Raw genomic sequence first — 57,297 nt, 5'->3', positions numbered from 1 at the left:
GCGGGCTCGCGCTGGGGCTGTCCACGCTGCTCCTGGCGCGGGTGTGCGCGGGGCTCTTCGGCGGGCCGGCGACGGCGCTGTCGCTGTCCATCATCGCGGACCTCATCCCGGTGGAGCGCCGGGGCCGGGCGCTGGGCGCGGTGATGGCGTCCTTCTCCGTGGCCTCCGTCCTGGGCGTGCCGATGGCGCTGAAGGTGGCGGAGGTGGGCGGCTGGCGGCTGCCCTTCTTCGTGGTGGCGGCGCTGGGGCTGGTGGTGGTGGTGGCCGCGCTCCTGCTGCTGCCGCCGGTGCGCGGGCACCTGAAGCCGGGGGGGAGCGCGTCCCGGGCGCCAGGGGTGGGCGCGCTGCTGGGCCGCGCCGACGTGCGGCTGTCCTACTTGATGACGGCGCTGGTGATGATGAGCGGCTTCATCGTCATCCCCAACATCTCCGCGTACCTCCAGCAGAACCTGGGCTACCCGCGCGACCGGCTGTGGATCATCTACTTCGCGGGCGGCATCGTGAGCTTCGTCTCGCTGCGGCTGACGGGGCCGCTGGTGGACCGCTTCGGCTCCTTCCGGGTGGGCACGGTGGGCGTGGTGCTGGCCGCCGTCACCACCTACGTGGGCTTCGTGGCGTATCCCGCGTGGATGCCCATCCCGCTGCTCTTCATGGTCTTCATGCTGGCCATGGGGGTGCGCAACGTGGCGTACAACACCCTGACCTCGCGCGTGCCGGACAACCCGGTGCGCGCCCGCTTCATGTCGTTGCAGTCCGCGACCCAGCACATGGCCTCCGCGCTGGGCGCCTTCCTGTCCTCCCGCCTGCTGGTGGACCTGCCGGATGGGACGCTGGGCGGAATGGACACCATCGCGTGGGTGTCCATCGGGCTGGCGGCGGGGGTGCCTGTCATGCTGCGGGTGGTGGAGGGCCGGGTGCGCTCGCGCGAACAGGCCCGGGCCCTGGCGGTTCCCGCCCTCCAGGGGCTGGCCGCGCCCCTGTCGCCCCAGGCGAATCCGCAGGCCTGATGGGGCAATGTGCCCCAGGGGACACCGGCAGCCCGGCCGCCCGCCTCCCTGTCACGAGGCCAGACGAACGTTGGATGTCCGCTGACGGTTGCGCGGGCCTCGTGTGGGCGCGATAACCCGGAAACGTTCCCTCCAAGGGGAAGACGACGACCCATGTTCAACATCGGCGCAGGCGAAATGGTGTTCATTCTGGTGGCCGCGCTGATCGTGCTCGGCCCTCAGCGGCTGCCTGAGCTGGCGCGGGCCATCGGCAAGTTCATGCGCGAGTTCCGCAGGCAGACGGACGACGTGCGCAACGTGGTGGAGCGCGAGTTCTACGCCATGGACGAGGAGTTCAACCGCGAGCCCCCGCCGCGCCCGGGCACGCGCGTGCCGTCCCCGCCTCCGGAGCTGGCCGCGTCCTCCATCCCCGGCGCTGCCCCGGCCAACGTGCTCGCGGAGCCCGCGCCCGCGCTCACCGCGACGCTGGATCCCGCGCAGGTGCCCGCCCCCGACGCGGTGGCGGTCGCCGGGGAGACGCCCGCCGCCGCTGACGCTGTCGCGACGCCCGAGGCCGGTGGAGAGCCGCCCCTGGGGGTGGACGGTCTTCCGCAACTCGCCCCCATCCCGGGCACGGTGGCGCGCAACGCGCCGAAACGGAGCTGAGCCTGAACCGCCAAGGGGTTGACCTGACGGATTTGCGCATGAGCCTGACGGAGCACCTGACGGAGCTCCGGTCCCGGCTCGTGAAGTGTTCGCTCGCGGTGCTCGCGCTGGGCGCCGTGTCGCTCATCTTCGCCAAGCCCATCTTCGGCGTGTTGATGCGGCCGGTGCTGGACGCGCTGCCCCCGGAGGGGCGGTCGCTCGTCTACACATCCGGCATCGAAGAAATCAACGTGCTGATGAAGGTGGGCGTGTACTGCGGCATCTTCCTCACCACGCCCGTCATCCTCTGGCAGATCTGGGGCTTCGTGGCGCCGGGGCTGTACCCGGAGGAGCGCAAGTACGCGTCGCCCTTCGTCCTGCTGGGCTCCGTGGCGTTCATCGTGGGCTCGCTGTTCTGCTACTTCCTGGTGCTGCCCTCCATGTTCAAGTTCCTCCTCAGCGAGGAGGAGACCCTCGCCCTGGAGCAGCGCATGGACACCGGGCGCCTGGGCGCGGAGGACGCGCTGCGCTTCCTGCGCATTGGCGAAGTGGAGCGCGCGGGGCACCTGGCGAAGGAGACCAGCGCCGCGCTGACGGCCTCCGGTGAAGGCCAGGTGAAGGACCCGGAGGTGGCGTCCGCCCGGAGCGTGGAGTTGACCGCGCGCCTGAAGGGGCTGGGCGACCTGCTGGACGCGGCGGCGGACGGCCTGGGGACTCCCGCGCGCGGCGTGCTGCGCCAGGCGGTGGAGAAGCGGGTGGAGGCCGTGACGGCCTTCGGCAAGCAGGACTACGCCACGGCGGAGGCGGCGATGGACCAGTCCGCGAGCCTGCTGGCGGGCGTGGCGCCCACGCGCGCGGAGGAGATGGCGGGGCTGTGGCGGCTGGAGAAGGAGCTGGCCAAGGGGCACGCGGAGGCGGAGGCCGCGCGCTGGACGCGGCCCATGCTGACGATGAACGAGCAGCTGTCGCTGGTGCTGGTGCTCATCCTCGCCTTCGGCGTCATCTTTGAACTGCCGCTGGTGATGGCGCTCCTGGGCATCGTGGGGGTGGTGCAGTCGCGGTGGCTCTTCCGCTACCAGCGCCACGCCTTCGTGGTGTGCCTCATCGTGGCGGCGATCATCACGCCCACGGGCGACGTGGTGAACCTGTCGCTCATGGCCGGCCCCATGCTCCTCTGCTACGAGCTGGGCGTGTTGGCGGTGTGGCTCATCGAGAAGCGCCGGGCGAAGGCGGAAGCCTCCACGGACATCACCCCGGCGGCGTAGACTCCCGCGCGCATGAAGAGTCCCACGGCGCGGCTGATGGTGGACCTGCGGTACCTGCGCGCGCTGTCGCGGAGGTTCCGCAGCACGTTGCTGCTGGCGGTGGTCATCTTCGGGCTGGGGCCGATGCTGTACCACTGGCGCTACGTGGGGCCGGGCGGCGACGGCATCTCCTACGGAGAGGCGCTGCACCACGTCTACTTCCTGCTCTTCGGCCAGCCGTCGCTGCCGTACGTGAGCGACTGGCTGGTGGAGTCGCTGAACATCCTCATCCCGCCCATCAGCATCGCGCTGGTGGTGGATGGCGTGGTGCGCTTCGCCTACCTCTTCTTCGCCCGGCACAAGAACGACAAGGAGTGGGTCTCCGTGGTGTCTGAAACGATGAAGGGCCACGTCGTGGTGTGCGGGGCGGGGCGGGTGGGCTACCGCGTGGTGACGCAGCTGCGGGAGATGGGCAAGGACGTGGTGGTGGTGGAGAAGCGCGAGGACGCGACGTTCGTGTCGGCGCTGCGCGACGAGAACGTGCCCCTGCTCATCGACGACACGCGCAGCCCGCTGTGCCTGCCGCGCACGCACGTGAAGCGGGCGTCCGCCATCGTCTGCGCCACGGACGACGACCTGGCGAACCTGAACATCGCGCTGGACGCGCGGCGCCTCAACCCGGGCATCCGCGTGGTCATCCGCCTGTTCGACGACGACCTGGGCGCGAAGGTGCGCGATACGTTCAAGGCGGAGGCCCTGTCCAGCTCCTCGCTGGCCGCGCCCGCGATGGCGCTGGCGGCGTTGGACCCGCGCCTCATCCATTCGTTCCGCATTGGCAAGCACCTGATGGTGGTGTCGCTGTTCGTGGTGCGCGACGGGCTTTCGGGGATGAACGTGTCCCAGGTGCGAGACCGCTTCGGGGGGCTGGCGCTGTCGCTCATCCGGGGCGAGCAGGAGACGCTGCACCCCAACGGGGACGTGGTGCTCCAGGCGGGGGATCAGGTCACCCTCCAGGCCTCCTATCCGGAGTACTGCACCCTGCGCGAGTTCACCGGCGAGTCGGAGGCACCGGCGTACGCGGACCACGACAACTTCCTCATGCCGGGGTTCCGTCCCACGGCGTGAACGCGGGGGGGGCTTGCGAGCCCAGCAGGCGCCGGTTAGGCAGTGCGCGTCTTTTTCCGGAGGCTCGCGATGCGCCGTCCTGCTTTCGCCCTGGGTCTGCTGGCCGTGCTGGCCGTGGGCTGTGTGTCATCCCCGTCACGCCTGAAGGGGGCGCAGGTGACGCTGGCCTCGCACGCGGACGCGCGCGTGGGGACCTATGTGTCGTCGCCGTGGGGGTTCAGTACGGCGTCGTACTGGATTGAAGGGCCCACGGGGCTCATCCTGGTGGACACGCAGTTCCTGCCGTCCGCGGCGGAGGAGTTCGTCACCTGGGCGGAGGCGGTGACGGGCAAGAAGGCGGAGCTGGCCATCGTGCTGCACGCCAACCCGGACAAGTTCAACGGCACGGACGTGCTGCGCGCGCGTGGCATCCGCGTGGTGACGAGCGAGCAGGTGCGCGCGGCCATTCCGGCCATCCACGAGAAGCGCACGCGGGCCTTCGCCGCGCGGTACGCGCCGGACTACCCGGCGGTGTTGCCGTTGCCGGACAGCTTCGGAAGCCAGACGGCGGAGCTGAGCGCGGGCGGCGTGACGGTGAAGGCGCATGTGGTGGGCGCGGGGTGCAGCGAGGCGCACGTGGTGGTGGAGTTCGACGGGCACGTGTTTCCCGGCGACCTGGTGGCGAACGACGCGCACAGCTGGCTGGAGATGGGCCGGACGGATGCGTGGCTCCAGCGGCTGGAGGAGCTGACGGCGCTGCGCCCGAAGTGGGTGCATCCAGGGCGGGGACCCTCTGGGGACGCGGGGCTGCTCACGCGTGAGCGGCAGTACCTGGAGCGCGTCATCGCGGAGGTCGCGGCGGAGCATCCGCGGGGGGCGTTCACCGACGCGGCGGCGGAGAACATCCGCTCGCGCATCGAGGCGGCCTTCCCGGGCTTGCGCTTCCCGGTGTTCCTGAACATCGGCCTGCCCGCGGAGTGGGAGCGGCAGGCGCGGGTGGTGGCCCCCTGAGTGTTCACCTCCGCTTGCGCTCGACAGCGTGGGGGGACGTGAACAGCGGGCTCGTCGGAAGATGCCGCATCGCTCCTCCAAGGGTGGAGGCGCGAGACCCAGGAAACAGGTGCGTCGATGCCGACAGGTCGGACAGCGGATGGTGGATATCAGGCGGGAGTGCGGCGCTCGTTCGCGGTGGGTTCGGAGGTGGCGTGGGTCGCGTGGGGTGAGGGGGCGGGGCTGGCGCGGTGGGTGGGGACCTGTCCTCGACCGCTGAAGGAAGGGGACGCGGTGACGCTGGAGGACGGAACGCACGTGACGGTGGTCCGGCAGGTGCCGCCCCGGCAGCTGCGGTTGCGGCTGGCGCGCGAGGACTGGCCTCGGGCGCGGACCGTGCAGCTTCGCTTGCTGCCGTCGGTGCATGGCGTGACCGTGGCGCTGCATGTGGAGGGCTTGCAGGACGTGGGGACCCGCGATGAGACGCTGGCGCGATGGACGCATGCGCTGGAGAGCTGGGATGCGTTTTCCGGCAGGCGTGTGGAGGTGAGCCCGGCCGGTGATGCGCCGACGCGCGAGCCTCCTGGCCGGGCGGGTGCACAAAAGCCTCCCGCACTGGAGAAGGGCCTTGCGGAAAGGGGAGCCCGCGCGCTGGCGACACCCCCGCCCACCCGTGGCGTGAAGAAGGCCACGGCGACGAGGAAGTCACCGTCCTCACAGGTGGCTCGTGGCGCGAAGAAGGTGGCAACGACGAAGCAGGGCGGTGGGGCGAAGAAGTCCGCTCCCGCGCGGGGTTCGGGCGGCGCGAGGAAGGTGGCGTCGACGAAGCCACTCGGTGCCGCGAAGAAGTCCGCTCCCGCGCGGGGTTCGGGCGGCGCGAAGAGGGTGGCGTCGACGAAGAAGGCCGCTCCCGTGCGGGGATCGGGCGGCGTGAAGAGGGCGGCGTCGACGAAGCCGCGCGGTGTCGTGAAGAGGTCCGCTTCCGTGCGGGGTGTGGGTGCCGCGAAGAAATCCGCTCCCGCGCGTAGCGCGAGGAATGGCACTCGCGCGAAGTAGGACAGCGAGGCCCGGAGTCAGAGGGACTCCGGGCCGAAGGTGGGGGACGCCCCTCGCCGTCACCGTCCGCGCAGGCCCTGGGCAATCTTCAGGATGTCCGCGAGCACACCCGCCGCCGTGACGGGTCCTCCGGCGCCCGCGCCCTGCACCAGCAGCGGGTAGTCCGCGTAGCGCTCCGTGGAGAAGGCCACGAACGCCTCCGACCCGCGCAGCCGCGTCGCCGGGTGCTCCTTCGACACGGCCACGGGCCCCACACGCAGCACCGGCCCCTCCTTCACCGCCGGGTCGATGCGCGCCAGGTAGCGCAGCACCTTGCCCTCCGCGCGCAGGCCCTCGATGCGCGCGGTGAACGTCCGGTCCAGCTTCTCCAGCCCGGTGAGGAAGCGCTCCACGTCCGCCTCCTCCAGGTATTCGTGCGGCACGAAGGGCTCCACCTCCACGTCCTCCATCGACAGGTCCAGCCCCTGCTCGCGCGCGAGGATGAGCGCCTTCCTCGCCGCGTCCGTGCCCGCCAGGTCCTCGCGGGGATGGGGCTCCGTGAAGCCCTTCTCCCGCGCGGTCCGCACCGCCTTCGACAGCGGGACTCCGTCCATCAACTGCTGGCTCAGATAGCCGAGCGTCCCGGAGAACGAACCCTCCACCCCGTGCACCCGATCCCCCGTGCGCACCAGGTCCTTCAACGTCTGGATGACCGGCAGGCCCGCGCCCACCGTCGTCTCGTAGTGGTACGCGCGGTGGTTGAGGTGCGCGGTGCTCCGCAGCCGCTCCCACACCTCGCGCGGCTGCGTCAGCGGCTTCTTGTTCGCCGCCACCACGTGGATGCCGCTGCGGAACGCCTCCAGGTACAGCGTCTCCATGCCCTCCGCCGCGGTGCAGTCCACCAACACCGGCACCGGCAGCCGGCGCAGCGGCTCCAGCAGGGCCTCCACCACGGACGGGGACGCGCCCTCCGGCACGGACTCGATGCGCTCGCGCCACTGATTCAGCGGAATCCCCTCTGGCGAGAAGAGCACCCGCCGGCTGTCCGCGAGCCCCACCAGGTTGATCTGGATGCCATGGTCCTGCGCGAGCGTCTGCTGCAACGTGCGCAGCTGCTCCAGCAGCTGACTGCCCACCACCCCGTGGCCCAGCACCAGCACGCTCACCTCTTCGTGGGCGAAGTGGAAGGCCGCATGCACCGTGCGCACCGTCAGCGCTGTCTCCGCCCCATCCACGATGAACGAGATGGACCGCGCGCTCGCCGTCTGCGCGATGGCGCGCACGTTGATCCCCAGCGCCCCCAGCGGCTGGAACAACCGCCCGGCCACGTTGGCCCCCTGGCCCATCGCCTCCGCCACCAGGGCCACCTGCGTCACCGGCGCGCGCAGCTGGGGCGGCTGCAACGCGCCTCGCTCCAGCTCCGGCGCCAGCTCCCGCCGAAGCACCTCCTCCGCGCGGGCCGCGTGCACCCGCCGCAACACCACCGCCACCGAGCGCCCCGGCGGCGACTGCGCCGCCATCCACGCGTCGATGCCCGCCGCCTCCAGCGCCTGCAGTGCTCGCGGTCCCACCGGCCGGGCCGCCTCCTCGGTGCCACCCTCCAGGCCCAGCAGCGCCAGGTCCTCCAGCGACACCACGCACGTCGGCACGCCGCCATCGCCCACGCCGTGCAGGTCGATGAGCGTCCCGGGTTCGTCGGGCTGTTGCAGGTGCCGCACGCGCAGCGGGATGTCCGCGTCGCGCAGCGTGGACAGCGCGCGCGGGTGCAGCGTGGGCAGGCCCAGGTACACCAGCTCCAGCGCCTCCGTGTAGCTCAGGTGGGGCACCGGCCGCGCATCCGCCACATGGAGCGGATCCGCCGTCATCACGCCGGGCACGTCCGTCCACAGCGTGAGCGGCGTGCCCAGCAGCACGGACAGCACCGCCGCCGTCTCGTCCGCGCCGTCCGCGCCCAGCGTCGTGGAGCGCCCATCGAGCGACACGCCCCATCCCCCCGCGTGCAGCGTCAGCCTTCCCTCCCAAGCAGGCCGCAGCGTCGCGACGCGGGCGCGGGTGTGCTCGCGGTTCACGCGGGCGTGCCCGGGCTCACCCTCCGTCACCGTCCAGTCCGCGGCGTCCACCTCCAGCGACGGCACGCCGCGCGATCCCAGCAGCCGCGCGAGCAGCGCCGACGTCAGCCGCTCGCCCGCGCCGCGCACCACGTCCTCCAGCGCGGGCCGCCGCTCTCGCACCAGGCTGGCGCCATCCAGCGCGCGCCGCGCGGGCTCCAGCAGCGCCGCCAGCGTCCGCGTGCCGTCCGCCTCCACGGACGTGGAGCCCGGGGGCGCGCCCAGCCGCCGCTCGGCGTCCTCCAACATCAACAGGCCCCGCGCGAGCAGCCCATCCAGCTCCTGCCGCGCCAGCGTGGAGTTGCCCTTCAACGCGATGGACAGCGCGGCCTCCAACCCCACGGAGAGCCACGGCGGCGAGGACACGATGGCGGCGCGCGTGGTGCCCGCGTCGCGGCGGGACAGGTGCGTGGCCACGGACGCGAGGCCTTGGGCGGTGTCGAGGAGGAGGGGCGCGTAGCGGGTGATGCTGACAGGTGCGGTCATGACGTCTTCCGGGCGCGGACGCCGGCAGGAGAGGAGATGCGGGCGTCGCGGCCCACGCCAGGAGGCAGGGCGAGGGCGCGCAGCAGCAGGGGCGCGAGCGCGTCCCATTCGATGAGGAAGCCGTCGTGGCCATGCACGCTGCACAGGGCCGCGTATTCGGCGTGGAGCCCCTGCGCGCGCAGGCGCCGGGACAGGGCCTTCATGTGTTCAGGCGGGAAGAGCGCGTCCCGGTCGATGCCGATGCTCAGCGTGCTCGCCCGGATGCGGTCCACGCCGGGGCCGCCCCGGGGCGTCGGGACGCGCGTGAGGTCGTGGTGGTCCATGGCGCCCAGCAGCGTCAGATAGGCGCGGGCATCGAAGCGCGCCTCCAGCTTCGCGCCCTGGTGCTCCAGGTAGCTCTCCACCGGGTACAGCGCGCGCGAGGACCACGCCTGGGGCCGGGGTTGCAGTGCGTCCATGCCCGCCTCCGCGCGGTAGGTGAGCGTCGCCAGCTGGCGGGCCAGCTCCAGTCCGCGCCGGGGGGACTCGGGATACTCGGGGTCGAGCAGGATGGCCTGCCGGGCCACGTGGTTCCAGCCCACCACCCACGCGGACGCGGCCTCCGCCGTCGCGATGGGCACCATGCGCTGGAAGCGCTCCGGCGCCAGCGCCGCCAGGCACAGCACCACCATGCCGCCCAGCGACCCGCCGGTGACGAGCGCCACCTCCTCCACGCCCAGCGCATCCAGCGCGGCGAGGATGGAGCGGGCCTGGTCCCACGGCGTCACCGTGGCGGGCAGGCTCCGCTCATCCAGGCGCAGGTCGCCCTTGGCCAGCACCGGCGCCGGGCCGAAGCGCGTGTCATCGGTGCGCAGCGGGAAGCCTTCGTCCGCGGGGCCCGCGGTGCCGTAGCAGGAGCCCAGGTTGTTGAAGCACAGCAGCCGCACGCGCGAAGGGTCCAACGGCCGGCCCGGCCCGATGACGGGCGCCCACCAGCCGCCTTCCCCTCCGGCGTTCATGTCCCCGGTGAGCGCGTGCACGAGCAGCACCGTGGGCGCCGCCGCGTCCGGTGCGCGGCGGGGACCGGCGCGGCGCGCGTGGGTGGCCGCGTCGCGCAGCTCGGAGGCGGTCCGGCGCACCACGCGCAGCCGGCCTTCGCGCGTGGCCTCCTCGGAGTGCACGCGGGCGCGGGACTGCAACCACGCGAGGTCCTCCGGGGGCCCCCACCACCAGCCGCGCACCAGGTGGGGCGCCACGCGGGCGCCGGCCTCCAGCGGCAGGTCCGGCAGTGACAGGTCGAAGACGCGCGGGGTCTCCGCGCGCGGGGGAATGTCCACGGTGGGCCTCACGGGTCGCATGGCATCAGGCCGCGTTCAGGGCCTGGTCCAGGTCGGCCAGGATGTCGTCCAGGTGCTCCAGGCCCACGGACAGGCGCACCAGGTCGTCGGTGACGCCCGTGCTGGCGCGCTCCTCCGGGGTGAGCTGTTCGTGCGTGGTGGACGCGGGGTGGATGATGAGCGAGCGCGTGTCGCCGATGTTCGCGAGCAGGCTCCACAGCTTCACGCCGTCAATCACCTTGCGCCCCGCGGACAGGCCGCCCTTCACGCCGAAGGTGACGAGCCCGCCGAAGCCGCCCTTCAGGTACTTCTTCGCGTTGATGAAGGCGGGGTCGCTCTCCAGGCCCGGGTAGCGCACCCACTCCACCTTCTTGTGGTGCTGGAGCCACTTCGCCACCGCGAGCGCGTTCTGCGAGTGCCGCTCCAGCCGCAGCCGCAGCGTCTCCAGGCCCAGGATGAACGCGTGCGCGTTGAAGGGGCTGAGCGCCGGGCCCAGGTCGCGCAGGCCCTCCAGCCGGGCCTTGAGGATGAAGGCCGCGGGGCCGAAGGCCTCCCGCAGGCGCAGGCCGTGGTAGCCGGGGTTGGGCTCCGTCAGCTCGGGGAACTTGCCGTTCTCCCAGGGGAAGGTCCCGCCGTCCACGATGACGCCGCCAATGGAGGTGCCGTGGCCGCCGATGTACTTCGTCGCGCTGTGCAGCACGATGTTCGCGCCGTGCCGCAGCGGATTGAAGAGGGCGGGGGACAGCGCGGTGTTGTCCACGAAGAGGGGCACGCCCGCGTCGCGCGCCACGGCGCCAATGGCGTCGAAGTCCGGCACGTCCAGGCGCGGGTTGCCCAGCGACTCCAGGTAGAGCGCCTTGGTCTTCGGGCCGATGGCGGCGCGGAACGCCTCCGGGTTGCCCGCGTCCACGAAGCGCGTGGTGATGCCCAGGCGGGGGAGCGTCACCTTGAAGAGGTTGTAGGTGCCGCCGTAGAGGCTGGCGCCGGAGACGATCTCGTCCCCGGATTTGAGGATGTTGAGGATGCCCAGCGTCTGCGCGGCCTGTCCGGACGCGACGGCGAGCGCGCCCACGCCGCCCTCGAGCGCGGCGATGCGCTTCTCGAAGACGTCCGTCGTGGGGTTCATGATGCGGGTGTAGATGTTGCCGAACTCCTTGAGGCCGAAGAGCGCGGCGGCGTGGTCCGCGTCGCGGAAGCGGTAGCTGGTCGTCTGGTAGATGGGCACCGCGCGGGACCCGGTGGTGGGGTCGGGCGAATAGCCGGCGTGCAGCGCGAGCGTGTCGAAGTGCAGCGGACGGTCGTTGGGCGTGCTCATGGCAAGGGACTCCTGTTCGCGTCGCTCCTGCGGAGCGCGCGTGAAGTGAGGGCGGACGGGGGGTGGGGACGTCAGGGCACTGCGGGCGGCGGGGAGGACTTCAGGTCACGGTGGGCGCTGCGACGCTCCTCGGCAGGGGTGCGAGAGCGGAGGCCCGGAACGACGAAGCCCACCGACCCTCGCGGGTGGGTGGGCTCCAGTTGGCTCGCCAGGGGCAGGCTGTGCGTCAGCCGGCCGCGGCGGGCTTGGGCCCACCCGGAACAGGCATCGAACACATGCACATGGCGGAGGTGACGAACATTCTGCGAGAAGAAGTAGCGGCGATGGCGTGAGCTGTCAAGCCACCCCCCGGAACACCCCGCGCGTGTCGCGGACCTGTGACATCGCGTCTGTCCGCCTTCTCAAGATGAAGCCCTCCCTCCGCGCGGCCCTCCTCCTCCTGCCGGCCTCACTCCTCCTCGGCGCGTGCTCCAAGCCCGCTCCGTCCACGCCCGTGAATCTTCGAAAGACCTTTCAGACGCAGTTGAAGGTGGATCCCCCGGGGCGCATGCCCGCGCCCACACCGCCGAAGGCGCTCCTCGAGCTCGTGCGCTATCCGGCGCCGCTGGGCGCGAACGCGGCGTACATCACGCCGGTGCGCGGAGGCGGCCGGCGGCCGGCGGTGGTGTGGATCCACGGTGGAATGGATTGGGGGCTCGACGCCTTCGCGTGGGCGCCCGCGCCCCGCCAGAATGATCAGAGCGCGCGAGCGTTTCGTGAAGCAGGGCTGGTGTTGATGCTGCCCTCGCTGCGCGGGTCGGACGACAACCCAGGCGCGCGCGAGTACTTCCTGGGTGAGGTGGATGACGTGGTCGCCGCGATCGACTTCGTGGCTCAGCGTTCGGACGTGGACCCCGCGCGCGTCTACGTGGCGGGTCACAGCACGGGAGGCACGGTGGCGTTGATGGCGGCGGTGCTGTCGCCCCGGCTGAAGGGCGCCTACGTGTTCGGTCCCGTGGGGGATGTCTCCGAATACGCCCCGTATTTCCCGCTGCTGGCGCAGGCCCGGGGGACGGAGCTGTGGCTGCGCAACCCGGTGAGCTACGTGGAGCACCTGCGCGTGCCCACGCAGGTCATCGAGGGCGCGGACCACGGCAACATGGATGCGTTCGAACCGCTGCGGTTGGCGGCGAAGAGCGCGCCGCTGTCCTTCCTCCCCGTGCCTGGGGCCACGCACTTCAGCGTGCTCGCGCCCGTGACGGAGCTGCTGGCGCGCAAGCTGGCGGAGGCGCCCGCGGAGGCGCCCACGGTCCACCTCACGGACGCGGAGGTCCGTGAAGCCGTGAGCGCGCGGGCGGAGTGAGAGCAGCCTGGGGCGCGCGCGTTCGCGCCCCAGGTGTCTCGCGTCAGCCGGGCGTGGCGTTCCGCCTTCGGCTCACGCGAGGACTCGCGAGCTTGGGCCGCACGTGGGCGCGGGGCGTGACGTACCGGCTGTCGCGCCCGCGAGCTTGGGCTGCTCGTGGGCGCGGGGCGTGACGCACCGGCTGTCGCGCCCGCGAGCTTGGGCTGCACGTGAGCGCGGGGCGTGACGTTCCGCCTTCAGCTCACGTGAGCGTTCGCGGGGTAGGGCGGCACCGGCTCGTGCAGGCCCGGCTGCGCCTTCACGCGCTCCAGCCACGCGACGACCGCTGGATACGCCGCGAGGTCCACGCCCGCGTCCGGCGTGAGATGCGTGTACGCGTACAGGCAGAGGTCCGCGACGGTGTAGCGCTCATCCACCAGGAACGCGCGCGTGCCCAGGTGTCTCTCCAGCGCGGACAGCGCGCGCACTCCTGCCTCCTGCCGCAGCCGGAACGCCTCCGGGTTCCGCCGGTCGCGGCCCGTGAGCCGCCAGTAGCGCGCGGTGCCCAGGTTGGGCTCCACCGCGTTCTGCTCGAAGAACATCCACTGGTGCACCTGCGCCCGCGCGAAGCGGTCCTCGGGAAGCAGGTGAGTGCCCTCCGCCAGGAACAGCAGGATGGCGTTCGACTCCGCGATGAACCGCCCCGGCTCTGGTTCCAACACGGGGATGCGGCCGTCCGGGTTCTTGTTCGCTTCGAAGTCCGGCGTGTGGCTCTCGCCCGCGAAGATGTCCACCGGTACCAGTTCGTACGCCAGCCCCAGCTGCCCCAGCAGGGTGCGGATCTTGTAGCCGTTCGCGGAGGGAAGAAAGTCGTAGAGGCGCATCGGGGAGTTCCTGAGAGGAAGAAGTCGCGAGCCACCGTAGTTTGCCCGGCAACCCCGCCGCGCTCCGCTTCTTGCGCCTGAATCGCGTGGACTCATTGATTATCGACAGCTCATTCCAGGAGAGGGCCTGACATGACCGAGCGCTACGTCCCGAACCTCACGGGCATCCCCGAGACGATGCTTTGGACGCTGCACAACCGCGCGGGGGAGGCGAAGCGGCCGGACGGCATCCTCCAGGACGCGGAAGGGGTGCGCATCTACGACGCCATCCAGTACGACTTCGTGCGCTCGTTCGGCCGGGCGGAGGCGTCACATGCGGTGCGCGCGGTGGAGACGGATCGCATCCTGCGCCGCTGGTTGGCCGCGCACCCGGAGGGCTTCGTCGTGTCGCTGGGAGAAGGGCTGGAGACGCAGGCCCGGCGGTTGGACAACGGACGGCTGCGCTGGCTGAGCGTGGACCTGCCGGAGGCGGTGGCCATCCGCGAGCGCTTCCTCCCTCCCTCGGAGCGGTTCCGCCACTTCCCCGCGAGCGCGCTGGACCGCTCGTGGATGGACGCGGTGGACGCGTCCCCTGGCGTGTTCATCGTCGCGCAGGGGCTGTTCATGTACTTCGAGGAAGAGGAGGTCCGGCGGCTGCTCGTGGACATCGCGGAGCGCTTCCCGGGCGCGGAGCTGCTCTTCGACACCATCCCCCGGTGGTTCTCCCGCAAGACGCTCACGGGGCTGAATCGGACGCCGACCTATCGGGTGCCGCCCATGCCGTGGGGCATCAACGCGAATGAGGTCGAGGCGACGTTGAAGCGCTGGCACCCGCGCGTGGAACACGTGACCCGTGTTCCCTTCATGTTCCCGCGCGGGTTCGAACGCGTCGTCTACAACGCCATCAACTTCGTGCCCTGGCTGAGGCACAAGACACCGGGGATCATCCACGTGCGGCTGTCGGACGCCCCGGTGCCTTCCCGAGCCTGAAGGCTACTGCGCGGTGGCTGCGTTCCAGACCTCGGAGACGCGGCCCACCTGGTCGAACGCGCAGTGCGCGGCGCCCGGGATGACCTTGTCGTCCACCGGGAACTGGAGACCGCCGAAGTACGCCTCGGCCGCCTGGATGTCCTGGAGCAGGAAGTCCTGGTCGCCGTAGGTGAAGTAGAACTTCGTGCCGCCGCGCAGCGACGCGTTCGCCGCGTCCCAGTCCATGCTGCCCGTCCACGGCTTCTCACCGCCGCAGCTCAGCGCGTAGATGCCCGGGTAGCGGTCGCCGTAGCGCGGCAGGAAGCTGGCGGTCAGCTCGATGGAGCCGCCCGACGAACCGCCGAACAGGATGGGGCCGTCCTGGATGTCCCAGCCCCGGCGCAGCGCTTCGATGAGCCCCACCAGCTCCGCCGCGTTCTTCCCCTCCAGGTCGCGCGCCTCCACCGGCGCCTCCGTGGTGCAGTCCGTGCGCTCCGGCACCGTCCACCACGCGCACTTGTTGGGCGCGAGCGCCGTCACGTAGAGCGTGTTGTGCCCGTAGGTCCAACCACCGTGCGTGAACAGCGAGCGGGGGTTGCTGCCGGTGTACGTCAAGGCCCCATCCCCGTGCAGGTAGATGGCCAGCCGCATCGGTCCGGGCGCGATGCCCGCCTTCGGCTCGATGAGCTTCACCTCCGTCGCGCCCACCTGGGCCACGCAGTACGTCAGCGTTCCCGCGTCCGTGCTCACCGTGGCCGTCCGGCTGCAAGGAAGCTTGCCGGAGCCATGCGAGCTGCCCGTGCCCGCGTCGGTGCCCGCGTCCACACCCGCGTCGGTGCCAGCGTCCACGCCCGCGTCGGTGCCGCCGTCGACACCCGCGTCGATGCCAGCGTCCACGCCCGCGTCGGTGCCAGCGTCCACGTCCGGGCCAGCGTCCACGCCCGCGTCACTGCCTGCGTCGGCGCGGATGCCCGAGTCAGGCGTGGATTCATCAGGGTCGTCGGAGCAGGCGGAGAGACCCAGGGCGAGGACGGCGGCGAGGACGAAACGGGACATGTGACTCGATGGATTGAGGAGGCGAAGCCTCTGTTGAGCAGTCAGTATAACGGGTATAGTTTTCCAGTCTGGAAAGGAAATTATTCCATGGGCGGACGCGTGAACCTGATGGCGCCGGAGGTCCGGGCCAACCCCTATCCCGTCTACGCGGAGCTGCGGCGCACCGCGCCGGTGTGCCAGGTGGAGCCCGGGGGGCTGTGGGCGCTCACGCGCTTCGAGGACGTGGCCGCGGCGTTCAAGAACCCGCAGGTGTTCTCCTCGGCGGGGGTGCGCACCACCACGGCGCCGCCGTGGCTGGGCCACAACCCGTTCTCCGAGTCGATGATCGTCCTGGATCCGCCGCACCACATGCGGCTGCGCACGCTGGTGAGCCGCGCGTGGACGCCCGCGGCGGTGAACCGGCTGGAGCCGCGCATCCGGAGCTTCGCGCAGGCCCTGGTGGAGCGCCTGTCCCCGGAGCGCGAGGTGGACTTCGTGGACGCCTTCGCCATGCCGCTGCCCGCGAGCGTGATTGGCGAACTGTTCGCGTTGGATCCTCAGTTGACCGCCCGCTACAAGCGCTGGTCGGTGGACCTGTCCAGCGTGTCCGGCACGACGGAGAAGGACACCCACCGGCACGACTCCATTCGCGCCACGGTGCGTGAGATGGAGGACTACCTCTCGGAGGTCGTCGCCGAGCGCCGACGCCAGCCTCAGGACGACATGGTGTCGGACCTGGTGAAGACGCGCGTGGACGGCGAGGCGCTGTCCGACGCGGAGGTGATGAGCTTCCTGTTCCTCTTGGTGGTGGCGGGGTTGGAGACCACCGTGCAGCTCGTCAGCCACTGCGTGCGCCTGTTGATGGAGCAGCCGCACCTGATGGCCCGGCTGCGCGAGCACCCGGAGCAAGTGCCGCGCTTCGTGGAGGAGGTGCTTCGCTACGAGCCCTCCGTGCACGGGCTGGTGCGCGTCACCACGAAGGCGACGGAGGTGGCGGGCGTGGTGATTCCGGAGGGCGCGCGCGTGGCGCTGATGATTGGCTCCGCGTGCCGCGACGGCGAGCGCTTCAAGGACCCGGACACCTTCGACATGGACCGCGAAGGCGTGAACAACATGCCCTTCGGCCACGGCATCCACTTCTGCCTGGGGGCGCCGCTGGCCCGGCTGGAGGCGCGCGTGGGGCTGGAGGTGCTCCTGTCGCGCTTCACGCGCTTCACGCCCACGGGCCCGGTGAAGTGGAACACCTCCCTCACCGTGCGCGGCCCGCTGACGATGCCCCTCATCCCGCACGCCTGAGCGCGCGCGGGACGAAGGGCTGGACGCTCACGCTTCGATGTCGAACGCGAGCGACACGCGCTCGCCGGGGGCCACGTGCAGCAGGCCCTCGCCGGTGGCCAGCGCCCCGGCGGCGGCGGTCCACGGCTCCACGCAGACGAAGTCCTTGCCCCGCAGCGTCCACACGACGAGCAGGCGGAACTCCTGGCTCCACGTCAGCTTCACGGGCGGCAGGCCCGGCCCGCGCTCCAGCACCGTGCCCGGCGCCGAGTGGTCGCGCAGGTGCATGTCCACCTCCGGCTGGGTGAGGTCCAGGCCGGTGAAGGGCACCTCGTGCTTCGCGCGGTTGTCCCACGCGTGCGTGGCGTCCGTCTCCACGCGCGCCTGGGCCTTGTTGCCTTGGGGCACGCGGAAGTACGGGTGGTAGCCCAGGTGCAGCGGCAGGGGCCGCGTGTCCCGGTTCTCCAGGTCGAAGTCCAGCGTGAGCCGGCGGCCCGTGAGCGAGAACGCCAGCTGCGCGTCGAAGGCCCACGGGTACTGGCGCAGCGTCTCCTCCGAGGAGGACAGCCCCAGCACCAGCAGCGAGCCCTCCGACTGGCGCACCTGCCACGGCAGCTTCCGCGCGAAGCCGTGCTGCGGCAGCGTGTACGCCTTGCGATCCGCCGGGTACGTGTCCCCGGGCAGGGGGCCGGCGATGGGGAAGAGCACGGGGATGCCCCCGCGCACGTTCTTCGTGAGGTCGCCGACGGTGCTCTCATCCAGGTAGAGCACGTCCTCGCCGTCCACCACCATGCGGGTGACGAGCGCGCCGCGCGTGGGGATGATCTCCACGCGGCAGCCGCCGTCCTCCAGCGCGTGGGTCTCCAGCCCCGCGATGCCCGGGAACGGTCCGCTCATGGGACTAGCGGGCCCCGTCCTTCGGGTCGCTGTCCATGAAGGGGTAGGGCACCGCCACCGGCGGCGCGAAGTTCTCCTTGATGGTGCGGGGGCTGGACCAGCGGAACAGGTTGACGATGGAGCCGGACTTGTCGTTGGTGCCGGACGCCCGGCTGCCGCCGAAGGGCTGCTGGCCCACCACCGCGCCCGTGGGCTTGTCGTTGATGTAGAAGTTGCCCGCCGCGCTGCGCAGGCCGCTCATCATCTGCTCGATGGCCTTGCGGTCGCGCGCGAAGATGGCGCCCGTGAGCGCGTAGCTGGCGGACTGGTCGCACTCCTTCATCGTCTCCTCGAGCTTCGCGTCCGGGTAGACGTACACGCCCACGAGCGGCGCGAAGATCTCCTCCGTCATGATGCGGTGGCGCGGGTTCGTGCACTGCACCAGCGTGGGCTGCACGAACCAGCCCTCGCCGCGGTCGGTGCCTCCGCCCGCGAGGATGGTGGCGTCACCCCCGGACTTCGCCAGCTCGATGTACGAGGACACCTTCTTGAACGAGCGCTCGTCGATGACGGCGCCCATGAAGTTCCGGAAGTCCGCCACGTCGCCCATCTTGATGTCGCCGATGAGCGCCTGGAGGCGGGGCTTCAGCTTCGGCCACAGGGACTCCGGCACGTACACGCGGCTGGCCGCGGAGCACTTCTGGCCCTGGTACTCGTAGCCGCCACGCACGATGGCCACCGCGAGCGCCTCCAGGTCGTCCGCCGCGGACGGGTGCGCGAAGATGAAGTCCTTGCCGCCCGTCTCACCCACCAGCCGCGGGTACTGCTTGTAGCGGCCGATGTTCTCTCCCACCGTCTTCCACAGGTGATTGAACGTGGGCGTGGAGCCGGTGAAGTGGATGCCGCCCAGGTGGGGGCTCGCCAGCACCGGGTTGCCCACCGTGGGTCCGTCGCCGGGCAGCATGTTGATGACGCCGTCGGGCAGGCCCGCCTCGCGCAGCAGCTCCAGGCCGTACCACGCGCTCAAGGCCTGCGTGGAGGACGGCTTCCACAGCACCACGTTGCCCATCAGCGCGGGCGACACGCAGAGGTTGATGGCGATGGAGGTGAAGTTGAACGGCGCGACGGCGAACACGAACCCGTCCAGCGGCCGGTAGTCCGTCATGTTCCATACCTGCGGGGAGTTCTCCGGCTGGATGGACAGGACCTGCTGCGCGAAGTGGACGTTGTAGCGCAGGAAGTCGATGAGCTCGCACGCCGCGTCGATCTCCGCCTGGTGCGCCGTCTTCGACTGGCCCAGCATGGAGGACGCGTTGAGCAGTGGGCGGTAGCGCGTGGTGAGCAGCTCCGCGGCGCGCAGGAAGATGGCCGCTCGCGCGTGGAAGGGCATCCGCGCCCACTCCTCCTTCGCGCCCAGGGCGCTCTGGATGGCCTGCTCCACGTGGCCCGCCTCGGCCTCGTGCAGGGTGGCCAGCACGTGCTGGTGCCGGTGCGGCATGCGCACGGTGTCCGTCTTGCCGGACTTCACGTGCTTGCCGCCGATGACGACCGGAATCTCGATGTGCTCCCCGCTCATGCGCTTGAGCGTGGACTGGAGCTCCGCGCGCTCCGGGGTGCCGGGGGCGTAGGAGAGGACGGGCTCGTTCTTGGGAGCCGGGACGCGGGGGAAGGCGTTGAGCACGCGGGGACCTCAGGGAGGAAAAGGAAGGTTGGGCAAGGTATAGCCCTCCCACGTTCCCAGGTCAGCGTCAGAAGCCAGGGGCGTCCGCGCCGCGACACAGCACCGGTGCGTGTCCTCCACCGGCCGTATGTCCAGCGTGCGTCCGGCTCAGCCCTCGCCCGCGGCCTTGGCCGTGGCGCCCCGCGCGCGCTGCAGCACGGCATGAAGCTGCGCGATGAGGTACGGCGGCTTCACGGGCTTGACCAGGTACGCGTCCGGCTGCGGCTGTCCGGGCTCCAGGTCCGAGCGCGGCGCGTAGCCGCTGACGAACACCACGGGCAGATGCGCCAGCGCCGGCTCCGAGCGCACGCGGCGGCACAGCTCATACCCGTCGATGCCCTCCATGTTCACGTCCGACAGCAGCACGTCCGGCGGCTGCGCGAGCGCGTGCGCCAGCCCCGCTTCCCCGTCCGCCGCCACCGTGCAATCGAACTCGCCGGACAGCAGCAGGCGCAGCGTCTCGCGCATGGTCCAGGAGTTCTCCACGATGAGGACCTTGGGCTTCACGGCGCATCGACTCCCGGGGAGGGGACCGCGGACTGCGAGGGGGACCTGCGCCGCACAGCATCCCCCCGCCGTGCGCACCGGGCAAGAGGTCCCCCTTCACCCGCGAGAATTCGCGAAAGCCTCCACCTCACGGGTTCGCCCGTCAGCCCCCTACGACTCCGGCGGCGGATTCCGGAGCCCCCGCCGGGAAACCTCGGAGTCCGGCTCCTCGTCGCCCCGCGCCTCGCGCTCGGGGACCTCGGCCGCCTCCCATTCCTCGCCGCGCTCGACGTCCGCCTCCCACGGCGTCTCCTCCAGGGGGCCGGGGTTGACGTCCGGGTCACGGGCCGCGGCCGCGGAGCGTTCGCGGGCCTGCTCCGCGGCGGCGCGGTCCTGCGCGTCCTCCAACTGCCCCCGGTCGCGAGGTTGGAAGTTCCTGCTGCCCTTGTCCGAGGCCATGGCGCCACCCCCAAGGCGAAGGTGGACCGTGGCGGAGCGGGCGGGCAACGGCGGTCCCTGGGGAGGCCGGGCCGTCCGGTCGTCCAGGGGCGAGGAGGGAGGGCGCGCGGGATCGCCATGCGGGCGCGGATCCACCCGGGCGGCGCTCGCGTCCCGCCGCGGCCGCGTGGGCGCCAGCGCGCGCTCAACGCGCTTGTGACGTCTGCTGCGGTGCGGCAGGGCGCAGGCCGTGCATCCGTCCCAGGGTGGCGTCCTCCCCGGAACAGAAGCGGCTGCTCGGCAAGCGCCCGGGCACGCCCATGTGTTTTCTTCCAGCGAGACGGTGAACCGGGGACTAATGGCAGAGCGTGCACCTGCTCGGATGTCCCGGAGGCGGTGTCACTGAAACGTGCTATTCCTCCGACGTCTGGATTCTGGCCGGAAACGGCCAGCCCTTTGCGCGTGAGCGACGACGAGAAGACAACGGTCCTGGACGAGCGCACCCGGCCTCCGAGCACGTGGGGGGACCGGATGCGTACGCCCATCACGCTGCCGGGTTCGGGCGTGGGGGAGCGGCGCTCGCTGGTCCCGGGCGTCATCGTCACCGGGCGCTACCGGGTGGAGTCGCTGCTGGGCGAAGGCGGCATGGGCCGCATCTGGCTGGCGGACGACCTGCAGGAGCGCCGCCGCGTGGCGCTCAAGGAGATGCACGTCCCGGCGGAGCTGTCCGCGGCGAAGGTGGAGGAGCTGGTGCTGCTGTTCCGGCACGAGTTCTTCGCCATGAAGAAGCTCCAGCACCCGTCCACGCTCAAGGTGTTCGACTGGGGCATGACGGAGGCGGGCAACCGCTTCATCACCATGGAGGTGGTGGGCGGGCAGGACCTGAGCACGCTGGTGCGCGAGGCGCCGCTGGACACGCGCACGCTGTACCGGGTGCTGATCCAGATGGCGCAGGTGCTGGCGTTCATCCATTCGCGCCTGTACGTCCACTGCGACATCAAGGCCAGCAACGTGCGCATCACCGAGTCCGGCGCGGTGAAGCTGATGGACTTCGGCGTGATGCACCAGCTGGGCACCCCCAGCCCCGGCAAGCTGAAGGGCACGCTGGAGTACCTGGCGCCGGAGTGGCAGCGGGGCGCGAGCATTGACGGCCGCGCGGACCTGTACTCGCTGGGCGTGATGGCCTGGTACCTGGCCACCCGCAAGCTGCCCTTCAAGCGCGCCAGCCCCGCGGTGCTGCTCGCGGACCACCTCACGCGCCCGCCGCCGCGCCCCTCCACGCTCTGCCCGGTGGACCCGCAGCTGGAGGAGATCATCCTCCTGCTGATGGCGAAGGATCCGCGCGAGCGCTTCCAGGACGCGGGCGAGCTGCTGGAGGCGCTCTGCCACGCCAGCGGCGAGCCCGTCCCCGAGGAGCCGCTGTCCGCGCGCGCCAGCTACCTGCACGTGCCGGAGGTGGTGGGGCGGGAGGCGGAGCTGGAAGGGCTGATGAACGGCCTGGCGGAGGCGGACTGGGGCCAGTCGCGCGCGGTGCTGGTGGGCGGGCCCGCGGGCGTGGGCAAGACGCGGCTGCTCCAGGAGTTCGAGCTGCAGGCGAAGCTGGCGGAGCTGCCCTTCGGCCGGGGGCAGTGCCGCGCGGAGGGCCTGGCGCCGCTCGCCCCCGTGGCGCAGGCGCTGCGCTGCCTGGTGCCGCACACGCCCGGCGAGGTGATGGACCGGGTGGGGCCCCGGCTCGCGCGCCTGCTGTCGTCGGACGGGTACGAGGGCGACCTGCACGAACAGCTGCTGCGCGACGGTTCGGAGGAGAAGGCCGGCTTCTTCGAGGCCCTGTCGGAGTGGACGCGCACGCTCGGCGAGCGGCAGTCCTTCGTGCTGTGCTTCGAGGACCTGCAGTGGGCGGACAGCGCGACGCTGGAGGCGCTCAACGTCCTCATCCGCGCGCTGCACGGCACGCGCGGCATGGTGGTGGGCACGTTCCGCTCCCACGAGCTGTCCCGGCTGAGCCTGGCGTTCCAGACGGTGGATGAGAAGCTCACGTCCCGCGTGGACCTGGAGCCGCTGTCCGCCGAGCACGTGGCCACGCTGGTGGAGCTGGTGCTGCCGGGGCTGGGCATGCCGGAGGGCTTCGTGCAGCGGCTGCACGCGACCACGGGCGGCAACGCCTTCTTCGCCACCGAGTGCCTGCGCATGCTGGTGGAGGCGGGCGCGCTCAAGCGCGTGGGCGGGCGCTGGCAGGCGGAGGAGGGGCTGGGGACGCGTGCGCTGCCGTACAGCATCCAGGAGACGGTGCTGGTGCGGCTCGCCAGCGCGCCGCCGGAGCAGGTGTCGCTGCTGCGCAAGCTGGCGCCCGCGGGCCGGATGCTGGACCTGCCGCTGGTGCGCGCGCTGTCGGGGCTGCCGGAGGCGGAGCTGTTCGCCGTCCTGGACGGCATCGTGGAGCGGCAGTTCCTCCAGGACGTGGAGGGCCGCTTCGTCTTCACGCACGACACCGTGCACCAGGCCGTCTACGACAGCACGCCGGAGGCGGAGCGCCGGGGCCACCACGGCCAGGTGGCGCGGGCGCTCCAGGCGCTGCCCTCCGGACGCGCGGGGGTGGTGCGCGCGGTGGGCTGGCACTTCGCGCGCTCGGACGCGCCCGCGGAGGCCATCCAGCCGCTGCTGGAGGCGGGACAGGCGGCCATCGAGGCGCAGGCGCTGCTGGAGGCCACGCTGCTGCTGAAGGAGGCCGCGGGGCTGCTGGAGTCGGCGCCGGACTATCCGGGGCGCTCGGAGCAGCTGCTGCGCACGTGGGTGTCGCTGGTGGAGGTGGGCTACTCCAGCGACCCGCCGACGTCGGTGGCGTACGCGGAGCGGCTGTTCGCGCACTGGGCGGCCACGGTGGACGTGGCGGCGGGCCGCCAGGAGGCGCTGTCTCGGTTGGAGTCGGCGCGCACGGCCACGCCCGCGGAGCGCCAGGAGCTCTTGTGCCCGCTGTTCCGCGAGGTGTCGGCGAACGCGCGCATGACGCCGGTGGATGTCTTCTGGAAGCGCTCGGAGCTGCAGATCCTCCAGGGCATGGCGCTGGCCATCCTGGGGCGCACGGACGAACTGGAGGCGCTCTTCGCGCGCGTGGCCGCCGAGCATCCGGAGGACTCGCCCTACCGGTCCGGGCTGTCCATCGCGCGCGCGACGCTGAGCGCGTACACCGGCCACTGGGCGGGCGGGATGGCCGAGCAGCGCCATCAGGTGCGGCGGCTGCGGGACTTCCGCGACGCGGTGGGGCGGCCGCCCCGGCGGCTGGCCTGGGCGCTGGGCATGGGCGGCTACCTGCTCAACGCGAACCTGGCCCTGCGCGGCGAGCCGCTGGACGAGGACGTGCTGAAGGACGGGCTCCAGCTGGCGGAGGCCCACGGCTTCACCGACGTGCGCGCCTACCACCTCTTCGCGCAGGTGGCGCGCGCGGTCTTCACCGGCGACGGCGCCGCGTTCGCGTCCGCGCTCTCGCAGAAGACGGAGCTCATCCGGCGGCTGGGCAGCCCCCGGCTGATGGAGCGCAACGTGGCGCTCTTCACGCCGCCGTACTACCTGGAGCGCGGCGAGCACGAGCTGGTCGCGGCGGTGGTGTCGCGCGGCGAGGCGCTCTCCCGGCTGTTGCCCGGGGACCGCTGGCTGCGCGCGCACGTGCTGGTGTACCAGGCGTGCCGCGACGTGCTCTTCGAGGACGCGGGCGCCGCGCGCGAGTCGCTGCCCCGGGCGCTGGACGCCGCGCGCCAGGGCGGCCTGCGCATGGAGACGCTGCTGCGCGTGTACCAGTCGCGCTTCGAGCGGGACCAGGGCCGGCTGCCGGCCGCGCTCGCCGCCGCCGAGGCCGCGCTCGCGCGCGCCTTGGACCCGCTGCTCGCGAACCCGTGGGATGAGATCCTCGCCCGCCGCGCGCTGGCGCCGCTGGTGTCCCAGGAGGAGGGGGACGGGCACCTGCGCCGCGCGCGCCTCCTGGCGGAGTCCACCGGCAACGTGCTCCAGATGGGGCTGGTGTACCTGCAGACCGCCGAGCGGCTCACGACCCCGGAAGAGGTGGTGCGGGAGCTGGAGATCGCCGAGCGCGCCTTCGCCACCGCCCGGGCCACGCACCTCCAGATGCTGGCCCAGTCCCTGCGCGGTCCGTTGTCGCGTCAGCAGGAGGACGTGAAGCAGAGCGCCTGACGGCGCCGTCATGGCTAGGATGGCCGCATGGCCTCCTCTTCCCCCCTGCGCTTCTGCCTGGACTACCTGTCCCCGTACGCGTACCTCGCCTGGCTGAGGATGCCCGCCATCGCGGCGAGGCACGGCCGCCCGCTGGAGCCCGTGCCGGTGCTGCTCGCGGGGCTGCTCAACGCGGTGGGCTCCATCGGGCCCGCGGAGATCCCCGCCAAGCGCGTCTACGTCTTCAAGCAGACGTTCCGCATCGCGCACGAGCAGGGCGCGCCGTTCTCGCTGCCGCCCTCGCACCCCTTCAACCCGCTGCTGTCCCTGCGCGTGACGGCCGCCGTGGACGACGTGGCGGAGCGGACGCGGCTCACCACCGCGCTGTACTCCGCCGCGTGGGGCGAGGGCCGGGGCATCGAGACGCCGGAGCAGGTGGGCGCGGTGCTCGAGGCCGCGGGCTTCGACGCGAAGGCCCTGCTCGCGGCGGCGGCGACGCCGGAGGTGAAGGACCGCGTGCGCGTCAACACCGAGGCGGCGCTGGCCGGGGGCGCCTTCGGCGTGCCCTCCGTGCTGGTGGACGGCGAGATGTTCTGGGGCGTGGATTCGCTGGGCCACCTGGAGCGCCACCTGGAGGGCCGCGACCCGCTCACCCCCGAGGCCCTGGCGCGCTGGCAGGACCTGCCCGCCACCGCCGGCCGGCGCCAGGATGGAAGAAAGCCCCGTCCGTGAACGTGCTCGGGCAGCTGGGCGTCGCCGTCGCGGGCCTCGTGCTGGCTGGCGTGCTGCTCGCCCTCAACTTCTGGCGCGCGCTCCTCTTCCTCTTCCCCCACACGGTCCGGGTGGAGCCGGAGGCCCCCGCGGACCAGATGGACCTGCCGGACGCGCTGGCCCCCCTGGCGGGCCAGCTCCAGGCGCTGGGCTTCACCCCCCTGGGCAGCCACGAGGAGAAGCCGCTCCTCCAGAAGGCCACCCGCTCCTACGACTGGGCCCACGCCGGGGAGCGCGTCTTCGCCACGCTCCACCTGGGGAACGGAGAGGGGCCCCGGCTCTACCTGCTCACCCCGCTGGCCTCCGGGGGCTTCGTGGTCACCGCCAGCTACCGGCGGCCCGCGTTGGACCTGCCGGGATACCGCTCCGGCTCGCTGGAGGACGCCTCACCCGAGCGCCTGTTGCGCGCGCATGTGCGACGGCTGGACGGCTGGGAGCCGGCGGGCCCGGAGGCCTTCAGCTGGGAGGGGCGGGTCCAGGCGGGCCGGGCCTGGTACCAGGGCCTGGGCCGCAAGGAAATCCGCCGCCAGAACCTCCAGGGACTGTTGTGGACGGCCATCGCGCTTGCCATCGTCGCCAGCGCCTTCCTGGGCCAGCGCGCGGGCTGACGGCCCCCTGGGTGCTTTTCCACGTCACGTCGTGCGTGCACCCGGCGCCCTGGAAGAGTAGGGAGACGAGCACCATGAAGAGCGTGTCCAAGAACGAGGAAATCTACTTCCTGTCCGGCAAGCGCACCCCGTTCGGTACCTACGGTGGCAGCCTCAAGGACCTGAGCGCCACCGACCTGGCCGTGGAGTCCGCGAAGGCGGCCCTGGCCCAGGCGGGCGTCTCCCCGGAGCAGGTCGAGCACGTGGTGTACGGCAACGTCGTCCAGACGAGCTCCGACGCCATCTACCTGCCGCGCCACGTGGGGCTGCGCACGGGCGTGCCGGTGCCGGTGCCCGCGCTGGGCGTCAACCGGCTGTGCGGCTCCGGGTTCCAGGCCTTCGTCACGGCCGCGGAGATGATGCTGACGGGCGGAGCGGAGTGCGTGCTCGCGGGCGGCACGGAGTCCATGAGCCAGGCGCCGCACGTCATCCGGGGCGCGCGCTGGGGCATCCCCCTGGGCAAGGGCGGGCTGGAGGACATGCTCTGGACGGCCCTCACGGACAGCTACACCGGCCAGGCCATGGCGCTCACGGCGGAGCAGCTGGCGGTGGACTACGGCCTCACCCAGGACGACGTGGACCAGTACGCGGTGCTCACCCAGAAGCGCTTCGCCGCCGCGCAGGAGGCGGGCCGGCTGGGGGATGAGATCGCGCCGGTGACGCTCAAGGGCAAGAAGGGCGACACGGTGGTGGCGAAGGACGAGCACAACCGCCCGGAGACCACGGTGGAGGGCCTGCGCAAGCTGCCCAAGGTGTTCAAGAAGGACGGCGTGGTGCACGCGGGCGCGGCCAGCGGCATCTGCGACGGCGCGGGCTCCATGGTGATGGCCACCCGCAGCTTCGTGGAGAAGCACGGGCTGAAGCCGGTGGCGCGGCTGGTGAACTGGGGCGTGGCCGGGTGCGACCCGAAAATCATGGGCATTGGCCCGGCGCCGGCCATCCGCAACCTGCTCCAGCGCGCGGACGCGAAGCTCACGGACGTGGACCTCTTCGAGGTCAACGAGGCCTTCGCGCCCCAGTACCTGGCGGTGGAGAAGGAGCTGGGCCTGCCACGCGACGCCACCAACGTCAACGGCGGCGCCATCGCCGTGGGCCACCCGCTGGGGGCCTCCGGGGCGCGCATCACCATGACGCTGGCGTACGAGCTCAAGCGCCGGGGCGCCCGCTATGGTATCGGGTCCGCCTGCATCGGCGGGGGCCAGGGCATCGCGGTGCTGGTCGAGGCGCTCTAGGAGCGCCGCGGGGCGACGGGGTACGGGGCAGACGACTTCCGGACGGGACGTGAGATGAGCAACGAGGTGGACGCGAAGACGGCCCGCGAGCGGGCCAAGGCCATCGCCGAGCAGCGCCGCGCCGAGCGCCGCAACCGCAAGCGCCGTTGCGTGGTGTGCGGCGTGGAGGAGAGCGACAAGACGCCCCTGACGGCCCACCCCGAAGGCATCGGTCCCGCCTGCAAGGACGAGGTCACCTGTCAGGCACGCCGCGCCGCCGCGGGCCGCTGACGGCCCGCGTCCCCCCTCGTCCGCCCGCCACACTGTTGGCGGGTGGACGCAAGCCGGGCCTCCCGCCCGGAGCGGCCCGCCAGCGAGGTGGGGCATGCTTCCGGAGCCGGATTGTCGGGCCCGTTTCTTGATGGCGCCCGCGACTCAGGGTAAACGTTCGTAATCTCTGGTGACACGAGGGTTGGAATGGGCGTTATCAGCTTCACGGGCGTCAAGGTGTTCTCCACCACGCTCGCGCGCGATCGCGAGAACATGGGCGAGAACATCACCAAGTGGCTGAAGGAGAACTCCTCCGTGGACATCGTGGACAAGATCGTCACGCAGTCCTCGGACAAGGAGTTTCACTGTCTGACCATCACGCTCTTCTACCGTCACAAGGCCTGAGGGCCTCCGGCCGGTCTGAAGAAGGCGTGGGATGCGAGGGCGCTTCTCCCCGAGGACATCGGGGTGGGGCGCCCTTCATCGTTTCTGGATTTGGGGTTGCGGTCCGGACGGGCTTCCACCACCTTTGGGCCTCTATGCGACCCATGCGGGGCTTCAACAGGGGAGGAGGCGGCGGCTTCGGCGGCGGCTTCCCTGGCCTGGATTCGATGGCCGCCAAGCTGGCGGTGGGGTTGGTGGCGTTCTCCGCGCTCTTCCTGGCGACGCAGCGGGGCCAGGGCGCGCTGCTCTTGCTCAACCCCCGGGACGTGCTGGGGCTGCGCGTGTGGGAGCTGTTCACCTACGCGTTCGTCGCCACGGACCCGCTGGGCATCGTCTTCGGCGCCATCATCATCTGGTCCATTGGCGGCTTCCTGGAGTCCACCTGGGGCGCCAGGCGCCTGCTGATGGCGTCGGTGGGCATCACGGCGCTCGCGGGCCTCATCACGGTGCTGCTGTCGCTGGTGATGCCGATGGCCAGCTACTACGCCGGCGGCACGGTGATGACCACGGTGCTGTGGGTGGCGTACGGGCTGGTGATTGGCCGGGGCCAGACGAACTTCTGGGGCATCCCGCTGACGGGCAACTGGTTCGCGGCGATTGGCGCGGGCTTCACCGTGCTGCGGCTGCTCACCGCGCCGGCCTGGCAGGTGCTGGCCCCGGAGCTCATCAGCCTGCCGCTCGTGTTCGCGTACGTGCACGGCGCGAGCCCCAAGCGGCTGATGCTCCACCTGCAGCACTGGCGGCTGCAGCGCCAGCTGCGCGACCGCTCCAAGCACCTGCGCGTGGTGGACCGCGACCGCTCGCGGGACCGCGACCAGTTCCTCAACTGAGGGGCTAGTGGGCGGCCTCCGGGTGGCCGTACTGCTTGAGCTTCCGGTAGAGCGTGGCCACCCCGATGTCCAACTGCTCCGCGGTCCGGGAGCGGTTGCCGCCGTTCTGCGCGAGCACCGCGAGGATGTACTCCTTCTCCATGTCCTCCAGCCGGCGCGGGTTGCCGGTGGGCACCAGGCTGGGCGGCGCCGCGCGGACCTCCTCCGGCAGGTCGTCGCGCTCCACGCGCGGGCCTTCGCACAGCACCACCGCGCGCTCAATCGCGTTGCCCAGCTCGCGCACGTTGCCCGGCCACGGGTAGCGCAGGAGTTGATCCGCGGCGTCGGGAGCGAGCCCGTTCACCCGGCGGCCCAGGCGCTCGCCGGCCTCCGCCAGCAGCAGCCGCGCCAGGGGGAGGATGTCCTCCCGTCGCTCGCGCAGGGGCGGGATGCGCAGCTCGATGACGCGCAGCCGGTAGAAGAGGTCCTGGCGGAAGCGGCCCAGGCGGACCTCCTCCGACAGCTCGCGGTTGGTGGCGGCCACCACGCGCACATCCACCTTGCGGCTGGTGTTCTCGCCCACGCGGCGCACCTCGCGCTCCTGGAGGACGCGCAGGAGCTTCGCCTGCATGGCGGCGGGGACCTCCCCCACCTCATCCAGGAAGAGGGTGCCGCCGTGCGCCGCCTCGAAGAGGCCGGCCCGGTCGTGCGTGGCGCCGGTGAAGGCGCCCTTCGCGTGGCCGAACAGCTCGCTCTCCAGCAGGCTCTCCGTCACGGCGGCGCAGTTGACGGCGATGAAGGCCTTGTGGGCGCGGCCGGACTCGTCGTGGATGAGCCGGGCGATGCGCTCCTTGCCCACGCCGCTCTCGCCGGTGACGAGCACCGTGGTGTCCACCTTGGCCGAGCGCCGGGCCAGGTTGAGCACGCGCTGCATGGCCTCCGCGCGGGCCACCATGCCCGCCGGGTCCTCCGTCACGCCGGACACCCGCGCCAGGGACTGCCGCTTCGCGCGCAGCTTGCGCTCCGCCTGCCGCAGCGCCTCCGTCACCTGTCCGAGCACGCCCTCCATGCACTGCGTCTCATAGAAGCGCAGGAACTCCGTGCACTCGGTGCTCCACTCCTCCTGGGGCCGGCCCACGATGTGGCAGAGGGCGTCCCCCTTGCCCACGCACTTCAGCTCCGCGCAGTAGATGGGCTTGCCGTTGCAGTAGCTCATGTACCCGGACGCGAAGCCGGTGAGGCTCCAACACACCGGCTGATCCGCCTGCCCCAGGTGCAGGAGGTGCTGCTCGGCTTCATAGGAGTCGCTCCACTGCGCCTCCGCGAAGGGCTCCGGGCCGTCCTTGTCCGTCCGCTCGATGCGCTCCACGCGCACCTGGCCCATCAGCGTGTGCAGCCGTCCGCCCGCGCGGCGCCACTCCGCTTCGTCCGTCCACGGCACCGCGGACTTCATCGCCTCCGCCGTGCGCCAGCCGTGCGCGTAGCCCAGCCGCGTGAAGATGCCGCGCGCCGCCGTCATCCCCAGCATCCCGATGAGCTCCTTGCGCAAGAGTCCCAGCGCCACCGGGTCCATCAGCAACGCCCGCTGCCCGGCGAAGTGGATGACGCCCCCCTTCGGCTCGAACGCCAGTAACTCCCTCAAGTCCAGCCCTTCCAGACCCACCACGGTGTCTCCCTGAATCGTTTCAGACTGATGCGTCTCTCTATCAATCTGAGAGGTGTTTCGCAGGGCTGGAATCAGAGTCCGAGTGCTTTCAATGGGTTGACGTGTTTGATGCGTTGGTCCTGGGGTTGCAGTAGAAGGCGCCACGATGGGTTCCGGGGTGGACAGACGCGAGGTGTTGCAGGGCGTGGCGGCCGCCGGGGTGGCGGGGGTGATGGGGCCTGGGCGCTCGGTCGTCCAGCCGGTGGCGCCGGCGCTGTTCGTTTCGCATGGCTCGCCGATGACGGCGCTGGACTCGGATGAGTACCCCCAGGCGCTCCAGCGCTTCGGTGCGGGCGCGGGTCCGGTGAAGGCGCTGGTGGTGGTGTCCGCGCATTGGGAGACGGAGGCCCGCGTGCACGTCACCGCGATGGCGGCCCCTCCGCTCGTCTACGACTTCTACGGCTTCCCAGAGGAGATGTACCGGCTGCGCTACGCGCCGCCGGGGGCTCCTGCCCTGTCCCAGGACGTGGTGGCGCGGTTGTCCGCGGCGGGCGTGCCCGCGGTGGCGGATGGCGAGCGCGGCCTGGACCACGGCGTCTGGGTGCCCCTGCGGCACGCGTTCCCCGAGGCTCGCATCCCGGTCATCCAGGTGGCGCTGCCGGCGGAGGCCTCGCCCGCGGTGGTGGCGCGCATGGGCGAGGCGCTGCGGCCGCTGCGCGCGGAGGGCGTGCTGCTCATGGGCAGCGGCGGGGTGGTCCACAACCTGCGCCGGGTGAATTTCAGATCCAAGCTGGCGTCGGTGGAGCCATGGGCCGCCGAGTTCGACGCGTGGGTCGCGGGAAAACTTGCCGCGCGTGATGACGTGGGGCTTCAGTCGTGGATGGATGCACCGAATGCTCGGGTCGCGCATCCATCCCCCGAGCATTGGTTGCCCATCTACTTCGTCCTCGGAGCCGCCCTCCCCGAGGACCGTCTCACCCCCGTGTTCGAGGGCTTCCATCACGGAACCTTGTCGATGCGCAGCTTCGCGCTGCGCGCCTGAACCTCGCAGTCCGCAGTCCTCCCAGGAGCTCACACCATGAAGATGTCGCTCAAGTCCGCCGTCACCCTGCTGGCCGTCGCCGCCCCCTCGTTCGCCTTCGCGTCCGCGTGGGAGATTGACTCGTCGCACTCCAGCGCGCAGTTCGGCGTGAAGCACATGATGGTGTCCACCGTGCGTGGCACCTTCAGCAACGTGAAGGGCACCGTCAACCTGGATGACAAGGACATCACCAAGTCCACCATCGAGGCGACCCTCGACGCGACCACGGTCAACACCAACGAGCCCAAGCGCGACGAGCACCTGCGCAGCCCTGACTTCTTCGACGTCGCGAAGTACCCGACCATCACCTTCAAGTCGACGAAGGTCGCGAAGGCCGGCAAGGACAAGCTGAACGTCACGGGCGACCTGACGATGCACGGCGTGACGAAGCCCGTCGTGCTAGCCGTGGAAGGCCCGACGCCCGAGACGAAGGACGCGTGGGGCAACGTGCGCCGCGGCGCCACGGCCACCACGAAGATCAAGCGCAGCGACTTCGGCCTGACCTGGAACAAGGCGCTGGAGGCCGGCGGCGTGGCGGTGGGCGATGAGATCAGCATCACGCTCGACCTGGAGACCACGAAGAAGGCCGAGGAGGCCCCGGCGGCCAAGGACGCGAAGTAGTCCTTTCGTTTCGCCGCCCATCCGGGCTGCTGAAATGAAGAGAGGGGCCTCGGTGACGAGGCCCCTCTTTTTTGTGCATCCGCAGGGAGGACCTGGGCCGTCGCGCGCACGGCCCCTTTAGTGACCTGCCCAGGCGCGGAGCTTCGGGCATTCCACGTTCGCGGTCAGCCCCTCCATCGCGCTGACCATGATCGCGCTGGCGTCCATCGGATTAACCCTCCTCACCGCGTCAATGACGTCATGGAGCCGCGTGTCCAGGCTCGGGCCACGTTCGGAGAGAATCCGCGCGATCGCGGCCTCCCACACCTCCCTCGAGGGAACCGCATCGCCAGGGATGGCGGCGGACATGGCCTGGCAGAGCACCACGGCGCTCTCCTTGAACCTCGCGAGCGACGCCTTCCGCTCGGCCTCGGTGGTGCGGAAGCGCGCCCACACCGACACCTCCACCGACGACTCCCCATCGACGGGGGGGAACGTCCACTGCCGCGCCAGCTCCTGAGCACACCCCGGATCGATGAAGGCCCCACGCACCTTCATCGTCGACTCGACGGAGCTGAGCTTTGCCACCGTGCCGTTGGCGTCGATCACGAAACGGAACAGGACCCGGTCGTCCGCGTCCGCGGGCGCCGTCCACGGAGCGGACCGTGTAGGCCCCTCCTTTTGCGGGACCTCCGCGGTGAGGCGCGGACAGACAGTCAGGGCCTGGCGCTGCGCATCGAAGACCCGGCGGACGGCATTGGGAGAAAGCCCGGGGGTCGTTTCGACGCGCTCCGCGGCGGAGACCTCGGCCGCGCGGGCGGAGAAGGACGAACAGCTCAGCATGAGCAGCGCGGCGAAGCATCGAGGGTTCACGTTCCGGAACATGGCTCACACGATAAGCGGAACGACGGGAGCGGGAGAACGCCGCGGTCGACGCGAAAGCGCCGACGCCTGGGCGGCATCGAGGAGAGCCTGGGGACTTGAAAGGGGGCCCTCACGCGCGAGTGGGGCCGCCCGTATGCACTGATGCGCGATGCCCTGCGGGCAACCGCCTCCCACGGGTACTCCCGCGCGCGGGTCTCTCCGGGGAACGAGCGCGGTCTGGAGGTGCGGGAGTGCGACGCCGGCTCGCTGCCCGGGTCCGCGGGACGCGCCGACATTACCGGGCCACGGGGCATGGGCCGGCGCTTCCGCGCCGACCCAGGTCGCTACCTCCGAAGCATCGCGCAGGAACTCAGGCCCTGTTTGCTGGCGTCGTTCCTGTGCGCGGTGGGGCGGGGGAGGCCCGCCCCTGCCTCACGCTTCAGCCCTCGGCGACGGCCTGCACGCTGGAGCGGTAGATGAAGATGCGCGCGGTGTTGGTGCGGGTGTCGGCGGGGATGACGAAGAAGCCCGGGGTGGGGCCCTTGAAGTCCTGGGAGAAGCCGGCGACCTGGCGACCGTCATTGAACGTGACGCGGATCTTCGAACCCTCCGCCTGCGGCTGACGGGCGCCCGCGGCGAGCATGAAGAAGATGGCCTTCACGCGCTTGCCGGGGATGCGCTCCGGGGCGAAGCCGCTCTGCTGCTCCAGGGAGATGGTGTCCTCCAGCAGGTCCGCGTCGCGGATGGTGCCGCGCTTCACCTGGCCTTCGACGGTGTGGATGATGACGCGGTGCTCGCCCTCCACGAAGGAGTTGGTGGAGCCCGCGAGTCCCTCCGTGGGCATGTCGAAGAGCGCGTCGTCCACGGGGCGCAGGTGGTTGGCGGACGCTGGCGTCGCCATCACAGGCGTCGCGTGGGCCATGGGCGCCGGACTCCGCGAGGCGGCGGGCGGCGTGAGCCGGGCCACGGGCAGGGAGGCGCGCGGCGGGGCCGGAGGTGGTGGCGCAGGAGGCAGGGCGGGCTCCTCCTCCTCCTCCTCGACGAGCTCGATGTCCGCGATGGGCTCGGATTCGGGCTCCACCTCCTCGACGTCCAGGGCGGGCATGGCGTCGAGGACAGGCTCCACGTCCACTGCGGGCTCTTCCCAGCCGGAGGACGGAGGAGGCTGGGCGGCCCAGGTGGGCGCGGTGATGTCGGTGAGGGAGACCTCTTCCTCGGCGACGGGCTCGCTCCATTCAGCGGCGGCGGGCGGCGGCGTCTGCCATGCGCCCGGGGCGGGCGCGGCCTCCGCGGTCATCCATTCAGGTTGGGCCTCCTGGGGTGCGGCCCAGGCGGAGCGGGCGGCCGGGGCCTCCGGTGCGCTCCATTCCGGTGCGGCGGGAGGGGACGCCCATTCAGAGGCGGCTTCCTCGACCGGGGCATCCCACGCCTGCTGGGCGTCGGTGGCCTGCTGGGCCCACTCGGACTGGGGCTCGAGGGGTGCTTCTTCCGCGGCGGCCCATTCCGGCGATGCGGTGGTGGGCGCGGTGCCTTCGGCGGTGGCCCATTCCGGCTGCGCGTCGAGCGGAGCTGCTTCCGAAGCGTTCCAGTCCGTCGGGTCGGCGGCAGGCGCCGAGCCATCGGCGGTGGCCCATTCCGGCTGGGCTTCGACGGGAGCGCCTTCGGTGGAGGACCACTCGGGTTGCGCGGCGATGGGGGCGGCTTCGTCGGTGGAGTTCCACTCCGTGGCGGTTGCCGAGCCTTCCGCCGTGGCCCACTCAGGCTGTGCCGTGACGGAAGCCGGCTCCTCGGCGGTGGTCCACTCTGACTGCGCGGCGACGGGAGTGGCTTCTTCCGCCGTGGCCCACTCCGGCTGCGCGGCCGTGGATGCGCTCTGATCAGCGGCGGTCCACTCCGGCTGCGCGGAGGGAGGTGCGGCCTCGTCCGTGGCAGCCCATTCCGTCTGCGCGGCGATGGGCTCGGCTTCTTCCGTAGAGGCCCACTCGGACTGCGCGGCGATGGGGGCGACTTCTTCTGTCGAGGCCCACTCGGACTGCGCGGCGACGGGGGCTACCTCTTCCGTGGCTTCCCATTCCGTCTGCGCGGCGATGGGCTCGGCCTCTTCCGCGGTGGCCCACTCGGGCTGCGCGGCGATGGGGGCTGCCTCTTCTGTCGTAGCCCACTCGGGCTGCGCGGCGATGGGCTCGGCTTCTTCCGTAGAGGCCCACTCGGACTGCGCGGCGATGGGGGCTGCTTCTTCCGTCGTGGCCCACTCGGACTGCGCGGCGATGGGTTCGGCTTCTTCTGTCGAAGCCCATTCGGACTGCGCGGGGACTGGTGCGGCCTCTTCCGTGGCGGCCCACTCGGACTGCGCGGCGGTAGGCGTGCTTTCGTCGTCGGTGGCCCACTCGGGCTGTGCGGCGATGGGTGCGGCTTCTTCCGTCGCGGCCCATTCGGGCTGTGCGGCGGCAGGTGCGCTTTCGCCCTCGGCGGCCCACTGCGCCTGCGCGGGGACCGGTGCGGCCTCTTCCGTCGCGGCCCATTCGGGCTGTGCGGCGAGGGGTGAGGCTTCTTCCGTGGCGGCCCACTCGGGCTGCACGGCGGTATGCGCGCTTTCATCAGCGGTGGCCCACTCGGGCTGCGCGGCGATGAGTGCGGCCTCTTCCGTCGTTGCCCACTCGGGCTGCGCGGCGATGGGCTCGGCCTCTTCCGCCGTGGCCCACTGCGACTGCGCGGCGAGCGCCGAGGGGGCTTCCTCGGTCGCCCATTCGGGCTGTGCCTCGATGGGTGCGGCTTCTTCCGTGGCAGCCCATTCCGTTGCCGGGGCGGCAGGAGCGGCTTCTCCCTCGGTGGCCCATCCCGACTCGGCTTCGAGGGGCGTGGCTCCCGCGGAGCCGGCCCATTCCGACCGAGCTTCCGCTGACGTGTCACTCGCTGAATCAGATCCGGCGGTCGCTTCCGTCGTGGCCCACTCGGACCGGGCCTCGATCAACGGAGCCTCCGACGTGGTGGCTGCCCACCCGGCATCGGTGGCTGGGGTCCCCCACGCGGCTTCGTTCGTTCCGGTCGCGGTTGGCTGTTCGGTCGACGGAGTGTTGGACCACTCCGGTGTTGCGTCTTCCGAGGCCGACGCGGCCCACTCGGGCTGCAACTCGATGGGCGCGGACGCTTCGGACGGCTGTGCCCACGTCGGGGTTTCGGCGGCGGGCTCCACGGCGTCGGAGGCCCACTCGGGCTGCAGCTCGATGGCCGCCGATGCATCCTGCAATCCGACGGTCGCGGTCGCGTCGGAAGGTTCGCCCTCGGCGGACCACTCCGCCTGTGCATCCTGGCTCGCGGTGTTCCAGGCCGACTGTTCGGTGGACTGCGCCTCGGCGAGGGATTCGCTCGCGGTGGCCAGTGGCACGGCCTCGTCGGCGCGGCCGTTCAGCTCGCCCCACTGTTCCGACGCGACCGCCGTGTCCGCTTCCAGCTCGACGTCATCCGTGCCGATCTCCACCGTGTCGGCTTCGATGTCGGGTCCAACCGGAATGCTGCGGATCCGCAACGACGGGATGCCCGATTCATTCGCGAACGGGGAGGGCGGCGCGGTGAGCAACGGCTGCTCTTCTTCGGCGCCCAGGTCGACCGCGTCGAAGGTCGGAGTCTCCGTGTCCGAGGCTTCCGTCACCGTGTCGCCAGCGCTCCATGCCGCCGCACCACCTTGCGCGACGTCGCTCGCATCCAGGGCGATCTCCTCGGCGGGCAGTTCCGTCGAGGTGGCGCCATCGGCCTGCCACGTCGCCACGGAAGGGTCCGCGTGGAGCGCGCTCACTTCAGCGGAGGTCTCGGCCGGTGCCCCATCGCTCTGCCACGCCGATGCGACATCGTCCGAGCCGAGTGCGATCTCCTCGGAGGGGGCCTGCGTGTCGGGCTGCCACTCCGCCGCGACATCGCTCGCTTCGAGCGCGATCTCTTCGGCAGGCGTCTCCGCCGCAGCGTTCGTGCTGGACGAACCGCCGTCGACAGGAACTCCCGACTGCTCAGCACTGGTGGGCTGCCACTCGGTGGCGACATCCTCGGAGTCGAGAGCGATCTCCTCGGAGGCCGCCTGCGCCGATGCATCGCCATGGGCCTGCCAGGTCGCGACAGCTCCCGAGTCGGGCGAACCTCCCTCGGCCGTCGAGCCACTGTCGGACTGCCACTCCGCCGCGACCTCACCTGCGTCGAGCGAGATCTCCTCGGCGGGCGTCTCCGCCTGAGCGGAGTCACCCGACTGCCACTCCGTGGCGACGTCATTCGCGTCGAGCGTGACTTCATCCACGGCAGCTTGTGCCGAAGCCTCGGTGCCTGCCTGCCACTCCGTGGCGACTTCGTTCGCGTCGAGCGCGATGGCGTCGGCAGGCGCTTCCGGGGTCACACCACCGTCGGCCTGCCACGTCGCCGCGACCTCGTTCGAGCCGGCAGCGCTTTCTCCGGAAGGGGCTTCCGTGGGAGCACTCGTGTCGGACTGCCACTCCGTCGCGACATCCTCGGACTCGAGCGCGATCTCCTCGGCGGGGGCTTCCGCCGAAGCATCCGCACCGGACTGCCACTCCGTGGCTACAGCGCTCGACTCAAACGCACTCGGCTCGGCGGACGCTTCGGTGGAAGCGCCGGTGCCGGACTGCCACTCCGCGGCGACATCCTCCGAACCCAGCGCGATCTCTTCAGCCGGAGCCTCAGCGTTCGTCTGCCACGTCGCAGCGACGTCGCTCGATGCGTACGCGGAAGCGTGCGTGTCACCACCGGACTGCCACTCCGCCACGCTGTCGTGCGCGGTGGCATCCGCCTGCGCGCCATCACCGGCTTGCCACTCCGTGGCGACATCGCCCGAGCCCAGCGCGATCTCTTCCGCCGGAAGACTACTGGTGTCGGACTGCCATTCCGCCGCGCTGCCGTGCGCGGCGACATTTGCCTGCGCGCCATCACTGGCCTGCCACTCCGCGGCGACATCGCCCGAGCCCAGCGCGATCTCTTCGGCCGGAGCACTCGTGCCAGCTTGCCACTCCGTCGCGCCGCCGTTCGCCTGAGCGTCACCGCCGGTCTGCCACTCCGCCGCGACACCGTGTGCCTGAGCGTCACCACCGGCCTGCCACTCTGTCGCCGCGACACCGTGGGCCTGAGCGTCACCACCGGTCTGCCACTCCGCCGCGCTGCCATGCGCGGAGGCATCCGTCTGCGCCTCACCCGCGGCCTGCCACTCCGCCGAACCCCCGGGCTCGGGCTGCCACTCCGTGGCGACGTCCTCCGTGCCGAGCGCGATCTCTTCCGCCGGAGTCTCCGTCTGGGCGTCACCGCCGGCCTGCCACGTCGCCGCGTGGGCCGTCTCCGGCTGCCACGCTTCGGCGACATCGCCAGCCTCCAGGGCGATCTCCTCCGCGGGCACTTCCGTGGCCTCGGCGCTGTCGGTCCACGCCTCCGCGATATCGCCCGCGCCGAGCGCGACCTCTCCACCCTGATCCGGCGCTCCCGCGACAGGGGCCGCATCCGCCCCCCACGCCGCGTCGCCGCCGCTCACGTCGGTGGCGATCTCCTGCGCCGACGCCTCGAGCACCGCCTGATCCGCGGGCGCGGCGGCCTCCGTCGTCGCGACGTCGCTCCAGTCCCAATCCGCCGACCCACCCGGGGCCGTCGCCGCCGGCTCCACCGCCAGCGGCGCCGCGTCGAGCGCGCTGTCTCGAGTCTCCTCGGGGTCCACCGCCAGGGGCGCCGCGTCCCACGCCGCGTCCATCGGGGCAGGCGACAGGTCCTCGGCCATCACCGCCTCGGCCTCGGGCTCGGCCTCCAGCAGCGCCGCTTCTCCCGCCGCGTGCTCGGCGGAGGCCAACGCCTCGGCCATCGGATCCAGACCCGAGGTCGCCGGGGCCTGGGCCTCCGACTCGACCTCCATCGACAGGTCCGCGAACGAGTCCTCCAGCGAAGGCTCGGGCGCGGCGGCCACCGGGGCCGGCGTCGCCGTGGACAGCCCGGAGAAGTCCTCCTCGGCGCCCGTATCCCACGCTTCCGCCACCGGCGCCGGCGCCGCCGCGGGCTGCTGGGGCATCCACGGCGCGGGTTCACTCAGCGAGGGGATGTCGACGTCGTCGGTGCTCAGGTTCAGGCTGTCCGGCTCCACGGGCGCCAGCGGGGCATACCCACCCTGCGGCTCCCCCGTGCCCTCCGCGTAGCCGGTCCAGCCCCCCGCGTTCGGATCCACCGGGGCCGCGTTCGGGTCATACGCCGCGTTCGGGTCGTAGCCCTGCTGCGCCCATGCCGCCGCCGCGTTCGGATCATAGGCGGCCGCGTTGGGGTCATAGCCGGCGGGGTAGGCGTACCACTGGCCGTCCTCGCCGTAGTAGCCCTGGGGCTGCTCGTAGCCGGCGGGGTAGGCGTACCACTGGCCGTCCTCGCCGTAGTAGCCCTGGGGCTGCTCGTAGCCGGCGGGGTAGGCGTACCACTGGCCGTCCTCGCCGTAGTAGCCCTGGGGCTGCTCGTAGCCGGCGGGGTAGGCGTACCACTGGCCGTCCTCGCCGTAGTAGCCCTGGGGCTGCTCGTAGCCGGCGGGGTAGGCGTACCACTGGCCGTCCTCGCCGTAGTAGCCCTGGGGCTGCTCGTAGCCGGCGGGGTAGGCGTACCACTGGCCGTCCTCGCCGTAGTAGCCCTGGGGCTGTTGCTCGGGCTGGGCCCACGCCTGGGCCGCCGCCGCGGTGTCCGCCGCGTCCTGGATGCCCAATAGGCCGCGCAGCTCGACCCAGCGAGCTTCCTCGACGGCGGACAGGCTTCCCAGCTTCCGCTTCTCATCCAAGAAGCGGAATTCTCTCATCGCGGCGCGCGTATCGGACATCCGTCACCTTGCTGCGCCAGCGTCCAACGGGGACCGCCGCAGCGAAAATCTTGGAGGCCCGCGAGTGTAGGGGACTCCCGCCAGGGGGTAAACCAATCCGCCAAGCCCGACCGGCCGCTACCTCCCCGAGAGGGCGCCACGCACCGCCTGGTCCAGGCCCGCGAAGTCCTTCTCGTAGGTCTCCTTCAGGGCGTCCTGGAAGGACAGCGCCATGCCCGCCTTCTGGATGAAGTCCAGCAGCTTCTCCTGTCCCCCCAGCCGCACCAGCTCCTGCACCGCCATGGCGGACGTCGCGTAGGCGACTTCCGGCTGGGACATGGAGATGGGCGCCTGCGAGTCCATCTGGGACAGCGTCGGCAGCTGGCCCTGCTTCGCCTGGCCCCGCATCATGTCCAGCAAGTGGCGAGGGGGGCCGTCCAGCCCCAGGTAGCGCCACTCGATGTATTCGGCGAGGCCCTCGTTGAACCAGCGGGGCAGGGCGCCGGCGCCGCGCGGGCAGATTTCGTCCACCGCCGCGTGCACGTACTCATGCACCAGCGTGGCCTTGGTCATCTGCGTCAGCTCCGCCGCGTCGTTCATGCGGATGGCGTCATCCGCGTACAGCCCGGCGACCCGGGCCGCGTACGTGGCGCCCAGGTGCGTGCGGAACTCGTCGCGCGTGTAGAGCACCACGTCCAGCTGCCGCTCGCGGGCGCGGCCCAGCGTCCGCTGGGTGAACTCATAGGCCTCCTCGAGCGCGGAGACGACCTTGCCCTCGTACTCGGCGCGCTGGCCGAAGTCGCGGTCGCTGTTGAAGTAGCGGATCGCGAACCGCCGGTTGGCGCGCACGCGCATGCCGTCCTTGCCCACGCCGGACTCGTAGTTCAGGCCGGCCGGGCGGATGTCCACGTCGCCTTTCGTCGCCTTCGCCTGGCGCGTGTCACCCGGGCCGGGCTCGCCGTTCAGCCGCTTCTCCACCCGCTCCGCCTCGCGCCGCGCCGTGTCTTCCTCCGACACCTTCGCGCGCGCCAGCTGCATCAGCTTCCGCGCCTCCGCGGCCTCCTTCGACTTCGCGGGCACCCGCTCCAGCGTGGCGAGCGCCCCCGCCGAATCCGCGTCCTGCAACTGCAGCTTCCCCAGCTCCAGCGCGAACGCCCCGTCCTTGGGGAACTGCTCCAGGCCCTTCTTCAGCGCCTCCTCCGCGGAGGCGCGCTGGTCCGTCTTCAGCGCGGAGCGCGCCAGGCACCGCAGGCCCCCGGCCGTCTCCTGGAAGGCCACGGCGCGCTCGCCCAGCGAGTACGCCATCACCGCGTCCTCCGCGAGCAGCGCCTCGCAGCCCTTGAGCAGCGGGCCCGCGACCGACGGGCGCTGCGCCTCCGGGTAGCCCGCGGGGTCCGCCGCGGCGAACGCGAGGTACAGCTCCTCCCATTGCTTCTGGGCGGCCAGCTCCTTCGCCTGCTGCGCGGGAGGGGCGGCGGAGAGGAGCAGCAGGGCGATGAGGGGCGTATTCATGGACTCCGGAGTATCGCCGAAGCCCCGAGCGCCCGCGCAAGCTCTCCCGTTCTACGTCCGGGCGACCTGCCAGCCCTGGGACTCCAGCGCCGTCATCAGCTCCTGGATGTGGGCATGCCCGGTGGTCTCCAGCATCACCTCCACCGTGGCCTCGCCCAGGCCCGCCTTGGAGAAGGCGCGGTCGTGGTGCAGGTCCACCACGTTGGCGCGCATCTCCGCGATCTGCGTGGTGAGCCGGGCGAGCATGCCGGGCCGGTCCGGCAGCCGCACCTCCAGCTGCACCAGGCGGCCCGCCTTCACGAGGCCCCGCTCGATGATGCGGCTGATGACGTTCATGTCGATGTTGCCACCGCCGACGATGATGGCGACGCGCTTGCCCTTCGCCTGCGGCACCCGCCCATTGACGAGCGCGGCCAGCCCCGCGGCCCCCGCGCCCTCCGCCACCGACTTCTCCTGCTCCAGCATCATCAGGATGGCGGCGGCGATCTCCTCCTCGTCCACCGTCACCACCGCGTCCACGTACTTGCGCACGTGCTCGAAGGTGATGTCCCCCGGCACCTTCACCGCGATGCCGTCCGCGATGGTGGTGCCCGCGGCGGTGAGCTCCGTGCGCTTCCCGGCATCCAGCGACGCCTTCATGCTGGCGATGGTGGAGGCCTGCACGCCCACCACCTGGATGTGCGGGTGGGTCTCCTTCAGCGCGCACGCCACGCCGGAGATGAGCCCGCCGCCCCCCACCGGCACCAGCACCAGCTCCAGGTCCGGGCACTGCTCCAGCAGCTCCAGCCCGATGGTGCCCTGGCCCGCGATGACGTGCACGTCGTTGAACGGGTGCACGAAGACCAGGTCCTCCGCGGCCTGGATGCGCAGGGCCTCCGCGTAGGCCTCGTCGAAGTTGGCGCCCTTGAGCACCACGCGCGCGCCGTAGTCGTCGCGCGTGCGCGTCACCTTGATGAGCGGCGTGCGCTCCGGCATCACGATGGTGGCCCGGATGCCCAGCCGCCGCGCGTGGTACGCCACGCCCTGCGCGTGGTTGCCGGCGGAGGCCGCGATGACGCCGCGGCGCTGCTCCTCCGGCGTGAGCGTGAGCAGCTTGTTGAGCGCGCCGCGCTCCTTGAAGGCGCCGGTGCGCTGGAGGTTCTCCAGCTTGAAGTACACCACCGCGCAGTCGGTCTTCTCGGTGAAGTAGTCCGACGCGGGGCACGGCGTGGGGCGCAGCGCCTTGCGGAGCCGCTCGCGCGCCGCCTGGATGTCTTGCAGGGTGACCATCATGGCGGCCGTGTAGCGGAAGCCGACCCCGCGTGGAAGCGACGCGGAGCCCACGCCTGCCTGGCCGCGCCGCGGCGCCCCGCGTCAGATGCCGCGCAGCACCGTGGCCTTGCCCACCCGCCCGATGGCCAGGATGTAGGCGGCCGTCCGCATGGAGACCTTGCGCGAGCGGGCGATCTGCGCCACCCGGTCGTAGGCCTCCTTCATCGTCTTCTCCAGCTCCGCGTTGACGCGGTCCTCCTCCCAGGAGACGTGCTGGAGGTTCTGCACCCACTCCAGGTAGCTGACCGTCACGCCGCCCGCGCTGGCCAGGATGTCCGGCACCACGAAGATGCCGCGCTTCTCCAGGATGTCGTCCGCCTCCGGCTGGGTGGGGCCGTTGGCGCCCTCCACCACCAGGCGCGCGCGCACGCTGTTGGCGTTGTCGCGGGTGAGCACGTGGCCCAGCGCCGCGGGGATGAGGACTTCGCAGTCCGCCGCGAGCACGTCCTCGTTGGTGCACGGCGTGCCGCCGCTGAAGCCGGTGACGGTGCCGGTGCGCTTGACGTGCTCGAAGAGCGACGGCACGTCCAGGCCCTGCGGGTTGTACATGCCGCCCAGCACGTCGGACGCGGCCACCACCACGCCGCCGTCGCCCCAGATGAGCTGCGCGATGTGGCTGCCCACGTTGCCGAAGCCCTGGATGGCGAAGCGCGTGCCCTTCACCGGCATGCCCAGGTCGCGCAGGATTTCACGGCACACGTACAGGAGGCCCCGGCCGGTGGCGGCCTCGCGGCCCTTGGAGCCGTACAGCTCCAGGGGCTTGCCCGTCACCACCGCGGGCGAGTGCCCGTGGTAGCGCGAGTACTGGTCCATCACCCACGCCATCACCTGGGGGTTGGTGTTGACGTCCGGCGCGGGGATGTCGCGCGTGGGCCCGATGACGTCTTGAATCTGATCCACGAACTTGCGCGTGAGCCGCTCCACTTCCTTGAGGCTCATCTGCGCGGGGTCGCACGCCACGCCGCCCTTGGCGCCGCCGTAGGGCACGTTCACCACCGCCGTCTTCCACGTCATCAGCGACGCGAGCGACACGCACTCGTCCTGGTCCAGCGCGGGGTGGTAGCGCAGGCCGCCCTTCATGGGGCCCCGGCTGTTGTCGTGCTGGATGCGGTAGCCCAGGAACGTGCGGATCTCTCCGGAGTCCATCTCGATGGACACCTGCACCTTCACCTCGCGCAGGGGCGTGGCGAGCAGCGTCTCGATGGGCGTGCCCACGTCCATCACCCGCGCGGCCTTGCGGAAGTAGTAGTTGGTGCCGTCGACGGCGTTCATGGCGGGCGTCACTCCTGAGGGGAGGCGGAAAACCTTAACAGAAGGGGTGCGCTACGATGGGGACGTCCATGCGCCCCCGCCCCCCGGACATGAGCGACGCCGGCTCCTCCCTGCTGGGGCTGGCGCGGCGGATCCGCACGCTGCGGGAGCGCCGGGGCCTGACCCAGGAGGACTTCGCCGCCCGGTGCGACATCTCCGTGAGCTTCGTGTCCCTGCTGGAGCGCGGCGAGCGCAACCCCAGCTACGACACGCTCCTCCAGGTCGCGGCCGCGCTGGAGCTGCCGCTGGGGGAGCTGTTCCGGCTGGAGGACGCGGAGGACGCGGAGGCTCATCGGCTGGTGGACTGGGTGCGGCGCAGGGGGCTGGGCCGGGAAGACGTGGACCGCCTCCTGGCCGTGGCGGAGGCGATGTTCAACGGCGGGCCGGAGGCGCTGGGCTCCGTGACGAGGACCCTCTCCACTCCGGGCTGCACCGCGCCGGAGTGTGGCCGGCCCGTGCTGGCCCGGGGGCTGTGCACCGCGCACTACCACCGGGCCCGCAGGAAGAAGGCGCCTCCCGGACCGGAAGGCGCCTGACGGCGGGGCGGAAGTCGCCCGCTACTTCCGCTTGGCGCGCTCCACCTTCAGCGTCTTGCCCTCGCCGTGCGGCTTGCCGTGGGTGGCCTCGAAGCCGGCCACGTCCTCTTCCGCGACGAAGACATACGCGTACGTGGGGCGCAGGTCCGTGCGCAGCACCTTGCCCGCCGGAGCGCCCGCGGCCTCCAGCGCGGCGGTGACGCCCGCCTCGTCCAGGCCCTCCTGCCGGCCCAGGCCCACCCACAGGCGCGCCTGACCGGGGACGTCCGGCAGGGACTCGTGGCGGGGGCGGCGCTCCTCGCGCTGGCCGCGCGGACGGTGCCGCTCCAGCTTCAGCGCCTTGTCGCCGTGCGTCTTGCCGTTGAGGGCCTCGAAGCCGGGGGCCTCCGCCTCCGGCACGTAGACGTAGCCGTAGGTGGGGCGGGTGAGGGCCTTGAGGACCTTGCCGCCCGGGGCGCCCAGGGACTCCAGCGTGGCGGGCAGCTTCGCCTCGTCCATGCCGTCATCCACGCCCAGGTTCACCCAGAGCTTCACCTCGCCGGGGGCCGCGTCCGGGGACGGGGGCGGGCGGGTGCTGGTGGCGTCGCGCTCGCTGCGCGGCTTGCTCTTCTCCACGCGCAGCGTCTTGCTGCCGTGCTGCTTGCCGTTGAGGGACTCGAAGCCCGCGGAGTCCTCCTCCGCCACGAACACGTACGCGAACGTGGGGCGCAGCTCCGCGCGCACCAGCTTGCCCACCGGCGCGCCCGCCTCCTCCATCGCCGTGGCGATGCTGCCCGGCCCCAGGCCGTCCGCGGTGCCCAGGTTCACCCAGAGCTTCGTCTCACCGGGGCCCGGCTCCAGCGCCGCGGGGGACGCTCCGCCCCGGCCACGCTCCCCGCGGTCCTCACGTCGGGGCTCGTCGCGGCGCGGGCGGCGCTCGCGGTCCGGGTGCTCGTCGCGGCGGGGACGCTCGGCGCGCTCGGTGCGCTCGCCCCGGTCCTCGCGGCGGGGACGCTCGCGGTCGCGGTCGCGGTCCTTGCCCCGGCGCTCCACCGGCTTGCGCTCCACCGGCTCGCGCTTCTCCGCTTCGCCCGCGGCCTGGGCCTTCTCCATGCGCAGGTGGCTGAAGAAGTACTTGATGAGGAAGGCGATGAGGTCGTCCGCGTCGCCGCGCGTCTTCAGCTGCGCGGCCAGGGGCAGGAAGCCCTCGAAGATGCTGGAGCCCGTGGCCTCGCGGATCTCCCGCACGTGGCGCTCCGTCCAGAGGCGCATGGCCTCCTCCGGGGCGGGCATCTCGCGCATCTCGAACTTGATGCCGAACTTCTTCTCCAGCGCGGTGAACGTCGCCAGCTCGCGCCCGGAGAAGAGGTTGATGGCGGTGCCCTTGTTGCCGATGCGGCCGGTGCGGCCCACGCGGTGCAGGTACACGGCCGGGTCCTCCGGCAGGGAGTAGTTGATGACGTACTCCAGCCCGGAGATGTCGATGCCGCGCGCCGCGATGTCCGTGGCGACCATGAAGGCCACCTCGCCGCGCTTCACCTTGCCCATCACCCGCTCGCGCTCCTTCTGCGGCAGGTCTCCGTTGAGCAGCTCCGCGTCGAAGCCGTTGCGGTTGAGCACCGCGGTCACCAGCGCCGTGTCATCCCGCGTGTTGCAGAAGATGATGGCGTTGGAGGGCTCCTCCTTCTCCAGCACGTAGATGAGGTTGCGCGGCTTGGGGAACTGATCCGACACGTCGTAGCGGATGTGGTGGATGTGCTCCACCGTGAAGACGTCGCCGGACAAGAGCAGCGTCTCCGCGTTCGTCGTGTAGCGCGCGATGAGGTTCTGGATGTCCGTGGGGACGGTGGCGCTGAAGAGCAGCACCTGGCGCGTCTTCGGAAGGCGGTCGAGGATGCGGGTGACCTCCTCGTAGAAGCCCTGGTTGAGCATCTCGTCGGCTTCGTCCAGCACCGCGTGGTCGCAGCCGTCCAGCTTGAGGTTGCCGCGGTTGATGTGGTCGAAGACGCGGCCGGGGGTGCCCACGATGATGGGCGTGCCCTCTTCCAGCGCGTCCTCCTGCTGCTTCATGGAGGCGCCGCCGTAGATGGCCGCCACCTTCACGCCCTTGTGCTTGGCCAGCAGGGTGAGCTCCTCCGCCACCTGCAGCGCCAGCTCGCGCGTGGGGCAGAGGATGAGCGCGCGGACGCGCTTCTCGTCAGCGGGGATCTTCTCCAGCAGGGGCAGGCCGAAGGCGGCCGTCTTGCCGGTGCCCGTCTTGCTGCGGACGATGAGGTCCTTGCCCGCCATCGCGGGGCCGAAGGCCTTGGCCTGGACAGGGGTGGGGTTCGTGTAGCCGCGCTCCGCCAGTGCGCGGCGGAGGGGCTCGGAGAGGTTCATGTCGTCGAAGCCGATGTCCGCGATGTATTCGCCGGGACGCGTCGGGGCTTCGTCAGGCGCCGGGGCTCCCGGCGTGGGCTCTTGGATGTCGCTCATCGGGCATGGGCATAGCCCCTGCATTACCCTCTGGCAACAATCGCGGCACTTTGGGGTATGGAGCGCGCATGGCGAATGGGAGGAAAAGAACCAATGGTCCGGCCGCCCCCCGGCCCCGCGCGAAGCGCCCGGCGGCCGCCGCCCGCTCGCAGCCACCCCAGGAGTCCTCCGGGGAGGAATTGGAGGAGACGCCCCCGCTCCAGGACCCGGAAACCCTGGAGCCGGACCTGTCGGAGCTGAACGAGGCGGAGGCGGAAATCGAGGAGCCCGCCCCCCGAGCGCCCCGGCCCGCGTCCCGGACCGCCTCCGGCACGCTGCTTCGCGCGGAGTCCGCGTCCGCCCTCACCAACCGGGACCCCCTCCAGGCCTATATGGCCGAGGTGACGCGCCACCCGTTGCTCACCCGGGAGGAGGAGCACCAGCTGGCCAAGGAGTACCAGGCCTCGGGGGACGTGCGGGCGGCCTACCGCCTGGTGGCCTCCAACCTGAGACTCGTGGTGAAACTGGCCCACGAATACCACCGCAACCCCCTGTCCCTGCTGGACCTGGTGCAGGAGGGCAACATCGGGCTGATGCAGGCGGTGAAGAAGTACGACCCGGACCGGGGCGTGAAGCTCAGCAGCTACGCCGCCTGGTGGATCCGCGCGTACATCCTCCGCTACATCATGGACAACTGGAAGATGGTGAAGCTGGGGACCACGGAGGCCCAGCGGAAGCTCTTCTTCAAGCTGCGCCAGGAGCAGGAGAAGCTCGTCGCCCAGGGCTTCGAGGCCAGCCCGCGCCTGCTGGCCGAGCGCCTCAACGTCACCGAGCAGGACGTGGTGGAGATGGACCAGCGGCTGGGGCACGACGAGCTGTCCATCGACGCGCCGCTGGGCAACGACGAGGACTCCCGCGCCACCCGGGCGGACCGCTACCTGCCGTCCGGCGCGGTGCCCGCCGACGAGCGCCTGGGCTCCGAGCAGCTCAAGGCCCTCTTCCGGGAGAACCTCAACGCCTTCGCCCAGACGCTGGAGGGCAAGGAGCGCTACATCTTCGAGCACCGCCTCACCGCGGACGAGCCGCTCACGCTCCAGGACATCGGCGACAAGTACGGCGTCAGCCGCGAGCGCGCGCGGCAGATTGAAGCGGCCCTCATCAACCGGATGCGCGAGTTCATGCGCGAGCGCATCCCGGACTTCGACATGGTGGCGGTGCCCAAGGGCTGACACTCGGGCGCGCGGGGCGCCTCGGCCCTGGAGGCCGAGGCACAGCCGCGAAGTCGCCCGGGGGGCCCTGTCGCGCCGGGCTCCCCCGGCCTACTTCCAGGGCCGGGAGATGACGCAGGCGTTGATGCCGCCCACGCCCATGGACAGCTTGCCCGAGCACCCCTCGGGCGCGGCCTCCTCGCGGTCGAAGACGAAGCGGCCGTGCACCTTGGCGATCTGCTTGTTGAGCTCCGGGGCGGCCAGCGGCGTGGGGAACACCTTGCCCTGCTCCGCGCCCAGGTACTGCGCCGTGAGCTCCCAGCCTCCGCCCGCGGACATGCCGTGGCCGAAGGTGCCCTTGCGCGCGGTGATGAGCACGGAGTCGGGCAGCACGTCGCGCAGGTTCTGCACCTCCAGGAAGTCCCCCGGGGTGGCGGTGGCGTGCAGGTCCCAGCTGCCCACGTCCTGGGGCTGACAGCCGGCGGCGTCCAGCGCCTCGCGGATGGCCAGGGTGGGGCCTTCCTTGGACGGGGTGATGATGTGGTCGGCGTCCGCGGTGACGCCCACGGCGACGGGCTCCAGGCCCAGCGCCTTGAAGCCCTTCTGCGTGAAGTGCTCGTAGTCGCCCACCACCCACACCACCGCGCCTCCGGCGATGTGCGTGCCGCGCAGCGCGGTGAGGGGCTTGGACACCGCGGCGTCCGCGGAGATGACGCGCGCGTTGTAGAAGCCGCCCACCACCAGCGGGTTGGGCGCCGCGTCCGTCATGCCCAGCACCACCGCCTTGGCCTCGCCCAGGCGGATGGCGTTCATGGCCAGCTTCAGCCCGTAGCCGAACGACGAGCACGCGGCCACCGGCGCGAACGTCATGCCGGTGATCTGCCCCAGCATGGACACCTGGGAGGCGGGCGTGTTGTGGATGTTCCACAGCACGTTGGAGGACACCGCGTTCCACGGCGGCTCCGGCGCGTTCCACTTCTTCTGCAGGCGCCCGTTGCGGGTGCGCTTCTCCTTGATGACGGCGAGCTTGGCGGACTCCACGTCGCCCTCGTCGGGCACGCCAATGGCTTCAATCTCGCGCAGCTCCTCCAGGTACTCGCGCAGCTCCGGCGAGCGGCTGGCCCAGAAGTGCCACCAGTCGTCCTCCGCCTTGTCGCGCTCCACCTCTTCGATGGTGGAGGGCTCCGGGGGCAGGCCGGTCAGGGGCTCGCGCGTCTCGCGCCACTGGCGCAGGGCGCCGTTGCGCTCGGGGCTGGCCCAGAAGCGGTCCCACCGGCGCTGGGCGCGGTAGAGGTCCAGGGAGATGTGCTGGATGGTGGGCAGGTCGCCCAGGCCGGTGCCCACGTAGACGTGCGCGCGGGCGCCCAGCGCCTGGAGCTCCTTCTCGATGCCGGGGTTCTGCGACAGCGACTGGATGAAGGCGCCGATGGCGTACTGCGTGGGCTGCCCCATCTTCCGCTCCAGCTGGGAGAAGCGGTTGGCGGGGAAGCGCGCGTCGATCCACGGCTTGTAGTCGGCCAGGTTGAACGTGGGATTGCCGACGAGGAAGTTGTCCGGACCGAAGCCGTTGAAGGGGGTCAGCCAGGTTTCGGACGACTCGAGGTTCTTCGCGAACGCCTCGATGTTGGGGGAACGCGGGGCGACCACGCCCCAGCCGAAGATTCCGACTCTGCGCACGGGTGTTTCCTCCGCCGCCCGGGGGGAAGGCTACAGCGGCTGGATCTTGAGGTTGTCGAAGTGGACGCGCGACTGCCAGCCCGAGAACCCGAAGTACTGGTTGCCGGGGCCTTGGAGCGGGGACGCGTCCTGGAGGGACAGGAAGGGCTTGCCGTCCACTTCCCACGACAGGAGTCCGTCCCGCCGGGTGATCTTGAAGTGGTAGCGCTGGCCAGGGGTGACGACCGCGCCATCACGCACGGCGCGGTCGTTGGTGTGCTCGTGCTGGCGGGCGATGATGGACTGCGTGTTGCGCCAGCCGCCGAAGATGAAGACGTAGCCGGTGGCGGTGTACTGCAGGCGCGGGTCGCCCGCGTAGAAGGAGCGGCCGTCGCCCCACGCCTCCACCTTCATGTCGCCGTCGGCGCTGTCGCCCCAGGCGTCGAATTCGATGGTGGCGTTCTGGGGCAGGGGCTTCTTCAGCCACACCGGGCGGTTGCCCAGCCCCTGCACCACCAGCGCGCCGTCCTCCAGCTTCACGCCCGCGGGGTGGGTCACGTTCCAGGCGTCGCCCAGCGTGTCGCGGTTGAAGTCGTCCTCGGAGGGGCCCGGGGGCAGGGTGGGCTCCGGCTTCGCGACCAGGGTGGCCGGCAGGGTGTCCGGCGTGCCGACGCGCAGGTTGTCGAAGAACAGCTGGGACTCCCAGCCGGACAGCCCCAGCCGGTCATGGCCCGGGCCCTTGAAGGGGAACGGGTCGTCCAGCTCCGCCACGGGCACGCCGTCGATGGCCCACTTGAGCACGTTGCCGCGCCGCTCGATGCGCCAGTGGTACGTGCGGCCCGCCTGGATGGGGGCGCCCACGCGGGACTCCACGCGCATGGCGGTGTCCTTCTGGAAGACGCCGGTGGCGACGAGGTCCGCGCCCTGGCCGCCGCCCTTCTCCGCGACGCGGGCCGCGCGGCGCTGGAGCGCGTCCAGCGCGGGCGCGTTGATGTCGCGCCGGGCGATGACGGACAGGCTGTTGTTCCACCCGCCCTGCACCAGCACGTAGCCGGACGCCGCGTCGCGGCCGTTGCCGTACAGCTCCACCCGGATGTCGCCCTCTGGATATTCGGGGCGCACGTCGAACTCCACCGCCACGTCGTCCGGCAGCGCGGCCTTCAGCCACAGGGGGTTGTTCTTGGGCGCGGGGCCCAGGAGCTCCCCGCCCGTCGTGCGCCAGTAGGCGCCGGTGGAGAAGAAGTCGCGGGCGACGACGGCGGGGTCGTTGAAGGACTGCGCGTAGGGGATGGTGGCGCTGACGTCCGCCTGGCCCCGGAAGAGCGCGTAGTGGATGAGCGGGAACTGGATGAGGACGACGGCGCCGGCGAGGACGGCCCAGCCCTTGCGGCTCAGCCCTTCGGGCTTCCGCCAGGCTTCATGGGGCGCCGCGGGAGTCGCCTGGGGCCCCTCCGGGGCCGGCGGGACGGGAGTACCCGTGGGGGACTCCACTGGGGGCTGCTTGTCCTTGTCCTTGCGGCTGGCCTGGCCCATCGATGCTCGGGGAACGGGAGGGGGAAAGGCGGCGGAATCTACGCTCCGGCCCCCCCCGCGTAAAGGATTGCCGGGTCAGGGGCTACTTGACCCCCCACCGCTTCTCGAGCGCCTGCTGCTCCGCCAGGCGCTGCTTCTGGCGCAGGCGCTCGGCCTTCTGCTGATCCGACTCCTCGGGCGTGGGGCGCACGGCCAGTTGATAGACGCTGCCCGCCAGGGCGAAGAGGAGCGCGGCGATGATGACGCCCCAGGGGCGGCTGGCCACCGCCTCCACGACGCCCCCGAACTGGTGCAGCGCCGCGAGCGCGCCAATCACCAGCAGCCACGCGCCCACCACGGACGCGACGATGCCGCTCACCTGCCGGTGGAGGAAGGCGCCGGCCAGGCCCCCCACGATGAAGCCCGGCGCGAAGCCGAGCAGGAAGTCGCTGGGGCCGGCGATCTGCCCCGCCAGGAGGCCCAGCGGCACGCCCAGGCCCACGAAGGTGATGGCCGGGGGGAAGAGGAAGCCCAGGGCCATCAGCGCCGCGGCCACGAAGGTGGGCAGGCGCGGATCCAGGTCCATCAGGTTCAGCCGCTGGGTGACGGCGCCCGTCCACACCAGCCCCAGCACCGCGCCCACCGGGCCCGCCACCAGCCGGAACAGCTTGCCTCCGCCCGCCAGCAGCAGCACCACGCCCACGACGGCCACGACCCCGCCGGTCCACATGGGCAGCAGCCGATAGATGCCCACCCAGCCGGAGGGGTTGAAGGTCTGGTACGACTTGAGCGCCAGGAGGAAGCCTTCCATGGCGCTCCATCCTACCGACAACCGCCGCTACGAATAGCGGGTCAAGGCGAGCCCCAGCAGCACCGCCAGCACCACGGCGCCCAGCAGCGCGTAGCCGTAGAGCGCGCGGGGCGTGGCGGTGGCGCGCAGCAGGTCTTCCAGTCTCTCCCGGACTTCCGGGGAGGGGTCTCCGGCGAGGAGGGCCCGGGCGTCCCTCCGGGCTCCGGCCACGTCACCGGCCTCCTTGCGGGCCCAGGCCGCGCGCACGACTTCGGAGCCGGGGGCGCCGGGCGCCGGGGGCGTCTGTCCGCCTTTCGCCATGGGTCGCCTCTATACCAGGGAATGCTGGCACCGGCCGACGGTATAAGCAGGTCCCCATGCCCGTACGGCCCCTCTCCCGTCGAAACCTCCTCCTCGGCACCGCCGCGCTCGTCCCGCTGCTGTCGGGGCGCGCGTCCGCCTTCGGCGAGAAGAGCCGGTTCATCCCCGCCGTGGCCCGGCATGGGGGCCGGTGGGACGGCCGGCTGTCTGGCCTGCGGCGGCTCGCGTGGGAGCTGCAGCGGCGCACGTCGGTGGAGGTCGTGCCGGACGCGCGCCCGTTCGCGCTGAGCAGCCCGGACCTCTTCGAGTACCCGTTCCTCTACTTCGGGGGCGACGGCGGCTTCCCGGCGCTCACCGACGCGGAGGTGTCCAACCTGCGCCGCTACCTCACATATGGCGGCTTCGTGTTCGGCGACGCCAACGACGGCAGCGACGGGGACGGCTTCGACGCCAGCTTCCGCCGGGAGATGGCGCGCGTGTTGCCGCAGAGCCCGCTGAAGGAGGCGCCGGGGACGCACGTCGTCTTCAAGTCCTTCTTCCTGTTGGACGCGGCGCCCGGGCGGCTGCTGCACAAGCCGCTGCCGCTGGTGGCGAGCGTGGGCAAGCGGGCGGCGGTGATCTATTCGCAGAACGACGTGGCGGGGGCCTGGAGCCGCAGCGAGGCCGGCGACTACGAGTTCGACGTGTCTCCGGGGGGCGAGCCGCAGCGGGAGCTGGCCATCCGCCTGGGCATCAACCTGTGCATGTACGCGCTGTGCCTGGACTACAAGGACGACGCGGTGCACCTGCCCCTCATCCTCAACAAGCGGCGCTGACGTGCCCTGGCGCGCGACCGAATGAACGCCCCGTCCTTCAACGCGTGGAAGCTCGTCAGCCTCTCGCCCCTGCCCGTGTGGGCGCTGGTGCTGTTGGGGGTGGGCCTTGCCCTGGGCATCGTGCTGGCGGCGTGGGGCGTGCGCCGCGAACCGTCCCGGGGCCGCAAGCTGCTGCTCTGGGCGCTGCGCCTGGGCGCGGGCGTGGCGGCGCTGTTCTTCCTCCTGGAGCCCGGCATCCGGCACCTGCAGGTGGCGCGGATGAAGAACCGGGTGGCGGTGCTGGTGGACCGCTCGGCGTCCATGAACTTCCCGTCGGAGCCGGGCGGCCCCACGCGCAGCGCGCAGGTGGCGGCGTTCCTGGAGAAGGCGGCGCCGACGTTCGCGTCCTGGAAGGACCGCTTCACGGTGGAGGTGTACGGGGTGGATCCGGAGCTGTCGCCGGTGACGCCCGCGCAGCTCGCGCAGGAGCCCGCGCGGGCGGGGACGACGGACCTGTTCGCGGCGCTGCGGTCCGCGGCCTCCGGAGGCCAGGGGACGCGCAAGCTGTCGGGGGTGCTGCTCTTCAGCGACGGCGCGGACAACACGGAGCTGAAGGCGGGGGCGGTGGGCCGGGCGCGGGCGGCGCTGGCGGACCTGGGCGTGCCGGTGTCCACGTTCCTGGTGGGGCAGGAGGCGCTGAAGGACCTGTCGGTGGAGGGGCTGAAGGTGGATGACTTCGCCTTCGTGCGCAACTCGCTGACGGTGGAGGTGGAGATCCACGGCCGCGGCTTCGCGGGCCAGGACATCCCCGTCGTCTTGAGCCAGGAGGGCAAGACGGTGGCGAACAAGCTGGTGCGGATGACCACCGAGGACGACGTGAAGCCGGTGTCCTTCACCTTCACTCCGGACCAGACGGGCCGCTTCGTCTACACGGTGACGGTGCCCACGTTCCCGGATGAGGCGGTGAGCGAGAACAACAGCCGCTCGTTCACGCTGAAGGTCATCCGGGACCGGGTGCGCGTGCTGCTGGTGGTGGGCCGGCCTTCGTGGGACGAGCGCTTCCTGCGCGGGTTGCTCAAGCAGGACGCGAACGTGGACCTGGTGTCGTTCTACATCCTGCGCACGCTGTCGGACGACCCGGGCGTGACGAACGAGCGGGAGCTGTCGCTCATCCCGTTCCCGATGGAGGAGATCTTCGACACCAAGCTGCACACGTTCGACGTCGTCATCTTCCAGAACTTCGGCTACTCCGACCCGTCGCTGTCCATCGCGGAGTACGAGCGCAACCTGGAGCGCTACATCCACGAGGGCGGCGCCTTCGTGATGATTGGCGGCGACAGCGTGCTGGGCGAGGGCCGCGCGAGCATGCCCACGCTGATGGAGGCGCTGCCGGTGGAAGCGGCGGGGCCGGCGAACCCGGACCCCTTCAAGCCGCGGCTGACGCCGGAGGGCCTGCGGCACCCGGTGACGTCCATCGGGACGGGCGCGGCGAGCACGGAGGGGACGTGGGCGGAGCTCGCGCCCATCCCTGGCGCGAACCTGACGCGGGCGCGCCCTGGGGCGACGGTGTTGATGGACCACCCGTTCATGACGGTGGATGGGAAGAACGCGCCGCTGGTGTCGGTGTGGGACTACGGGCGGGGCCGCGCGATGGTGGTGGCCACGGACGCGACGTGGTCCTGGGCGTTCACGTCGCACCGGGACGGCTCGCCGAACCGCGCGTATGACCGCTTCTGGGGCAACGCGCTGCGGTGGCTGGTGCGCGACCCGGACCTGACGACGCTGAAGGTGACGGCGGATCCTCCGTCGGTGGAGCCGGGGCGTCCGGTGGGCGTGGTGGTGCAGGCGCGGATGGCGGACTACCAGCCGGCGGAGGGCGCGCAGGTGCGGGTGGAGCTGTTCTCCGTGGCCACGCAGAAGCCGGTGGCGGTGCAGACGGGCGCGACGGGGGCGGACGGCGTGGTGCGGCTGGAGTTCGCGCCGCCGGCGCCGGGGCCCTACAAGCTGCTGGCGTCCGCGAAGAAGGGCACGGCGGACCTGGGCAAGGGCGAGGACGCGGTGGCGGTGCGCGCGGTGGGCCCGGAGCTGTCGGACGCGTCGGTGCGGCCGGAGCTGATGGAGCAGATCGCCAGCGCGACGGAGGGCAAGGCGTACAAGCTGCCGCAGGACGGGCTGCCGGACGTGCCGCTGTTGGATCCGCCGGTGGTGGAGGTGGGGCGCGCGAAGGACCAGCCGCTGTGGGACCGCTGGTACTCCCTCACGGCGCTCATCGCGCTGCTCGGCGCGGAGTGGTTCGCGCGGCGGCGCTTCGGGTACGTGTGAGGCCGGGGCGCCCGGTCCCGCGACCGCGGGGACCGGGCGGGCCGTGCGTCGGGACTACTCCGCCTTCTCCACCACGCCGCAGGCGATGCGGCCGCCCGCGTCGCCGGCCGGGTCGGTGTAGTAGTCGTCCAGCTTGGCGTGCACGACGACAGCGGAGCCGTCCTTGTCGAGCAGCGACTTCACCTTGAGGTCGGCGATGAAGATGTCGAACTGCACCTTGCCGTCCTGGGGAACGTAGAGGTTCGGCAGGTCGCCGACGTGCTGCCCCTTGGGCGACAGCGAGCCGTGCTGCTTCTTCGTCGGGTTGAAGTGGCCGCCCGCGCTCTTGAAGTCCGGCGCATCGCACTTGCCGGTCTCGTGGATGTGGATGGCGTGCTCGCCCGCGGGCAGGTTCATCAGCGCGCCCTTCACCAGGACGCCCTTCGGCGTCTGCTCGAGCGTCACCTCGCCCACGTCCTTGCCCTGCGCGTCCTTCAGCTGCGCCTTCACCGTCTCACCCTTCTTGGGCATGGGCTTCACCCCCGCGTCCGCGGGGGCCGGCGTCCCCGCGTCCTGGGCGAGGACGGGCGTGGAGAGGAGGGCGGCGGCGACAAACAGGGGGCGAATCGTCATGTCTCGGAGACTCCTGAAGTGGGTGACCCAGCGGCCATGACACTACCCACCCCCAGCGCCTTTCGCAGGTGAAAGTCCATCCCCGCGCGCGGCCAAGTGGTGGCGAGTCATCACTCCGGCAGCGGCCCGTCCAGCGGCACCGGCACCACCCGCGAGGCGCCGAACGCGGGGGCCCACACCCGCTGCACCGGCCCTCCATTCAGGAAGCGCATCACCGCGCGGAACGCCGCCTCCGGCCCCCCCAGTCCCTCCGCCCAGGCCTGCCCCCGGGGCGAGAGGTTGGGCACCAGCGGCCCCAGCTCCTCGCGGGACTCCGCGCCCCGGGTGATGCCCAGGCCCTCTTCCCTCACGCGCAGCGGGACGTACAGCGGGGCGAAGCGCGCGTGCCGGTGGTCGTGCACGCAGCCCGGCTCCTCCAGGAGCGCCGCGGACAGGGGCAGCTCGCGCACGTTGAACAGGAGCTTCACCGCGCCCTCGTGCGGATCATACGGACCGCGCAGCCGGTGGTCCCCCCGGGGAATCAGCCGCCGGTCCAGGTAGCAGAACGCCTTCGCCTCCGGAGGCAGCGCGCCCCGGTGCCGCGCGCCGCCGTAGCGGAAGAACGGCCGCACGTGGCCTGTGTCCACCTCCAGCGGGGCGCCCTGCTTCAGCGCGCGCAGCTTGGGCAGCAGCGAAGGCTCCAGGCCATGCCCCCGCGCGAAGTCCTCCAGCGTGGCCTCCGTCGCGGCGCGGAAGGCCCGCAGGCGCGCGAGCAGCCGCTCCGCGTCCGCGTCCACCAGCAGCTCGTCGAAGCGCGTCTTCACGCCGGGCAGGCTCACCGGGATGAGCGTGGTGAGCAGCTCGCCTCGCGCCCGCCAGTCCGCGTCCAGCGCGGCGGCCTCCTGGGCGATGGGGGCCAACCGCCACTCGGGCGGCTCGGGCGTGAAGCGCTGGCCCACGCCCTTGTGCTCGTAGCGGGGCGCGGGCGCGGGCGCGCCGGTGCGGGACGTCCACACCGTGATGCACGTGCGCACCTGCGCGCCCGTGAAGACGCCGGGCCCCAGGTCCACCACCTCCCGCAGGTGGAGCACCTCCAGCAGGGCGCGGCGCAGCGGCGCGTAGATGAACGACTCCAGCAGGCTCGCGGGCGTGATGAAGGCCAGGACCCCTGGCCGCGTCGCCAGCCGCTTCGTGGCGACGAGCAGGAAGAACGCGAAGTCGTCCCGCAGGCTGGTCCCCGGCGGCATCTCCAGCGGCACCAGGGCGCGCAGCCGCGCGTAGCACGCCGCGTCCTTCAGCACCGCGGACGTGCCGTTGTAGGGCGGGTTGCCCACCCATAACTCCGCGTGCCCCTCCGGCGTCCCCGCGAGCAGCGGCTCCAGGCCGTCCCGGAGCGCGTCGCCCACGCGCACGTCCGCGCCCGGCACCCGCGCCTGACACAGGCGGGCCACGCCCTCGTCCAGCTCCAGGCCGCACAGCCGCG

General features: G+C 71.6%; 44 protein-coding genes (2 of these 44 cut by a window edge). 22 read left to right on the top strand and 22 right to left on the bottom strand.

Annotated features, from left to right (window positions below):
* From FOF48_RS10155 to FOF48_RS10130, 6 genes are all read left to right on the top strand, one after another.
* Window positions 1–1,007 carry the 3' portion of an MFS transporter gene (locus tag FOF48_RS10155; RefSeq protein ID WP_143900369.1) on the top strand. 289 nt of this gene lie to the left of the window's left edge, so 1,007 of the gene's 1,296 nt are visible here — the last part of the coding sequence; the start codon falls outside the window, past its left edge; the stop codon is at window positions 1,005–1,007.
* 153 nt (window positions 1,008–1,160) lie between these two features.
* Entirely contained in the window at window positions 1,161–1,652 is a 492-nt protein-coding gene (tatB, locus tag FOF48_RS10150; RefSeq protein WP_143900367.1) for a Sec-independent protein translocase protein TatB, read from the top strand.
* Between the two features lie 38 nt (window positions 1,653–1,690).
* Entirely contained in the window at window positions 1,691–2,896 is a 1,206-nt protein-coding gene (locus tag FOF48_RS10145) for a twin-arginine translocase subunit TatC (protein WP_143900365.1), read from the top strand.
* 12 nt (window positions 2,897–2,908) lie between these two features.
* Window positions 2,909–4,000 carry a TrkA family potassium uptake protein gene (locus FOF48_RS10140; RefSeq protein WP_143900363.1) on the top strand — a complete coding sequence of 364 codons (1,092 nt, stop codon included), beginning with the start codon at window positions 2,909–2,911 and terminating at the stop codon, window positions 3,998–4,000.
* 69 nt (window positions 4,001–4,069) lie between these two features.
* Window positions 4,070–4,990, top strand: coding sequence for an MBL fold metallo-hydrolase (locus FOF48_RS10135; RefSeq protein ID WP_143900362.1), 921 nt, complete (start codon window positions 4,070–4,072; stop codon window positions 4,988–4,990).
* 159 nt (window positions 4,991–5,149) lie between these two features.
* The gene (locus FOF48_RS10130) at window positions 5,150–6,025 is read left to right on the top strand and encodes a hypothetical protein (RefSeq protein WP_143900360.1); all 876 of its coding nucleotides are present in this window, start codon (window positions 5,150–5,152) and stop codon (window positions 6,023–6,025) included.
* Window positions 6,026–6,084: 59 nt separating this feature from the next.
* On the opposite strand, the gene FOF48_RS10125 is transcribed toward FOF48_RS10130, so the two are convergent.
* The 3 genes from FOF48_RS10125 to FOF48_RS10115 are packed head-to-tail and all read right to left on the bottom strand — an operon-like array spanning window position 6,085 to window position 11,229.
* On the bottom strand, window positions 6,085–8,598 hold the full coding sequence (locus FOF48_RS10125; RefSeq protein WP_143900358.1) for a bifunctional aspartate kinase/homoserine dehydrogenase I: 2,514 nt from the start codon (window positions 8,596–8,598) through the stop codon (window positions 6,085–6,087).
* Entirely contained in the window at window positions 8,595–9,935 is a 1,341-nt protein-coding gene (locus FOF48_RS10120; RefSeq protein ID WP_143900356.1) for an alpha/beta fold hydrolase, read from the bottom strand. The genes FOF48_RS10125 and FOF48_RS10120 overlap by 4 nt, the downstream gene beginning before the upstream one ends.
* Before the next feature lie 4 nt (window positions 9,936–9,939).
* Window positions 9,940–11,229, bottom strand: a complete 1,290-nt coding sequence (locus FOF48_RS10115) for an O-acetylhomoserine aminocarboxypropyltransferase/cysteine synthase family protein (RefSeq protein WP_143900354.1) — start codon at window positions 11,227–11,229, stop codon at window positions 9,940–9,942.
* A 547-nt stretch (window positions 11,230–11,776) separates the two neighbouring features.
* On the opposite strand from FOF48_RS10115, the gene FOF48_RS10110 reads away from it, so the two are divergent.
* Window positions 11,777–12,571: a S9 family peptidase gene (locus FOF48_RS10110; RefSeq protein ID WP_186001847.1), complete on the top strand. Its 795-nt coding sequence runs from the start codon at window positions 11,777–11,779 to the stop codon at window positions 12,569–12,571.
* A gap of 236 nt (window positions 12,572–12,807) precedes the next feature.
* Here the strand turns inward: FOF48_RS10110 and FOF48_RS10105 are convergent, their stop codons facing one another.
* The gene (locus FOF48_RS10105; RefSeq protein ID WP_143900350.1) at window positions 12,808–13,434 is read right to left on the bottom strand and encodes a glutathione S-transferase family protein; all 627 of its coding nucleotides are present in this window, start codon (window positions 13,432–13,434) and stop codon (window positions 12,808–12,810) included.
* Between the two features lie 132 nt (window positions 13,435–13,566).
* Between FOF48_RS10105 and FOF48_RS10100 the strand changes: the two genes are divergently transcribed.
* Entirely contained in the window at window positions 13,567–14,403 is an 837-nt protein-coding gene (locus FOF48_RS10100; protein WP_143900349.1) for a class I SAM-dependent methyltransferase, read from the top strand.
* A 3-nt stretch (window positions 14,404–14,406) separates the two neighbouring features.
* Here FOF48_RS10100 and FOF48_RS37005 read toward each other — a convergent pair whose 3' ends face one another.
* On the bottom strand, window positions 14,407–15,438 hold the full coding sequence (locus FOF48_RS37005; protein ID WP_255442030.1) for a hypothetical protein: 1,032 nt from the start codon (window positions 15,436–15,438) through the stop codon (window positions 14,407–14,409).
* Between the two features lie 87 nt (window positions 15,439–15,525).
* Between FOF48_RS37005 and FOF48_RS10090 the strand changes: the two genes are divergently transcribed.
* Window positions 15,526–16,713: a cytochrome P450 gene (locus FOF48_RS10090; RefSeq protein ID WP_143900347.1), complete on the top strand. Its 1,188-nt coding sequence runs from the start codon at window positions 15,526–15,528 to the stop codon at window positions 16,711–16,713.
* A 27-nt stretch (window positions 16,714–16,740) separates the two neighbouring features.
* On the opposite strand, the gene FOF48_RS10085 is transcribed toward FOF48_RS10090, so the two are convergent.
* From FOF48_RS10085 to FOF48_RS10070, 4 genes are all read right to left on the bottom strand, one after another.
* Window positions 16,741–17,589, bottom strand: coding sequence for an aldose epimerase (locus tag FOF48_RS10085; RefSeq protein WP_143900345.1), 849 nt, complete (start codon window positions 17,587–17,589; stop codon window positions 16,741–16,743).
* A 4-nt stretch (window positions 17,590–17,593) separates the two neighbouring features.
* Window positions 17,594–19,249 carry an L-glutamate gamma-semialdehyde dehydrogenase gene (gene pruA / locus FOF48_RS10080; protein WP_143900343.1) on the bottom strand — a complete coding sequence of 552 codons (1,656 nt, stop codon included), beginning with the start codon at window positions 19,247–19,249 and terminating at the stop codon, window positions 17,594–17,596.
* Window positions 19,250–19,396: 147 nt separating this feature from the next.
* Window positions 19,397–19,795 (bottom strand): response regulator, encoded by a 399-nt coding sequence (locus tag FOF48_RS10075; protein ID WP_143900341.1) that lies wholly within the window; start codon window positions 19,793–19,795, stop codon window positions 19,397–19,399.
* 150 nt (window positions 19,796–19,945) lie between these two features.
* Window positions 19,946–20,233, bottom strand: a complete 288-nt coding sequence (locus tag FOF48_RS10070; RefSeq protein WP_143900339.1) for a hypothetical protein — start codon at window positions 20,231–20,233, stop codon at window positions 19,946–19,948.
* A gap of 510 nt (window positions 20,234–20,743) precedes the next feature.
* Between FOF48_RS10070 and FOF48_RS10065 the strand changes: the two genes are divergently transcribed.
* The 7 genes from FOF48_RS10065 (at window position 20,744) to FOF48_RS10035 (ending at window position 28,546) form a co-directional block, all read left to right on the top strand.
* Window positions 20,744–24,394, top strand: a complete 3,651-nt coding sequence (locus tag FOF48_RS10065) for a serine/threonine-protein kinase (RefSeq protein WP_143900337.1) — start codon at window positions 20,744–20,746, stop codon at window positions 24,392–24,394.
* A gap of 27 nt (window positions 24,395–24,421) precedes the next feature.
* The gene (locus FOF48_RS10060; protein WP_143900335.1) at window positions 24,422–25,105 is read left to right on the top strand and encodes a 2-hydroxychromene-2-carboxylate isomerase; all 684 of its coding nucleotides are present in this window, start codon (window positions 24,422–24,424) and stop codon (window positions 25,103–25,105) included.
* A complete protein-coding gene (locus tag FOF48_RS10055; protein WP_143900333.1) occupies window positions 25,102–25,752 on the top strand; it encodes a hypothetical protein in 651 nt (216 codons plus the stop codon). Before FOF48_RS10060 ends, FOF48_RS10055 begins: the two co-directional genes overlap by 4 nt.
* Before the next feature lie 74 nt (window positions 25,753–25,826).
* Window positions 25,827–27,023 carry an acetyl-CoA C-acetyltransferase gene (locus tag FOF48_RS10050; protein ID WP_143900331.1) on the top strand — a complete coding sequence of 399 codons (1,197 nt, stop codon included), beginning with the start codon at window positions 25,827–25,829 and terminating at the stop codon, window positions 27,021–27,023.
* Between the two features lie 54 nt (window positions 27,024–27,077).
* On the top strand, window positions 27,078–27,293 hold the full coding sequence (locus tag FOF48_RS10045; protein WP_014399195.1) for a hypothetical protein: 216 nt from the start codon (window positions 27,078–27,080) through the stop codon (window positions 27,291–27,293).
* A gap of 186 nt (window positions 27,294–27,479) precedes the next feature.
* Window positions 27,480–27,677 (top strand): hypothetical protein, encoded by a 198-nt coding sequence (locus tag FOF48_RS10040; protein WP_143900329.1) that lies wholly within the window; start codon window positions 27,480–27,482, stop codon window positions 27,675–27,677.
* Between the two features lie 134 nt (window positions 27,678–27,811).
* Window positions 27,812–28,546, top strand: a complete 735-nt coding sequence (locus FOF48_RS10035) for a DUF1751 domain-containing protein (protein ID WP_143900327.1) — start codon at window positions 27,812–27,814, stop codon at window positions 28,544–28,546.
* A gap of 4 nt (window positions 28,547–28,550) precedes the next feature.
* Here the strand turns inward: FOF48_RS10035 and FOF48_RS10030 are convergent, their stop codons facing one another.
* On the bottom strand, window positions 28,551–30,191 hold the full coding sequence (locus FOF48_RS10030; RefSeq protein WP_143900326.1) for a sigma-54-dependent Fis family transcriptional regulator: 1,641 nt from the start codon (window positions 30,189–30,191) through the stop codon (window positions 28,551–28,553).
* 145 nt (window positions 30,192–30,336) lie between these two features.
* Between FOF48_RS10030 and FOF48_RS10025 the strand changes: the two genes are divergently transcribed.
* The gene (locus FOF48_RS10025; RefSeq protein ID WP_143900324.1) at window positions 30,337–31,212 is read left to right on the top strand and encodes a class III extradiol ring-cleavage dioxygenase; all 876 of its coding nucleotides are present in this window, start codon (window positions 30,337–30,339) and stop codon (window positions 31,210–31,212) included.
* Between the two features lie 36 nt (window positions 31,213–31,248).
* Window positions 31,249–31,872, top strand: coding sequence for a YceI family protein (locus FOF48_RS10020; protein WP_143900322.1), 624 nt, complete (start codon window positions 31,249–31,251; stop codon window positions 31,870–31,872).
* Between the two features lie 117 nt (window positions 31,873–31,989).
* Here the strand turns inward: FOF48_RS10020 and FOF48_RS10015 are convergent, their stop codons facing one another.
* The 5 genes from FOF48_RS10015 to FOF48_RS09995 all read right to left on the bottom strand — a co-directional run bounded on the left by FOF48_RS10015 (window position 31,990) and on the right by FOF48_RS09995 (window position 43,612).
* A complete protein-coding gene (locus tag FOF48_RS10015; protein ID WP_143900320.1) occupies window positions 31,990–32,736 on the bottom strand; it encodes a hypothetical protein in 747 nt (248 codons plus the stop codon).
* A 418-nt stretch (window positions 32,737–33,154) separates the two neighbouring features.
* Window positions 33,155–39,499 carry a hypothetical protein gene (locus tag FOF48_RS10010; protein WP_255442028.1) on the bottom strand — a complete coding sequence of 2,115 codons (6,345 nt, stop codon included), beginning with the start codon at window positions 39,497–39,499 and terminating at the stop codon, window positions 33,155–33,157.
* A gap of 156 nt (window positions 39,500–39,655) precedes the next feature.
* The gene (locus FOF48_RS10005; RefSeq protein ID WP_143900316.1) at window positions 39,656–41,029 is read right to left on the bottom strand and encodes a hypothetical protein; all 1,374 of its coding nucleotides are present in this window, start codon (window positions 41,027–41,029) and stop codon (window positions 39,656–39,658) included.
* Between the two features lie 51 nt (window positions 41,030–41,080).
* Window positions 41,081–42,298: a threonine ammonia-lyase gene (locus FOF48_RS10000; protein WP_143900543.1), complete on the bottom strand. Its 1,218-nt coding sequence runs from the start codon at window positions 42,296–42,298 to the stop codon at window positions 41,081–41,083.
* A gap of 84 nt (window positions 42,299–42,382) precedes the next feature.
* Window positions 42,383–43,612 carry a Glu/Leu/Phe/Val dehydrogenase gene (locus tag FOF48_RS09995; RefSeq protein WP_143900314.1) on the bottom strand — a complete coding sequence of 410 codons (1,230 nt, stop codon included), beginning with the start codon at window positions 43,610–43,612 and terminating at the stop codon, window positions 42,383–42,385.
* A gap of 68 nt (window positions 43,613–43,680) precedes the next feature.
* Between FOF48_RS09995 and FOF48_RS09990 the strand changes: the two genes are divergently transcribed.
* Window positions 43,681–44,187, top strand: coding sequence for a helix-turn-helix domain-containing protein (locus tag FOF48_RS09990; RefSeq protein ID WP_143900312.1), 507 nt, complete (start codon window positions 43,681–43,683; stop codon window positions 44,185–44,187).
* Between the two features lie 21 nt (window positions 44,188–44,208).
* On the opposite strand, the gene FOF48_RS09985 is transcribed toward FOF48_RS09990, so the two are convergent.
* Entirely contained in the window at window positions 44,209–46,641 is a 2,433-nt protein-coding gene (locus FOF48_RS09985) for a DEAD/DEAH box helicase (protein WP_143900310.1), read from the bottom strand.
* A 68-nt stretch (window positions 46,642–46,709) separates the two neighbouring features.
* On the opposite strand from FOF48_RS09985, the gene FOF48_RS09980 reads away from it, so the two are divergent.
* Window positions 46,710–47,849 (top strand): RNA polymerase sigma factor RpoD/SigA, encoded by a 1,140-nt coding sequence (locus FOF48_RS09980; RefSeq protein WP_143900309.1) that lies wholly within the window; start codon window positions 46,710–46,712, stop codon window positions 47,847–47,849.
* Between the two features lie 90 nt (window positions 47,850–47,939).
* Here FOF48_RS09980 and FOF48_RS09975 read toward each other — a convergent pair whose 3' ends face one another.
* From FOF48_RS09975 to FOF48_RS09960, 4 genes are all read right to left on the bottom strand, one after another.
* On the bottom strand, window positions 47,940–49,505 hold the full coding sequence (locus FOF48_RS09975) for a beta-ketoacyl synthase N-terminal-like domain-containing protein (protein WP_143900307.1): 1,566 nt from the start codon (window positions 49,503–49,505) through the stop codon (window positions 47,940–47,942).
* A gap of 30 nt (window positions 49,506–49,535) precedes the next feature.
* Window positions 49,536–51,017, bottom strand: coding sequence for a hypothetical protein (locus tag FOF48_RS09970; protein ID WP_143900305.1), 1,482 nt, complete (start codon window positions 51,015–51,017; stop codon window positions 49,536–49,538).
* 82 nt (window positions 51,018–51,099) lie between these two features.
* The gene (locus FOF48_RS09965; protein WP_143900304.1) at window positions 51,100–51,807 is read right to left on the bottom strand and encodes a hypothetical protein; all 708 of its coding nucleotides are present in this window, start codon (window positions 51,805–51,807) and stop codon (window positions 51,100–51,102) included.
* Between the two features lie 27 nt (window positions 51,808–51,834).
* Entirely contained in the window at window positions 51,835–52,107 is a 273-nt protein-coding gene (locus tag FOF48_RS09960) for a molecular chaperone DnaJ (RefSeq protein WP_143900302.1), read from the bottom strand.
* A 56-nt stretch (window positions 52,108–52,163) separates the two neighbouring features.
* On the opposite strand from FOF48_RS09960, the gene FOF48_RS09955 reads away from it, so the two are divergent.
* Window positions 52,164–52,922 carry a DUF4159 domain-containing protein gene (locus FOF48_RS09955; RefSeq protein WP_143900300.1) on the top strand — a complete coding sequence of 253 codons (759 nt, stop codon included), beginning with the start codon at window positions 52,164–52,166 and terminating at the stop codon, window positions 52,920–52,922.
* Between the two features lie 21 nt (window positions 52,923–52,943).
* On the top strand, window positions 52,944–55,223 hold the full coding sequence (locus tag FOF48_RS09950; protein WP_143900298.1) for a glutamine amidotransferase: 2,280 nt from the start codon (window positions 52,944–52,946) through the stop codon (window positions 55,221–55,223).
* 54 nt (window positions 55,224–55,277) lie between these two features.
* Here FOF48_RS09950 and FOF48_RS09945 read toward each other — a convergent pair whose 3' ends face one another.
* Together FOF48_RS09945 and FOF48_RS09940 are read right to left on the bottom strand one after the other, a co-directional pair.
* Window positions 55,278–55,835 (bottom strand): superoxide dismutase family protein, encoded by a 558-nt coding sequence (locus FOF48_RS09945; RefSeq protein ID WP_143900296.1) that lies wholly within the window; start codon window positions 55,833–55,835, stop codon window positions 55,278–55,280.
* A gap of 110 nt (window positions 55,836–55,945) precedes the next feature.
* A protein-coding gene (locus FOF48_RS09940; RefSeq protein ID WP_143900294.1) for a class I SAM-dependent DNA methyltransferase crosses the window boundary here: on the bottom strand, window positions 55,946–57,297 show its 3' portion. The gene runs 226 nt beyond the window's last position; only the last 1,352 of its 1,578 coding nucleotides appear in the window; its start codon lies off the right edge, out of view — the gene reads right to left on this strand; the stop codon is at window positions 55,946–55,948.

It is taken from the genome of Corallococcus sp. Z5C101001 (assembly GCF_007352635.1).
GTDB lineage: Bacteria > Myxococcota > Myxococcia > Myxococcales > Myxococcaceae > Corallococcus > Corallococcus silvisoli.
The sequence above is the reverse complement of the archived record's forward strand: the minus strand, read 5'-3'. Positions and strand labels throughout refer to the sequence as shown.

Bases quoted from the DNA above. Each gene is read 5' to 3' on its own strand.
- FOF48_RS10015 (WP_143900320.1), bottom strand. From the start codon at position 32,736: ATGTTCCGGAACGTGAACCCTCGATGCTTCGCCGCGCTGCTCATGCTG.
- FOF48_RS10085 (WP_143900345.1), bottom strand. From the start codon at position 17,589: ATGAGCGGACCGTTCCCGGGCATCGCGGGGCTGGAGACCCACGCGCTG.
- FOF48_RS10120 (WP_143900356.1), bottom strand. From the start codon at position 9,935: ATGCGACCCGTGAGGCCCACCGTGGACATTCCCCCGCGCGCGGAGACC.
- FOF48_RS10135 (WP_143900362.1), top strand. From the start codon at position 4,070: ATGCGCCGTCCTGCTTTCGCCCTGGGTCTGCTGGCCGTGCTGGCCGTG.
- FOF48_RS10105 (WP_143900350.1), bottom strand. From the start codon at position 13,434: ATGCGCCTCTACGACTTTCTTCCCTCCGCGAACGGCTACAAGATCCGC.
- FOF48_RS10005 (WP_143900316.1), bottom strand. From the start codon at position 41,029: ATGAATACGCCCCTCATCGCCCTGCTGCTCCTCTCCGCCGCCCCTCCC.
- FOF48_RS10035 (WP_143900327.1), top strand. From the start codon at position 27,812: ATGCGACCCATGCGGGGCTTCAACAGGGGAGGAGGCGGCGGCTTCGGC.
- FOF48_RS09965 (WP_143900304.1), bottom strand. From the start codon at position 51,807: ATGGAAGGCTTCCTCCTGGCGCTCAAGTCGTACCAGACCTTCAACCCC.
- FOF48_RS10145 (WP_143900365.1), top strand. From the start codon at position 1,691: ATGAGCCTGACGGAGCACCTGACGGAGCTCCGGTCCCGGCTCGTGAAG.
- FOF48_RS09955 (WP_143900300.1), top strand. From the start codon at position 52,164: ATGCCCGTACGGCCCCTCTCCCGTCGAAACCTCCTCCTCGGCACCGCC.
- FOF48_RS10100 (WP_143900349.1), top strand. From the start codon at position 13,567: ATGACCGAGCGCTACGTCCCGAACCTCACGGGCATCCCCGAGACGATG.
- FOF48_RS09960 (WP_143900302.1), bottom strand. From the start codon at position 52,107: ATGGCGAAAGGCGGACAGACGCCCCCGGCGCCCGGCGCCCCCGGCTCC.
- FOF48_RS10090 (WP_143900347.1), top strand. From the start codon at position 15,526: ATGGGCGGACGCGTGAACCTGATGGCGCCGGAGGTCCGGGCCAACCCC.
- FOF48_RS09980 (WP_143900309.1), top strand. From the start codon at position 46,710: ATGGCGAATGGGAGGAAAAGAACCAATGGTCCGGCCGCCCCCCGGCCC.
- FOF48_RS10070 (WP_143900339.1), bottom strand. From the start codon at position 20,233: ATGGCCTCGGACAAGGGCAGCAGGAACTTCCAACCTCGCGACCGGGGG.
- FOF48_RS09970 (WP_143900305.1), bottom strand. From the start codon at position 51,017: ATGGGCCAGGCCAGCCGCAAGGACAAGGACAAGCAGCCCCCAGTGGAG.
- FOF48_RS10040 (WP_143900329.1), top strand. From the start codon at position 27,480: ATGGGCGTTATCAGCTTCACGGGCGTCAAGGTGTTCTCCACCACGCTC.
- FOF48_RS10000 (WP_143900543.1), bottom strand. From the start codon at position 42,298: ATGGTCACCCTGCAAGACATCCAGGCGGCGCGCGAGCGGCTCCGCAAG.
- FOF48_RS09950 (WP_143900298.1), top strand. From the start codon at position 52,944: ATGAACGCCCCGTCCTTCAACGCGTGGAAGCTCGTCAGCCTCTCGCCC.
- FOF48_RS09990 (WP_143900312.1), top strand. From the start codon at position 43,681: ATGCGCCCCCGCCCCCCGGACATGAGCGACGCCGGCTCCTCCCTGCTG.
- FOF48_RS10125 (WP_143900358.1), bottom strand. From the start codon at position 8,598: ATGACCGCACCTGTCAGCATCACCCGCTACGCGCCCCTCCTCCTCGAC.
- FOF48_RS10045 (WP_014399195.1), top strand. From the start codon at position 27,078: ATGAGCAACGAGGTGGACGCGAAGACGGCCCGCGAGCGGGCCAAGGCC.
- FOF48_RS10060 (WP_143900335.1), top strand. From the start codon at position 24,422: ATGGCCTCCTCTTCCCCCCTGCGCTTCTGCCTGGACTACCTGTCCCCG.
- FOF48_RS10140 (WP_143900363.1), top strand. From the start codon at position 2,909: ATGAAGAGTCCCACGGCGCGGCTGATGGTGGACCTGCGGTACCTGCGC.
- FOF48_RS10025 (WP_143900324.1), top strand. From the start codon at position 30,337: ATGGGTTCCGGGGTGGACAGACGCGAGGTGTTGCAGGGCGTGGCGGCC.
- FOF48_RS09995 (WP_143900314.1), bottom strand. From the start codon at position 43,612: ATGAACGCCGTCGACGGCACCAACTACTACTTCCGCAAGGCCGCGCGG.
- FOF48_RS10110 (WP_186001847.1), top strand. From the start codon at position 11,777: ATGCCCGCGCCCACACCGCCGAAGGCGCTCCTCGAGCTCGTGCGCTAT.
- FOF48_RS10020 (WP_143900322.1), top strand. From the start codon at position 31,249: ATGAAGATGTCGCTCAAGTCCGCCGTCACCCTGCTGGCCGTCGCCGCC.
- tatB (WP_143900367.1), top strand. From the start codon at position 1,161: ATGTTCAACATCGGCGCAGGCGAAATGGTGTTCATTCTGGTGGCCGCG.
- FOF48_RS10115 (WP_143900354.1), bottom strand. From the start codon at position 11,229: ATGAGCACGCCCAACGACCGTCCGCTGCACTTCGACACGCTCGCGCTG.
- FOF48_RS10050 (WP_143900331.1), top strand. From the start codon at position 25,827: ATGAAGAGCGTGTCCAAGAACGAGGAAATCTACTTCCTGTCCGGCAAG.
- FOF48_RS37005 (WP_255442030.1), bottom strand. From the start codon at position 15,438: ATGTCCCGTTTCGTCCTCGCCGCCGTCCTCGCCCTGGGTCTCTCCGCC.
- FOF48_RS09985 (WP_143900310.1), bottom strand. From the start codon at position 46,641: ATGAGCGACATCCAAGAGCCCACGCCGGGAGCCCCGGCGCCTGACGAA.
- FOF48_RS09945 (WP_143900296.1), bottom strand. From the start codon at position 55,835: ATGACGATTCGCCCCCTGTTTGTCGCCGCCGCCCTCCTCTCCACGCCC.
- FOF48_RS10065 (WP_143900337.1), top strand. From the start codon at position 20,744: ATGCGTACGCCCATCACGCTGCCGGGTTCGGGCGTGGGGGAGCGGCGC.